The organism is Mycobacterium sp. ABE4_509 (assembly GCF_056160785.1).
The window spans coordinates 1-45,630 of record NZ_JBSWXU010000030.1 but is presented as its reverse complement, the minus strand read 5'-3'; the positions used below and the strand labels follow the sequence as shown (position 1 = coordinate 45,630).

Below are 45,630 nucleotides of genomic sequence, written 5' to 3'. Positions count from 1 at the left end.
CGCCCGGCCCATGTCGGCACGCGGCTGGGCCAGCCGGCGCTGGCCGCCACGATCCGCACTCTGGCCGGCGATCCGGGCGGTTTCTACACCGGCGAGTTCGCCGAGCGGGCCGTGGCCGCACTACAGGGCGGGGGAGCGCCGTTCAGCGGTGCCGAATGGGCCGCTGCGGCCCAGCTGACCCCGCAGCCCGCGGTGTCCGGTCGCTACGCCGGGGCGGTGCTGCACCAGACTCCGCTGCCGACCCCGGGCTGGATGGTGGTGCAGCAGGCCGCATTGTGCGACGGCGTCGTCGGCATGCACGGATGGCTGTCCGCCGAAGCGATCGATCGGATGGCGCGATCGGCCCGGTTGGCGTTCGCCGATCGACTGGCACTGTGCGGCAGCGACAATGGCGGCGCGCGCTACGTGCTGGCGCCCGAACGCCTCGATGTTCAGCGCCGGGACCTCGACAATCGTTGTGAGCAAATCGATCCCATCGCGGTCGGGTCCGGCGACACCACCTCGACGGTGGCCGTCGACGCGCAGGGTAGGGCGGTCAGCTTCATCCACTCGCTGGCCTTCACCTTCGGCGCCAAGTTCACCGTGCCGGGCACCGGGGTGGTGCTCAACAACCGGTTGGGCCGCGGTGCCTATCTGATCGCCGGTCACCCGAACGAGATTGCGCCCCGGCGCAAGCCGCTGCACACCCTGAACGCCTGGATCGTCACCGACGACGCCGGTGACCTGCTGCACGTCGGCAACACCCCGGGAGGCGACGGGCAGGTGCAGTGGAACATGCAGCTGCTTTCGCACCTGCTCGACCACGGCCTGGATCCGGTCGGAGCGGTCGCCGCGCCGCGCTTCACCGTGTTCCCCGGATCGGACGCCGACGTCCTCGGCTCGGGTACCGAACTGCGGATCGAGCAGAGCCTGCCGGCCGGCACCCGGACCCGGCTGGGGGCGCTCGGGCACCGTGTCGTCGAGCAGCCGGTGCTGGGTGCGGGCGGCAGCGCGCAGGTCATCTCGCTCGACGAACGCGGCGTACTGTCCGGAGCCGCCGACCCGCGTCAGGAGGGGGTGGCCCTCGGTGTCGACTGACTCACCCGTCCCGCAGGGCGACTACCTGCCAGCAGTGCTGGACGACGGCGTGGTGTACACCGCGGGAATGACGCCGCGCCGCGATGGTCTGCTGACCGTCACCGGGGTGGTCGGGGCCACCGTCGCGCTCGACCGCGCCGTCGAAGCGGCGGGCCTGGCTGCCGAGAACGCCCTGGCGGCGCTGCTGTCCATGGCGCCCGCGCGCACGGTGCGCTGCCTGCGGATGACCGTCTACGTCGCCTGCGCACCCGGCTTCACCGCCCTGAGCGCCGTCGCCGACGGCGCATCGGCGATGATCACCCGACGGCTCGGCGCAGACGCCCTACCTGCACGATCGGCGATCGGGGTGCTCGCGCTGCCGGCCGGGGCGCCCGTCGAGGTGGAGTTGACCGCCGTCGTGCGATGAGCGCAGGTCAGCGCGATTTGGAGCATTCTCCGAGCTCACCTACTATGTAAGGGATGCCCCGGGCAGACCTCGGTTCTCTCTGCGTTTTCGACGGAGAAAACCCTGCGTGCCTGTTGGGGTGGCACGAAATTAGTGACAAGACCGCGCACGTCAGGGTCGGTAATCCTGCGTGCACACAGTAACCAGGTCGAGGAGATCTAGTGATTCAGCAGGAATCGCGGCTCAAGGTCGCCGACAACACGGGCGCCAAGGAGATCTTGTGCATCCGCGTGCTCGGTGGCTCGTCGCGGCGCTACGCGGGCATCGGTGATGTCATCGTGGCGACGGTCAAGGACGCCATCCCCGGCGGCAACGTCAAGCGCGGCGACGTCGTCAAGGCGGTCGTGGTGCGCACCGTCAAGGAGCGCCGCCGCGCCGACGGCAGCTACATCAAGTTCGACGAGAACGCCGCTGTCATCATCAAGCCCGACAACGACCCGCGTGGCACCCGCATCTTCGGGCCGGTGGGTCGCGAACTGCGCGAGAAGCGCTTCATGAAGATCGTTTCGCTCGCCCCGGAGGTGTTGTAGATGAAGGTCCGCAAGGGCGACACGGTGCTCGTCATCTCCGGTAAGGACAAGGGCGCCAAGGGCAAGGTCCTGGTGGCCTACCCCGAGCGCGCCAAGGTTCTGGTCGAGGGCGTCAACCGGATCAAGAAGCACACCCCCGAGTCGCGCACCGAGCGTGGCGCGTCCTCCGGCGGCATCGTGACCCAGGAGGCGCCGATCGCGGTGTCCAACGTGATGCTGCTCGATTCCGACGGCAAGCCGACGCGCGTCGGTTACCGCACCGACGACGAGACCGGCAAGAAGGTCCGGATCGCCAAGACCAACGGCAAGGACATCTAGAGATGACTACTGAAACGCATCCCGGCGCTTCGCTTGCCCAGGAAGAGAAGACTCTCCCGCGCCTCAAGCAGCGCTACCGCGAAGAGATCCGCGACTCCCTGCAGAAGGAGTTCGGCTACGCCAACGTGATGCAGATTCCAGGCGTCACCAAGGTCGTCGTGAACATGGGTGTCGGCGACGCCGCCCGCGACGCGAAGCTGATCAACGGCGCGGTCAACGATCTCGCGCTGATCACCGGCCAGAAGCCCGAGATCCGTCGCGCCCGTAAGTCGATCGCGCAGTTCAAGCTGCGCGAGGGCATGCCGATCGGCGCCCGGGTGACGCTGCGCGGCGACCGGATGTGGGAGTTCCTGGACCGGCTGATCTCGATCTCGCTGCCGCGTATCCGCGACTTCCGCGGCCTGAGCGCCAAGCAGTTCGACGGAACCGGCAACTACACCTTCGGGCTGACCGAGCAGTCGGTGTTCCACGAGATCGACGTGGACTCCATCGACCGCCCCCGCGGCATGGACATCACCGTCGTCACCTCGGCGACGAACGACGACGAGGGCCGTGCGCTGCTGCGGGCGCTGGGCTTCCCGTTCAAGGAGAACTGAGCAGATGGCAAAGAAGGCTCTGGTCAACAAGGCCAACAAGAAGCCCAAGTTCAAGGTGCGCGCCTACACGCGCTGCAACAAGTGCGGCCGTCCGCACGCCGTGTACCGCAAGTTCGGCCTGTGCCGGATCTGCCTGCGCGACATGGCACACGCGGGTGAGCTGCCCGGCGTGGCGAAGTCCAGCTGGTAACGACAGCCGGCACGAAGAAAAGACCATTTACCGACAAACAGGTTGCGGTAGGCCTCCGGAGCAGTGAGCACGGAGGAACCACCGCGAGAAAGGTGAACCGGCTGTCATGACCATGACGGATCCGATCGCAGACTTCTTGACGCGTCTGCGCAACGCCAACTCGGCGTACCACGACGAGGTGACCTTGCCGCACAGCAAGCTCAAGGCCAACATCGCCGAAATCCTCAAGACCGAGGGCTACATCAGCGACTACCACACCGAGGATGCCCGGGTGGGCAAGTCGCTGGTGGTGCAGCTCAAGTACGGACCCAGCCGGGAACGCAGCATCGCGGGCCTGCGCCGGGTCAGCAAGCCCGGTCTGCGGGTGTACGCCAAGTCCACCAACCTGCCGCGGGTGCTCGGCGGGCTCGGTGTGGCCATCATTTCCACCTCGTCGGGCCTGAGGACCGACCGTCAGGCGACCCGTGAGGGCGTCGGCGGCGAGGTCCTCGCGTACGTGTGGTGAGGGAGGGCTAGAAACATGTCTCGCATTGGAAAGAATCCGGTCCCGGTTCCGGCCGGGGTCGATGTGACGATCGACGGCCAGAACGTTGCGGTCAAGGGCCCCAAGGGCACGCTGTCGCTGGATGTCGCCGATCCGATCGTGGTGTCGCGCGACGAGGACGGCGCCATCGTGGTGGCCCGCCCCAACGACGAGCGCCGCAACCGCTCGCTGCACGGGCTGTCCCGCACGCTGATCTCCAACCTGGTGACCGGCGTGACGCAGGGGTACACCACCAAGATGGAGATCTTCGGCGTCGGCTACCGCGTCGTGGCCAAGGGCAGCGACCTGGAGTTCGCGCTGGGGTACAGCCATCCGGTGCTGATCACCGCGCCGGACGGGGTCACCTTCGCCGTGGAGAGCCCGACGAAGTTCTCGATCTCCGGAATCGACAAGCAGAAGGTCGGCCAGATCGCGGCCAACATCCGCCGCCTGCGGAAGAACGACCCCTACAAGGGCAAGGGAATCCGTTACGAGGGCGAGCAGATCCGTCGCAAGGTCGGAAAGACGGGTAAGTAAGCAGATGGCTACCAAGATGGTTTCCAAGACCAAAGACACTGCCGCCGGCCACCAGCCGGTGGGCAAGAACATCTCCGAGACCCGCCGCGTCTCGCGGTTGCGCCGGCACGCCCGGCTGCGCAAGAAGGTCTCCGGCACCGCCGAGCGGCCGCGCCTGGTGGTCAACCGGTCGTCGCGGCACATCCACGTCCAGCTCGTCGACGACCTGGCCGGGGCAACCGTCGCGGCGGCGTCGTCGATCGAGGCCGACGTGCGTGCGGTCGACGGCGACAAGAAAGCCCACAGCACCCGGGTGGGCCAGCTGATCGCCGAGCGTGCCAAGGCCGCCGGCATCGACGAGGTCGTCTTCGACCGGGGTGGCTACACCTACGGCGGACGGATCGCGGCCCTGGCCGACGCCGCACGCGAAGGCGGGCTGAAGTTCTGATGGACAACACTGACCTGACAAAGACCGGAAGGAATGCATGATGGCCGAGCAGGCTGCAGGAGCCGGCGGGCCCTCGAGCGACAACCGCGACAGCAGGGGTGGCCGGGACGACCGCGGAGGGCGGGGCCGCCGCGACGACCGTGGCGGCCGTGGTGGCCGCGATGACCGCGGCGACAAGAGCAACTACCTCGAGCGCGTGGTCACGATCAACCGCGTGTCCAAGGTCGTCAAGGGCGGTCGGCGGTTCAGCTTCACCGCCCTGGTGATCGTCGGTGACGGCAAGGGCATGGTCGGTGTCGGTTACGGCAAGGCCAAAGAGGTTCCGGCCGCGATCGCCAAGGGCGTCGAGGAGGCTCGCAAGAATTTCTTCCGCGTGCCGCTGATCGGTGGCACCGTGACCCACCCGGTCCAGGGTGAGGCGGCCGCCGGCGTGGTCATGCTGCGTCCGGCCAGCCCCGGTACCGGTGTCATCGCCGGTGGCGCGTGCCGTGCGGTGCTGGAATGCGCCGGCGTGCACGACGTGCTGGCCAAGTCGCTGGGCAGCGACAACGCGATCAACGTGGTGCACGCGACCGTCGCCGCGCTGAAGCTGTTGCAGCGCCCCGAAGAGGTCGCGGCGCGCCGCGGCCTGCCCATCGAGGATGTGGCGCCCGCAGGCATGCTCAAGGCCCGGCGTGAGGCCGAGGCCGTGGCTGCCAGCGCCGCGCGTGAGGGAACGGCGTAAACAACCATGGCAGAGTTGAAGATCACCCAGGTGCGCAGCACCATCGGTGCTCGCTGGAAGCAGCGGGAGACGTTGCGGACGCTCGGACTGCGCAAGATTCGCCAGTCGGTGGTTCGCGAGGACAGCCCGCAGACACGTGGACTGATCAAGACGGTCCACCATCTCGTAACAGTTGAGGAGGTCGCGAAGTAATGAGCGAGGACTCTCCAGTCATCAAGCTGCACGACCTTCGGCCCGCTCCGGGCGAGAAGAAGGCCAAGACCCGCGTGGGTCGCGGCGAGGGCTCCAAGGGCAAGACCGCCGGCCGCGGCACCAAGGGCACCAAGGCCCGCAAGAACGTCCCGGTGATGTTCGAGGGTGGCCAGATGCCGATCCACATGCGGCTGCCCAAGCTCAAGGGGTTCAAGAACCGGTTCCGTACCGAGTACGAGGTCGTCAACGTCGGCGACCTGAACCGGCTGTTCCCCAAGGGCGGTGACATCGGTGTCGACGAGCTCGTCGGTGCCGGCGCGGTTCGCAAGAACTCGCTGGTCAAGGTGCTCGGCGACGGCAAGCTGAGCGTCAAGGTCAACGTCACCGCGCACAAGTTCAGCGGCAGCGCCCGCGAGGCGATCACCGCCGCCGGCGGCACCGCCACCGAACTGTAGATCGGCTCGTTCCACCAAGTACCCCCGCTCCGGCGGGGGTTCTTGCGTTGACGGGACCGTTACGCGGTCCGTAACGACACGGAAAGGTTTTGCGATCTAAACTTCGCATGCCGATACCTGAGGAGTACGCCATGATTCGCCACCGTCGAACCGTCGCCGCCGCGATGGTCGCCGCCGGCCTCGCCTTGTTCTCCGGTGGTGCCACCGCGCACGCCGACACCGCCGACGAGCGGTTCGAGGACGCGGTCACCGCCATGGGCATCCCCCTGGGCCCGGACGAGGACCTGCCGCTGGTCGGCAAGCACGTGTGCGACATGCTCACCCAGGGGTTCGCGGCCAACGCGGCCAACCCTGTTCCGGTGGTGCGGGGGGTGGTCAACACCCTGGCCAACACCGTGACCAAGGAACAGGCCGTCGGTCTGATGCGGGCCTCGGTGGTGGTCTACTGCCCGCAGTACGGCCGCTTCATGGGCCGCTAGCCAGGGCCGAACCGTCGGGACCGAATCGTCGGGCGGGTCGCCGGCCGGGCCGTCGGTAGGCTCGATGTCATGTTTTCACTTCTGTCCGGCGTGCCCGGGGTAGACGAGGTTCGTGCGCTGGTCCGTCGGGTCGACACCGCCCGCCACCAGGGCGTGCCCAGCGGGTGCATCCTGGAACTGGACCTGACGAGCGCACCACCAGAGAGTGGCGGATTCGACCCGGTGGCGATGCTCTCCGGCCTGGTCGGCCAGAGCCGTCCGATGCTGCTGCGCGACGTCGTCGCCGCCCTGCACCGCGCCGCCGAGGACACCCGGGTGGCCGGGTTGATCGCACGCGTGCAACTGGACGCCGCCCCACCCGGGCCGATCCAGGAGCTGCGCGAGGCCATCGCGGCGTTCAGTGCCGCCAAGCCGTCGCTGGCCTGGGCGGAGACCTACCCGGGCACCCTGTCGTACTACCTGGCTTCTGCCTTCCGGGAGGTCTGGATGCAGCCCTCGGGCACGGTCGGGCTGATCGGGTTCGCCACCAACGCGATGTTCCTGCGTGACGCGCTGGACAAGGCCGGTGTGGAGGCCCAGTTCATCGCCCGCGGTGAATACAAGTCCGCGGCCAACCTCTTCACCGAGGACGGCTACACCGACGCCCACCGCGAGGCCGACACCGCGCTGGTCGACGGTCTGCGCGCCCAGGTGTGGGACGCGGTGTCGGCCGCGCGCAAGATCGAGCTGTCCGACCTGGACGCGCTGGCCGACCGGGCTCCGCTGCTGCGCGACGACGCGGTGTCCGCCGGGCTCGTCGACCGGATCGGGTTCCGCGACGAAGCCTATGCGCGGATCGCCGAGATGACCGGCTCCGAAAAGGTCTCGCCGGAGACCGGCGATGCCGACGGCGAGGACGCGCCGCCGCGGCTCTACCTGGCCCGCTACGCCCGCACCGACCGGCCCGGTATGCCGACTCCCGCGCTTCCGGGCCGCAAGGGGCCCCGCACGATCGCCGTGGTCAACCTCGCCGGCCCCATCGTCAGCGGACGAGGCGGGCGCCAGCTCTCGCCGATGGGCAGTTCGTCGGCCGGCGCCGACACCATCGCCGCGGCGCTGCGGGAGGCGGCCGCCGACTCCGACGTCGCCGCCATCGTGCTGCGCGTGGACAGTCCCGGCGGCTCGGTCACCGGTTCGGAGACCATCTGGCGTGAGGTGGTCCGGGCGAGGGAGGCCGGCAAGCCGGTGGTCGCCTCGATGGGTGCGGTCGCGGCTTCCGGGGGCTACTACGTGTCGATGGCCGCCGACGCGATCGTCGCCAACCCCGGCACCATCACCGGTTCGATCGGGGTGATGACCGGAAAGCTGGTGGCCCGCGATCTGAAGGAAAAGCTCGGGGTGGCCTCAGACAGTGTGCGCACCAACGCCAATGCCGACGCCTGGTCCATCGATGCGCCCTTCACCGAGGAACAGCGGGTGCAGGTCGAGGCCGAAGCGGACCTGTGCTACGACGATTTCGTGCGGCGGGTGGCCGAGGGCCGCAACCTGACCGTCGAGGACGTCGAGCAGGTGGCCCGCGGCCGGGTGTGGACCGGCGCCGACGCATTCACGAGGGGGCTCGTCGACGAACTCGGCGGGTTGCGTACCGCGATCCGTCGGGCCAAGGTGGTGGCCGGCATCGACGAGGACGACAAGGTGCACATCGAGAACCTGCCCGGGACCTCGCTGCGGGACATGTTGCGGCCCAAGCCGTCCTCGCAGCCCGCGGCGGCATCGGTGTCTTCGGCGGTGAGCTCGCTGGTGGTCCGTTCGGTGGGTGAGGCGCTGGACCAGACCCAGCGTTCGCTGACCGGCGTCAACGTGCTGTGGCTGGGCGACTACCGCTTCTGACGCGCCGAATTCGGTTCGAGGGACCCGAGCAGGTCCGCTTTGGTGTGGTCGCTGTGGCGCGCCAGACGCTCGCGGGCCCGGCGCTGGTTGCCGTCCCTGGCCGCCTGGACGATCTCGGCGTGCTCGCGCACCGAGGTGACGTACTTCGCGGGGGTCATCGAGTGCCTGCCGATGCGGCGGAAGTGCGTGGCGATCCGGTCGATGACCTCCCGCAGGACGTCGTTGTCGATCGCGCTGAAGATGATCTCGTCGAATCGGTCGATCTCGTCGGAGAGTTCCTCGTATTCCTCGGCGGCGAGCAATTCCTCGGAGCGCCGCACATTGCCGAGCAACTGTTCGGCGATCGTCGAGCGCGGATCCTCGGTGATGCGCTGCAGGCACTCGGCCTGGATGACGAAGCGGGCTTCGTAGAGCTGCTCGAAATCCTTGGCGCTGTACCACTTGGCGCGGGCCCCGCGGTACGGGATGATCTCGACAAGGCCGTCGCTTTCCAGCCGCGCCAGTGCTTCCCGGATGGGGGTCTTGCTGACCCCGAATCGCTCGGAGAGCGGTATCTCCTTGAGGGCTTCGCCCGGCGGGATCTCCTGCGAGATCAGGTCTTCGCGCAGACGGAAGTACACGCGGTCCTTGACCTGCTGTAGATCCATGGAAAACCCCGTGTTCGATCCGCCGATACCGGCAGAGGCCGCAGACTCGCCCATGTTAGACGATTGCCCGGGCGGGGCCGTCATGACTGGTCCCGCCAGTACACGAGTTTCTTGTCGATCAGTTCCACCAGGCCGTAGAGCGCCAGCCCGAAGAACATCAAGGCGATGATGACGGCGAACGACGAGGCCACATCCAGCTGAAAACTGAATGTCTTGGACAGCACGCCCATTCCCACCGAGGCGCCGACGAACTCGGCGACGATCGCCCCGATCAGCGCCAGTGTCACGGCGTTCTTGACCCCGGCGAGAATCAGCGGCAGCGACGAGGGCAGCGTGAGCTCGCGGTATTCCTGCCAGCGGCTGGCGCCGAAGGAACGCATCAGCGTGCGGGCATCCTTGTCCACGGTCTCCATGCCGACCAGGACATTGAGCAGAAGCGGAAAGAAGCAGATCGTCGCGGCCATCACGATCTTGGACTCGAGGCCGAAACCGAACCAGGTCAAGAAGATCGGCGCGAAGGCGATCCGCGGGGTGATCTGGAACGCCACGACGATCGGGTAGAGGCCGCGCCGGGCCAGATCGGACATCCCCAGCAGGGTTCCCAGCACCCAGGCAGCCGCGACGCCGATCGCGAAACCGACGAGTGTTTCGGTGATCGTCGCCTGGGCGGCCTCCCAGAAGAACGGTTCGGTGATCATGGCGGCCAGGCTGGTCGCGATCGCCGAGGGCGCGGGCAGGATGATCGGGTTGACCCAGTTGAGGGACACCACGACCTCCCACACCGCGAGGATCGCGAGGATCACCGCGGTCGGTGGCCAGACGGCCCGCCACGCGGTGGGGATCCGGCTTCGCCGCGGTGGCGCCCCGTTGTCTGCCGTCGGGGCGGGCTGGGCAGTCTGTTCCGTGGTGACAGGCGAATTCACGGTCTTTCCTTCACAGATACGCGTTGATCGACTCGCGCACCTTGGCGGCGAGGTCGCCGGCCGCCGGGGAGGACGCCAGCGCGGTGGTACGGGGTCGGGGCAGCTCGATGTCGATGATGTCGACCACGCCGCCGGGCCTGGGCCGCATGGTCACGATCCGGTCGGACAGCAGCACCGCCTCGGCGATGTTGTGGGTGACGAACACGGTGGTGCGGCTGTGCTCGCTGTGCAGCCGCGCGAGCTCGACGTTGAGCCGCTCCCTGGTGAATTCGTCGAGTGCCGAGAACGGCTCGTCCATCAGCAGGACCGGCGGGTCGGTGGCCAGTGCCCGGGCGAGGCTGACGCGCTGCTTCATCCCGCCGGAGAGCTCCCACACCCGTTTGTGCGCGAAGTCGGTGAGCCCGGTGAGTTCGAGGTAGTGCATCGCGGCCTCGGTCGCAGCGGTCTCGTCGTGGCCCTGCAGCCGGGCCGGCAGCATGACGTTGTGCAGCACGTTCTTCCAGGGGAACAGCACCGGTCGTTGCAGCATGATGGCGACATCGGATCGGTCCGCGCGGCTCGGCGTCCCTCCGATCGTCACGGTGCCCGCGGTGGCCTCGGTGAGCCCGGCCATGATGTGCAGCAGCGTGGACTTGCCGCAGCCGCTCGGTCCGAGCAGGGAGACGAACTCTCCGTCGCGGACTTCGATGTCGATCGGGTCGAGGGCGGCGACCGGCCCACTGTCACTGGCGTAGACCTTGGTCACCCCCTCGACCCGGATCGCCGAACCGCTGACGTCAGCGGGTCGGGGCGGGATCCGGGTCGAGGTGGTGTCACGGCGCATACTGCTGAGCATCCTCGTTCACTGCGGGGAGGTCGATTTCGGAGTACTCGGTCTGGACCTCGGTGATGTCGGAACCGGTGGCCACGGTGCCCGGATCGACCGTGCCCTCGATGACACCCGATCCGGTGAGCACGTCGACCGTGGTGTCCCAGCCGTCGGGGCTGACCACGCCGTAGAGCATGTCGGGCTGGTAGCCGCCGGAGTAGCGGACCACCTCGTCGAAGTAGACCTGGGCGTAGTTCATGTCGGTGCATTCCTCGGGCACCGCCGAGCAGACGATGTCCAGCGCTCCCTCCGGGTTGGCCTCGGTGAACGCGGCTCCCATGGTGAACGCGCGGGCGATCCCCACCGCGACCTCGCGCCTGGCGGGATCGTCGAGGACGTCTTTGGTGGTCACCATGCAGTCGCCCGGGATCACGTCCAGCGACTCGGGGGTGATGTCGGTGAAGTTGTTGCCCGCGGCGGTGAACGTCGCAAGGTCGGCGAAACTGGTCGCGTAGGCGTCGACGGTTCCGTCCTGCAGCGCCGTCAACGACTGTGGCCCGGCGCCGCCGATGGGCAGCAGCGTGACATCGGTGTTGGGTTCCAGGCCCGCCTCGGCCAGGGCGGCGTTGACGATCGGTTCTTCGCCACCGCCTGCTTCGGTGATTCCCAGGGTGCGTCCCTGCAGGTCGGCGATCGAGGACACCTCCGACCCCTCCGGGGTGACGATGATGAAGATGTTGCTCGCCGGGTAGCACATCATGATCCGGAGGTTGGGGTCCCGTTCGGCCGCGACCACGGCGCTGGCGGCGCCGGCGAATCCGTAGTCGACTCCGCCGGAGATCAGCTGCTGCGTGACGAATCCCGAGCCGTCGGCTTCTTCGATCGTGAGGTCGAGGCCCTGGTCGGCGAAGTAGCCCTGGTTCTCGGCGACGAGCAGCGGCGTCCAGAAGATCCCGCGCGGAAACGGCAGCATCAGCGTCGCCGCGGTGGTCCCGCCGGACTCGGCGGACTCGGCGGTCGAGCTACTCGAGCCCGAGTCCGACGAGCAGCCGGCGAGTAGGAGCGCACTGGCGGTGGCTGCGACGACCGCAGCCCGGGTGGACTTCATCATGGGTTGGGGGCCTCCAAGGCGAAATGTGCAAGATCAGGAATATGATATTCCAACGTCCAAAGACATCAGGTTTCACGCATGAAAAATCCTCGTTACCTAACCATCGACTGAATGAAAAGCGCTGATGAGACGCATAATTGAGGTCTGGGAAGCAGTTTGACGCCGTGTGCGCCCGCGTCATACATTAACGTTAATCAAGGAGGAGAAGTGTGTGACTGCGGTATCTGAAGGGCAGGCGCTGGCCGCCATCGACGAGAACCTCGACATCGACCGGCTGCTGACCACCGTGCAGGAGATCTGCCGGATCCCCAGCGTGCTGGGCGACGAACGAGGGTTCTCCGAGTACCTGGTGAACATGATGCGCACGTCGGGCTTCGATGGCGCCGAGCTGCAGCCGGCTCTGCCGGACCGGCCGAATGCCACCGGCCACATCGATTTCGGTGACGGCGGCAGGACCGTGGTGCTGACCGGGCACCTCGACACCAAGCCGCCGTCACACGGCTGGACGATCACCGAGCCGTTCTCCGGCGCGATGATCGACGGCGCGATCTACGGCCAGGGGATCATGGACATGAAGGCGGCGCTGGTGTGCCAGGTCGTCGCGATGGAAGCGCTGCGTGCCAGCGGAATCCCGATGAGTGGCCGGCTGGCATTCGCCGGTGTGGTCGACCACATGGGCGACCAGCGTGGCGCCATCGAATACTTCGCCAGCCACGACGCCGACCTCGCCGTGCTCGGCGAGTGCTCGGGCAGCCAGGTCTATCTGGGGCATCGCGGGCGGTACTACTTCGACATCACCGTACGCGGCCTCAGTGCGCACACGTGCCACAAGCCGATGGCGATCAACGCCAACCTCCTTGCCGCTCATGCGATCATCGAGTTGGACGCCTCGAGGCTGCAACCCGAACTCGAGGACTGGGTGCTCGAGCTCTTCGGAGCCGAGACCTTCATGGCCCCGGGCCGGGTCTACGGCGGGCTGCCACCCGGAGGGCCCTCGATGATCCCCGACGAGTGCGTCATCCGGGTCGACTGCAGGCCGCAACCCGGCGTCACCGTCGAACAGGTGCGTGCCGAGATCGACCGCTGCCTGGCCGAGGCGAAGAAGCGTGACTCGCGCTTCCAGGCCGATGTCGTCCTCGCCGACGTCAAGGACGGCTACCTCGTCGGTCGCGACGACGAGGTGACCCAGAACATGATCCGCGCTCTGGCCGCCGTGCGGGGACGGGAGTCGCCGGTGTCGGTGGGTAACTGGCTGGGGGACACATCGAGTGTGGGTCACCGGGTTCCGACGATCATCTTCGGGCCCGGCGCCGAACCGGTGTACGCCGCCAACGAACATCTGACCATCGAGGAGATCGTCGAGGCGGCCCGGGCGTATGCCGTGTTCGCCGCGCTGAGCCTCGCCGCCTCCTGAGATTCGAGAAGGGACCCTCACCATGCGCGTGGGAGCCGCACTGCAACCGGTCTATTCGGCCGCCGAATTCGGCGGCATCGTCAGCGACATCGAGAGCTGGGGCGTCGACGAGCTCTGGCTGACCGACTCCTCCCTGCACGCCAAGTGCTGCTACTCCTTCGCGACGCTGGCGGCGCTGAACTCGACATCGATGTCCATCGGGACCGCCGTGACGAACCCGGTGACCCGCCACCCCGCGATCGGCGCGGTGGCCGCGGCCACCCAGCACGAGATCTCCGGCGGGCGGTTCCGCTACGGGATCGGAGCCGGCGACCGGCCGCTGCTCGCGCTGGGGTACCGCCCGGCGAGACTGGCCCGGCTCGAGGACGCGATCACCGCGACACGGCGGTTGTGGAGCGGCGAGGAAGTGACCTGGCAAGCCAGCGGATTCACGTTGGACCATGGGCACATCCGGCACGGTGCGCCGGTCGAGATGCCGCTCTACGTGTCGGCCAGCGGGCCGAAGACCCTTGAGCTGGCCGGGCGGGTTGCCGACGGTGTCATCCTGCTCGCCGGCCTGCACCCCGAAGGCCTGCAATACGCAATCAGCCACATCGAACGCGGCGCCGAGATCGCCGGCCGGGACCGCCGGCCGGCCATCACGGTGTTCGGATACGGCGCGATACACGACGACGAGGAGTTCGCGCTGGAGGCCGGGCGCAGCATCGCGGCATGGTTCCCGCAGACCGCGCCGGAATACTGCCGGCTGGCCGGACTGCCCGACGAACTCGCCGAGCGGGTCAAGGCGGCCTACGCCGGCGGCGAGTTCCAGGAGGCCAAGTCCGCGGCCAGGATGCTGCCCGACGACTTCGTCCGCCGGATGTCGCTGTGCGGCAACAAAGCCGTCGCGCGCGAGCACCTCAAGACCATGTCTGAACTTGGCATCGAGTGTCTGGCCGCGTTCCCCACCACCGACACCGTGCAATCCCGGATCCAGACCGTCAAATCGCTGGCCGAGGTCGCGGCGGAGTGACCTCGATGGAGGTGCTGCCCGAATCGACGCTGTCGCGGGTGCTCGACACCTGCCTGGGCGTTGATGCCAACGAGACGGTCGCGTTGCTGATCGACGGCGGCAGCGACCCGGCGGTCATCGCAGGGCTGTCCTACGGGTTGGACGCGCGCGGTGCGCGAACACGGGTCGTGATCGTGCCCCGCTACGTCGTTCCCGGCTCGGAGCCGACCCCGCAGGCCGCGGCGGCGCTGCTGGAGGTCGACGCGGCCATCGAGTTGACCTCGGTGTTCATCGGCTCCAGCCGGGCGCGCCGGGCAGCCACCGACGCGGGTACCCGCTACCTGGCCATGCCCGGGGTCACCGTCGACACCTTTCGCAAGGGCGGTCCCTACGACGTCGACTTCGACCAGATCGCCGCCGACGCCCACGCCGTCGCGGCGATGTGGGAGCAGGCCGACACCTACCGGGTCACCACGCCGGCGGGCACCGATCTGTCCGGCTCGATCCGGGGGCGCCGTGGTCGGCCGCTGACCGGCATCGCCCGGGACCGAGGCGCCTACATGGCACCGCCCGACATCGAGGCCGGCACAGCACCGGTGGAGGCTTCGAGCTCGGGAGTGGTCGTCGTCGACGGTGACTACCTGTTCATGGGCCCGGGCCCCAGTGCCGCCGAGTCGGCGCTGCACCTGCGTGACGGTGCTCTGGTCGGCACCGACGGCGACGAGGCGCAGCGGCTGGTCGAGATGATCGATCGCTGCGCCGACCCGCAGATGACCAACCTCGCCGAGGTGGCGATCGGGCTGAACCCCCGCGGCCGGGTGTGCGGTGTGGCCCTGGAAACCGAATCGGTCTTCGGCAGTGCGCACGTCGCGTTCGGGAACTCGATCGCCTATGGCGGTCTCGTCAACGCGGTGGCCCATCTGGACTGTGTGATGCGCGACGCCACTGTGTATTTCGACGGCAGGCCACGCATCGTCGAAGGGATTGTCGTTTGATGACGGAAAAGGACACCATGACCAGCCCCGCGCCGCCGTCGTTCGAGGCGTTGCTCGCGCGCGACGACGTGATCTGGATGGGCCAGAACACCACCCACCTCCCGCCCGCGCCCGAAGTCCTGCAGGCGCTGGCCGACAGCGCGGCCCGCCGCGAGTTCCAGCTGTACGCCCCGCCGGCCGGCTTCGCCGAACTCCGGGAACTGATCGTCGAGGACCTCGCGTTGCCCGGGTTCCGGGCGTGGGTCGTCGACGGTGCGGTGGCCGGACTCCATCACGTGTGTACGACGTTGGCGCCGAGGGTCTCCCGGATGATCACCAGCGATCCCGGCTGGCCGTGGCCGGGTCGGTTCGTGTCGGTCGCCGGCGTGCCCGTGACCAGGCTGGCGGTCTACGACCAGCCCGGTGCCCTGCTCAGTGCCGAACAGATCGCGCGGGTCATCGAACCCAACTCGGTGATCTACCTGATCGACCCGCTCAACCCGCTCGGGGGCTCCTACACCGCAGCCGAACTCGCCGACATCGTGGAGGTGGCCCGCAGCACCGACTCCTACCTGATCCACGACACCACCTACCGGCACTTCGCCGACTCCCACACGTTGGCCGCGCCGATGTACCCGGAGCGGACCTTCACCACCTACAGCTTCTCCAAATGGCTCGGTTTGGCAGGCCTGCGGGTGGGCGCGGTGGTCGCCGCGCCGGATCTGCTCGACGAACTGATGGCCGTACCGCCCAATCCGCTCGGTGCGGGCATCATGGGCCAGCGCGCCGCGATCGCCGGCCTGCGGATCCGGGACCGGTGGCTGGCCCAGTTGCGGGATACCAACCGGCGCAACCTCGATGCGGTGGAACGGACGGTCGCCGAGTCGGGCCGCGGGTCGGTGGTGGTGCCGCGTTCGCAGGGCAACTTCCTGGCCATCGACATCACCGACACGGGCTGGTCCGCCGATGCGCTGTGCGCCGAGATCCTCGACCGGGCTGGGGTCTTCATCCGTCCCGGCACCTATCAGTCACCGATGTTCGGGGAACGCTTCGTCAAGGTGAGCACCTCGGTGCCGGCCGGCTGGGTCGACCGGTTCTGCGCTGCCTGGACTGCGGTGCCGAGCCGATGAGTTACGCCGAGATCAGCGCCGACGACTATCGCCGATCCAGCGCGGTGGCGCTCGGTCGCCGGGTGGCAGCCGGTGAACTCTCCCCGGTGCAGCTCGCCGAGTGCGCGCTCGACATCGCGGCCGCCGCGGAGCCGGGGGTCAACGCCTACGCCGCATTGCTGCCCGAACGAGCCCGCGAGGTCGCCGCGCAACGTGAGGCCGAGGTGCGCAACGGGTTGGTGCGCAGCGTTGTTCACGGCGTTCCGATCGCCGCCAAGGACAACATGTACATCGCCGGTCAACCCTGCTGGAAGGGCTCACTGACCACCTCCGACGCGCCGGCCTGCGAATCGTCGCCGATGATCGCGCGGCTCGAGGATGCGGGTGCGGTGATCATCGGGCGCACCACCACACCCGAGTTCGGCTGGAAGGGGGTCGGGAACTCGCCGCGCACCGGCGTGACCCGCAATCCGTGGGACACCACCCGCAACACCGGCGGGTCGAGCGCCGGATCGGGGGCGACCGTGGCCACCGGCGCGGTGCCGATCGCCACCGGGACCGACGCCGGCGGATCGATCCGGATTCCGGCATCGTTCTGCGGGGCGGTGGGTCTGAAGCCGACGCTGGGGGCCATCCCGGTGTGGCCGGGCACCGTCAACGAGAACCTCTCCCATGCCGGACCGCTGACCAGACACGTCGAGGATGCGGCGGCGGTGCTGGCGATCACCCAGGGGCCCGATGCCCGGGATCCGCAGTCGGCCGGGGCGCACCGCATCCCGGCGCCGTCCGGCGGTGTGCCGCGGGTCGGGGTGGTGCGTGAACCGTTCGGCCAGGCTCCTGACGCCGAGGTCGCCGACGTGTTCGAGGCCGCACTGGTCCTGCTGGACGACGCGGGTGCGGGCGACCGTCGGGAGCTGGTGCTGGACCGCGCCGCCCCGTTGGAGACCTTCGAAGCGCTCTGGGTCACCGGCCGGGGGCTGGGGTTCGCCGAGGTGGTGCGGGAGCACCGCGACCTGATGGATCCGGCGCTGGCCCGGCTCAGCGAGCTCGCCCTGGACTACTCGCTGGCCGACTTCTTCGCCGTCATGCAACAGCGCCGGGTGTTCAACGAATGGGCGTTCGGCCTGTTCGACGAGGTCGACCTGCTGGTGATGCCGACGATGCCGTTGACGGCTTTCGCCGCCGAGGCCGAGGTGCCCGACGGTGGTCAGGCCGACGCGGCGCTGCCGTGGGCGACGTGGACTCCCTACACCTACCCGTTCAACATCTCCGGCCAGCCAGCGATCTCGATCCCGATCGGCTTGTCGGCGCGCGGGCTGCCGGTGGGGCTGCAGATCGTCGGGCCGTGGTCGGCCGACCAGCTGGTGCTGGCCTTCGCCGGTGTGTGTGAGGACGCGCTGGCCGAACTCAACCCGACGCGGGTGGCCTAGCTCGCCAGTTCGGCTCCCACGTAGACGATCTCGCCGAGCGGATCGGTGTCGTCGCGGTCGGCCGGTGGTGTCAGGCCGTACCGCGCGAACAGCTCGTCGCGGGTGACACCGCAGACCTGCCAGCCGGACCCGGCCAGGTACTCCATCACGTGGCTGCGCTCGCCGGCGTAGACCAGCGACGCCATGTCGATGTCAAGCCCGTGTTCGCGCAGCGGCGCCGACATCGCTCGGGCTTTCTCGGCGTCGAAGTCCATGATCCCGGGCGCGTATTCGGTGGAGACCGTGCTTCCCGGCGCGGACAGCGCGGTGATCTGGTCGAACAACCGGTCCTGCGCCTGGGGCGGCAGATAGATCAGCAGTCCTTCGGCGAGCCAGGCGGTGGGGCAGGAGGTGTCGAACCCGGCCGACTGCAGCGCCGCCGGCCAGTCCTCACGCAGATCGACCGCAACGGGGTGGCGGATCGATGTGGGTGCCGCGCCGATGGCGTCCAGGGTCCGGGTCTTGAACGCGATCACCTCGGGCTGGTCGAGCTCATAGACCACGGTGCCGTCCGGCCACGGCAGCCGGTAGGCCCGCGAGTCCAGCCCCGAGGCCAGGATCACCACCTGGCGCACCCCGGCTTCGGTGGAGGCCACGCAGCGGTCGTCGAAGAACTTGGTGCGCGAGGCCATCGCGTCGATCATCGCCCGCAGTCGTTCCGGCGAGGCGTCGGGCAGCTGGGACAGGTCCAGTTCGCCGTCGAGCATCTTGGTGAAGAAGTCCATGCCGACCGCGCGCACCAGCGGGGCGGCGAACGGGTCGTCGATGAGCGGCTCCGGTGCCGCGCTGGCCAGTGCCCGCGCCGCCGCGACCATGGTGGCGGTCGCCCCCACGCTGGAAGCCAGGTCCCACGTGTCGTCGTCGGTGCGTGCCATCAGTGCTCCTGTCCGAGCCGGGCGGTCAACCAGCCGGAGTCTCCGGTCATCGCGAGCAGCTCATCGGCGGGCGGGTCGAACCCGTGGGCGGTGTAGGCAGCCACGTTCGGCTGCACGGTCACCGACCATCCTCGCGCACGCAGATGGTCGGCCGCGGAGTTACGCGCACCGGTGTAGAACAGAGCTTCCAGGTCGATGTCGCTGCCGTGGCGGCGGCCCCGCTCGGTCATGGCCTTGGCCCAGTCGCCGGTCAGCGCCTTGGGATCCATGTGCTCGGTGGCCAGCCGGCTGCCCGGGGCCGACAGTGCGGTGATGCCGTCCAGCAGCCGGTCCTGCGCCTCGGCGGGCAGATAGATGAGCAGGCCCTCGGCGATCCACGCGGTCGGCCGGGCCGGGTCGAAGCCGCCGTCGAGCAGAGCCTGCGCCCAGTCGTCGCGCAGATCGACACCGACGGTCCTGAGCTCGGCGGCCGGCGCCGCGCCGGCCTCGGTGAGGACGCGCGTCTTGAACTCGATGACGTCGGGCTGGTCGATCTCGAACAACACGGTGCCGGCCGGCCAGCTCAGCCGGTGGGCGCGGGTGTCCAGACCGGAGGCCAGGATCACCGCCTGGCGCACCCCGGCGGCGACCGCGCCGGCGAACAGGTCGTCGTAGAACCGGGTCCGCACCGCGACGTGCTCGCACATCTGCCGGGTGGTGAACAGCGGGTCGGCGTCGGTGGCGAGCTGACCGTCGGCCATCCTGACGAAGTGGGGCAGCCCCACCGCCTTGACCAGCGTGGCCGCGTAGGGGTCGTCGATCAAGGGGTCGGGCTGGCGGCTGGCCAGCGCCCGGGACGCGGCCACCGACGTCGCCGTGGCACCCACGCTGGAGGCCAGGTCCCAGCTGTCACCGTCGGTGCGCACCGTCATCTGCTCGCCGAGACATAGCGGACGTCGGCGAATCCCTCGTCGTCGTCCAGCGGGGCCAACCCGTAGCGGCGCAGCAGATCGTTGGTCGGCGTCGCGGCGACGACCCACCCCCGAGCCCTGAGGAAGTCGGGTACGTCGGCGCGCTCACCGAGGAACACCAGTTCGGAGAAATCGAGGTCGAAGCCCTGGCCGCGCCAGCGCTCGGTGGACTCCTTCATCCGCTCGCGCACCTGCTCCTCGTCGACGTCCTGGTTGCCCGGAACGCCTTCGGCGGCCAGCCGGCTGCCGGGGGAGCTGAGCTCGCTGATCTGGTCGAGCAGCCGGTCCTGCCCGTCCGGCGGCAGATAGCCCAGCAGGCCCTCGGCGATCCATGCCGTCGGAGCGGACGCGTCGAAGCCGGCGGCGGCCAGCGCGGCGGGCCAGTCCTGGCGCAGGTCGATGCCGACGGTGCGCAGCGTGGTCGTCGGCTCGGCGCCGAGACCTGCCAGCGTCGTCGCCTTGAACTCGATCACCTCGGGTTGGTCGACCTCGTAGACCACCATGTCCGCCGGCCAGCGCAGCCGGTAGGCGCGGGCGTCGAGACCGGAGGCCAGGATGACGGCCTGCCGGACGCCCGCGGCGATCGCGTCGGCGAAGAAGTCGTCGAAGAACCGGGTGCGCGCGGCCATGCCGTCGGCGAACCGCCTCATGCCCACCGGATTGGCGCCGTCCTCACCGTCCAGTTCGGCCGCGCTCAGCTCGCCGGAGGCCAGCCGGGTGAAGAAATCGTGACCGACCGCGCGCACCAGTGGGGCCGCGAACGGATCGTCGATGACCGGTGTGTCGGCGCGGCTGGCCACCGCCCGTGCGGCGGCGACCATCGTGGCGGTCGCGCCGACGCTGGAGGCGAGGTCCCAGGTGTCGTTCTCGGTTCGTGGCATCTGTGTGTCCTTGTGTTTGCGGTGCGGTCCCGGCCACCTGTTAGTTAGGTGGCTTAATGACCTGCCACAACTGTACCCGTCGAATAGGGATCGGATTCGGGCCAACGGAGATGCAACTGTTAGTCTCGTAGACTGTTTGAACGCGTGACCTGCGCAGGCCATATACCTGCCGGTCCCGTCGCGCACACGACTTAACCACGACGCTGGTCACGCCAGCCACAGAGCACGCCGCGATCGTTACTCGGCCGTGCAGGAGGAAAGAGTGCTCTCGGCTTTCATCTCATCACTGCGAACGGTCGACCTGAGGCGAAAGATCCTGTTCACGCTGGGCATCGTTCTCCTCTATCGGGTCGGCGCCTCGATTCCGTCGCCCGGGGTGAACTACCCCAACGTCCAGCAGTGCATCACCCAGGCCACCGGCGGCGAGTCCGGGCAGATCTATTCGCTGATCAACCTGTTCTCCGGCGGCGCCCTGCTGCAGCTGTCGGTGTTCGCGGTGGGCGTCATGCCCTACATCACCGCGAGCATCATCGTGCAGCTGCTGGGCGTGGTGATCCCGCGCTTCGAGCAGCTGCGCAAAGAGGGTCAGGCGGGACAGGCCAAACTCACCCAGTACACCCGGTACCTGACCATCGCCCTGGCGCTGCTGCAGGCCACCAGCGTCGTCGCGCTGGCGGCCAACGGCGGCCTGCTGCAGGGCTGCTCGCTGGACATCATCCAGGGCCAGAGCCAGGGCCTGAACTTCGTCACCCTGGCCACCATGGTCATCGTGATGACCGCAGGCGCGGCGCTGGTGATGTGGATGGGCGAGCTGGTGACCGAGCGCGGAGTCGGCAACGGCATGTCGCTGATGATCTTCGCCAGCATCGCCGCCGCCATCCCCGGCGAGGGCAAGTCCATCCTGGACAGCCGTGGCGGCATGGTCTTCACCCTGGTGTGCATCGCGACGTTCATCATCATCGTCGGCGTCGTGTTCGTCGAGCAGGGCCAACGCCGCATCCCGGTCCAGTACGCCAAGCGCATGGTCGGCCGGCGCATGTACGGCGGCACCTCGACCTACCTGCCGCTGAAGGTCAACCAGGCCGGCGTCATCCCGGTCATCTTCGCGTCGTCGCTGATCTACATTCCGCACCTGATCACCCAGCTGGTCACCAGCGCCAGCGACAGCCCGAGCACCGGCTGGTGGCAGTCCTTCGTGGCGGACTACCTCACCAACCCCGCCGACCCGGTGTACATCGCCTTCTACTTCGGCCTGATCGTGTTCTTCACCTACTTCTACGTCTCGATCACGTTCAACCCCGACGAGCGTGCCGACGAGATGAAGAAGTACGGCGGATTCATCCCGGGCATCCGGCCTGGCAAACCGACCGCGGACTACCTGCGGTTCGTGCTCTCCAGGATCACCCTGCCGGGGTCGATCTACCTGGGTAGCATCGCGGTCCTACCGAACTTGTTCCTCCAGGTCGGCAACACCGGTTCGGTACAGAACCTGCCGTTCGGCGGCACCGCGGTGCTGATCATGATCGGCGTTGGTCTGGACACGGTGAAGCAAATCGAAAGCCAGCTCATGCAGCGCAACTATGAAGGGTTCCTCAAGTGAGAATCGTGTTGTTGGGACCGCCGGGGGCGGGCAAAGGCACCCAGGCCGAGAAGCTGGCGGACAAGCTCGAGATCCCCCAGATCTCCACCGGTGACCTGTTCCGCTACAACATCAGCAACGGCACCGAGCTGGGCCTGGAGGCCAAGAAGTACCTCGACGCCGGCGACCTGGTGCCCGCGACGCTGACCAATGCGCTGGTCGACGACCGGCTCGACGACGACGACGCGGCCGGCGGGTTCATCCTGGACGGCTTCCCCCGCTCGGTGGAGCAGGCCAAGGCGCTCGACGAGATGCTGAAGAAGCGCAGCCTGTCGCTCGACGCGGTGCTCGAGTTCCGGGTGCCCGAAGAGGAGCTCGTCACCCGACTGAAGGGACGCGGCCGTGCCGACGACACCGAGGACGTCATCCGCAACCGGTTCAAGGTCTACCGGGACGAGACCGCGCCGCTGCTGGACTACTACAGCGACAGCCTGGTGACCGTCGACGCCGTCGGCGAGCTCGACGAGGTGTTCGCCCGGGCGCTCAAGGCGCTCGGCCGCTGACACCAAATGGTCTCTCTGCCCGGCCTGCGTGGCCGTAAGATCGTGCCCCAGCGCAGCGCCGGGGAGCTGGACGCGATGGCCGCCGCCGGAGCGCTCGTCGCGGCGGCGCTCGCCGCGGTGCACCGGGCCGCAGCGCCCGGGGTGTCCACGTTCGAACTCGACCAGGTCGCCGAGTCGGTCATCCGGGACGGCGGCGGGGTGCCCTCGTTCCTCGGCTACCACGGCTTCCCGGCCAGCATCTGTTCCTCGGTGAACGACCGCGTCGTGCACGGCATCCCGTCGGCGACGGAGAAGCTGGCGGCCGGGGACCTGGTGTCCGTCGACTGCGGCGCCATCCTCGACGGCTGGCACGGCGACTCGGCGTTCACCTTCGGCGTCGGTGCGCTCATCGACGTGGACGAGAACCTGTCGCGGGCGACGCGCGAATCCATGGAGGCCGGCATCGCGGCCATGATGCCGGGAAACCGGCTCACCGACGTCTCACACGCCATCGAGCTCGGCACCCGGGACGCCGAGGCGCGCTACGACCGCAGCTTCGGGATCGTCGCCGGCTACGGCGGCCACGGGATCGGGCGTCAGATGCACATGGACCCGTTCCTGCCCAACGAGGGCGCACCCGGACGGGGACCGCACCTGGCTGCGGGCTCGGTGCTGGCCATCGAACCGATGCTCACCCTCGGGACGACCAAGACGGTGGTGCTCGACGACGGCTGGACGGTGGTGACCGCCGACGGGTCACGTGCGGCGCACTGGGAGCACACCGTGGCCGTCACCGACGACGGCCCCCGCATCCTGACGCTCGCCGCCTGATTCGCGTGCCCTCCCAGCCTGCCGCGGACAAGCCCGACAAGCCCGACCCGATCGCGGTCGCACGCACCAACTGGGAACGCAGCGGGTGGGGCGGAGTCGCCGACGGCATGGTGGCCGTCACCTCGGTGATGCGCGCCCACCAGATCCTGCTGGCCCGGGTCGAGACCGCGCTGCGCCCCTACGATCTGAGTTTCTCGCGCTACGAGCTGCTTCGGCTGCTGGCGTTCAGCCGCAGCGGGGCGCTTCCGATCACCAAGGCCTCCGACCGGCTGCAGGTGCACGTCACCAGCGTCACCCACGCGATCCGGCGGCTGGAATCCGACGGCCTGGTCGAGCGGATCCCGCACCCGACCGACGGGCGGACCACGCTGGTCGGGATCACCGACCTGGGCCGGTCGACGGTCGAGGATGCGACCGTGACGCTCAACGACGACGTGTTCGCCGACATCGGGATGTCCGACGACGAGCTGCGCGCGCTGGCGGCGTCGATCCAGACGCTGCGCCACAGCGCCGGCGACTTCTGATTGCTCACTGGGGCGCGGGCACCGGGATCAGCGCGGTGACCGCGGTGCCTGAGCCCGGCCGCGACCGGATGTTGAGCCGGCCGCCGACGATCTCGGCGCGCTCCGCCATCGACAGCAATCCGTATCCACCCATCTCGTCGCCGCCGAGCGGATGCTCCAGGGTGTCGAAACCGACGCCGTCGTCGACGATCTCCAGCCTGGCGACCTCGCCGTGTTCGCCGGACTCCACCGCGAACGTCAGCCGCGCGCCGCTGGCCCGGGCGTGCTTGACGACGTTCTGCAGGCACTCCTGGGCGATGCGGTAGAGCGCCAGCTCGATGTGGTCGGCCAGCCGGATGTCGGCGAGGTCGGTGTCCACCGAAACCTGCGGAATGGAGCGCGCCAGACTGGCCAACCCGCCGGACAGCCCGAGATCGTCGAGCACCGGGGGGCGCAGGCCGCTGATCGCGGCTCTGGCCTCCTGCAGGGTCAGCTCGGCCAGCTCGCGTGCCCGGTCGAGCTGCTCGGTCAGCCCCGAACGGTCGGTCCCGGAATCCTGGGACATCGCAGACTTCGCGGCCTGCGCCGCGGCGTCGAGCCGGTAGGCCAGCGTGACCAGCCGCTGGGAGATGCCGTCGTGGATGTCGCCGGCCAGCCGGCGCCGCTCGAGTTCCTGGGCTTCGATGACCTGTTCCACGAAGTTCTCGTGCGCGCGTTCGCGGGCCACCAGCTGGCGGTGCAGCCGGGCCTGGTGCATCGCGCCGGCGATGAGCCGGCCGATGACCAGCAGCAGCTCGACGTCCCGGTCGCCGAATTCGCGCTGGGCCACGGTGTGCACGTTAAGCACCCCGACCAGTCCGCCGGGATCGGTCTCCATCGGCACCGACACCATCGAGGTGAAGTCGCGGCCGCGCAGGGACTGGAACGGAAGGTAGCGCGGATCGGACTCCTTGTCGTTGCGGATGACCACTGGCTCGCGGTGACTGGCCACCCACCCCGAGATGCCCTGGCCGAGCGGCAACCTGATCTTGCCGACCTCGGCGTCGAACGGGGGCGTCGCGCCGGCCAGCGTCAGCGATCGTTCGGTGTCGTCGAGGACATGCACGAAACACACGTCGCTGTCGGTGGCCGCGGTGATCATCCGGGCGGCCGCCGCGGCCAGCGGCTCCACCCCCGGACCGCTGGAGGCCGCCTGGATCAGCGCCCGCAGCAGGGCCAACTCGCGGTCGGCGGCCAGCAGCGGACGGGGTTTCACTGGTAGATGCCCTCTCGCAGCGCGGTGGCCACGGCGCCGGTGCGGTCGCTGACGCCGAGCTTGCGGTAGATCGAGCTCAGGTGTGTCTTGACGGTCTCGTCACCGATCACCAGCTTGGCGGCGATGGCCCGGTTGGACAGCCCGTTGACCACCAGGGCCAGGATCTCGCTCTCCCGCTGTGTCAGGCCCTGGCGGGCGCCGGGCCAGAACTCGGCGCGCTGGATGCGGGCCGCTGTGTCGACCGCCCGGGCCGCCATCCCCGGGTCGATCGCGGTCTCACCGCTGTGCACGAACTCCAGCTGGCGTACCAGCTCCTCGCTGCTGATGCTCTTGAGCAGATAGCCGGCGGCGCCCACCCGCAGCGCCTGGAACAGGTACTGCTCGTCGTCGTAGACCGACAGCATCACCACCTTGCGCTGCGGATCGCGTTCCCGGAGTTGCTGGCACACGTCCAGGCCGCTGGATCCCTGCATCCGGACGTCGCAGAGCACGATGTCGGGATCGAGGTCGCTGACCACACTGACCACCCGGTCGGCACCGACCGCCTGGCCCACCACCGTCACCCGGCTGTCGAAGGACGCCAGCATCGCCTTGAGCCCCTCGATGACCATTTCATGGTCGTCTACCAGGACGATCCGCACCGGTGGGGCTGAACCCATGACCCCAGCTTATGCGGGGGTATAGCCTATTGGAGGGCAACTTGGCGCGCCGAATCCCCCACATGGGGGAGGTGTCGACGATGTGATCTGCGCCACGATGACATCGTGCAGCCCACACCTCAGAGAGCTTGGCGAGCCGGTCGATTCTGGTGGGATTGGCCCCAGCCCAGCGAAACCAGAGTGCAGCCGTTGCGTGCGCTGATCTTCGACCTCGACGCGCTCGCCGACATCGAGAACGCCGGGCACCGCCCGGCCTTCAACGCCGCCTTCACCGAGCTCAACCTCGGGTTCACCTGGTCGGAGGCGCGGTACCGGCAGCTGATGGCGCTCAGCGACGAACGGCGCCGGGTGGCCGCCGAACTTCGCAAGCGCGGGGTGAGCACCGAGTGTGACGTGCTGGCCGAGCTGCTCGTCGACGAGATCTGCGCGACCAAGGAGATGATCCTGGCCGAGACGATCCTCGACGCCGACATCGCCCCCCGAGCCGGGCTGGTCGAGCTGATCGCCGAGGCGTTCGGCGCGGGCATCGGCATCGGGATCGTCAGCACCGGCAATCACGCCTGGGTCGAGCCGCTGGTGCGCCAGCTCGTCGGTGACGGCGTCGTCGGCGCCATCGTGACCACCGACGACGCACCGGCCGAGGACCTGTACCGCGCGGCGCTCGCCGAACTCGGTGCTTCGGCAGCCGATTCGCTGGCGTTCGCCGGGTCGCCGGCGAATCAGCGCCTCGCCACCGTGGCGGGGATGGCCACCGTGCTGATCGACTCCGACGACACCGTCGGCGCGCCGAAGAGGGTGGCCGACTGCCAGCGCGCGCACGACAGGTGGCAGGATTCGCGCCGCCCGTCGGCCGCCTGATCGGCGCGCCGGGCGCTGCGCCGTCAGCCGCGCAGCGTCTCGATGATCGCGCTGAAGTCCTTGTCGCCGTGCTCCCGGGCGAATTCGGCGTAGATCTCGGCGGCGTGCGTACCGAGTGGCGCCGAGGATCCCGCCGACGCCACCGCGGCCATGGCCAGGCCCAGGTCCTTGTTCATCAGCGCGGTGGCGAACCCGGGTTTGAATTCGTTGTTGGCCGGTGAGGTCGGGACGGGGCCGGGTACCGGACAGTTCGTGTGCACCGCCCAGCAGTTGCCGGTCGCCCCGGTGATGACGTCGAACAGCGACTGCGCAGGCAGGCCGAGCTTGTCGGCCAGTACGAACGCCTCCCCGATGGCGATCTGCTGGACGGCCAGCACCATGTTGTTGCACAGTTTGGCGGCCTGACCCGCACCCGAGGCGCCGCAGTGGATCATCTTGCCCGCCATCGGCTCCAGCACCGGCTTGGCGGCGGCGAACGCGTCGTCGGAACCGCCGACCATGAAGGCCAGCGTGCCCGCGGTGGCGCCCTTGATGCCGCCGGAGACCGGTGCGTCGATCTGGGCCAGCCCGCGCTCGCCGGCCTGGGCGTTGATGGCGCGGGCGTCGTCGACGGAGATCGTCGAGGTGTCGATCAGCAGCGCACCGGGCTTCGCCGCGGGCAGCACCTCGGCGTACACACTCTTGACTATCTCGCCGTTGGGCAGCGAGGTGATCACCACGTCTGCGTCGGCGACCGCGGCCGCGCCGGTGTCGAAGACCGTGGCGCCCTTGCCGGCCGCAGCCTCCCGCAGCGCCTCGACCAGGTCGAACCCGTGCACGGTGTGCCCGGCCGCGACCAGGTTCGCCGCCATCGGGCCGCCCATGTTGCCCAGTCCCAGGAATGCGATCGTCATCTTCTACTTCTCCCGTCGCTTCGCTCGCCCGATTGGCGGACCTTTCTCATGACGCGCGTGCCCGGGCGGCGCCTGCGCGCCCGATGACCACCCGCATGATTTCGTTGGTCCCCTCCAGGATGCGGTGCACCCGCAGATCCCGAACGATCTTCTCCAGCCCGTACTCCCGCAGGTAGCCGTAGCCGCCGTGCAACTGCAGCGCCTGGTCGGCGACCTCGAAGCAGGCGTCGGTGACGTAGAGCTTGGCCATCGCGCACAACTCGACCTTGTCGGGGTGGCCGTCGTCGAGTGCGCGGGCGGCCCGCCACAGCATCATCCGCGAGGTCTCCAGGGCCGTCGCCATGTCGGCCAGCGTGAACCGCACGGTCGGTTCGTCAAGCAACGGGCCGCCGAAGGCGTGGCGGTCGGCCAGGTAGGAGGCGGCCTTCCGATACGCCGCCTGGGCGCCGCCCAGCGAGCAGGCGGCGATGTTGATCCGCCCGCCGTTGAGGCCGTTCATCGCGATGCCGAAGCCGGCGCCCTCCCCGTCGGAGCCGCCCAGCATCGCCTCGGCGGGTACCCGGGCGCCCTCCAGGATCACCTGCTTGGTGGGCTGGGCGTTCCAGCCCATCTTCTGCTCGTCGGTGCCGAAACTGAGCCCCGGAGTTCCCTTCTCGACGAGAAACGCCGAGATGCCGCGTGGCCCTTCACTTCCGGTGCGGGCCATGACGAGGTAGACGTCCGAGGAACCCGCACCGGAGATGAACTGCTTCACGCCGTCGAGGATGTAGTCGTCGCCGGAGCGGACGGCCTTGGTGCGCAACGCTCCGGCGTCCGACCCGGCGCCCGGCTCGGTCAGGCAGTAGCTGGCGATCGCGTCCATCGAGGCCAGCCGGGGCACCCAGCTCTTGCGCTGCTCGGGCGTGCCGAACGAATCGACCATCCAAGCGCACATGTTGTGGATGGACAGGAACGCGGCCACCGTGGGGTCGGCGGTGGCGAGTTTCTCGAAGATCCGCACCGCGTCGATGCGGCGCAGCCCGCTGCCACCGACATCCTCATGGCAGTAGATCGCCGCCATTCCCAGTTCGGCCGCCTCGCGCAGCGCGTCGGTGGGAAAGTGATGCGTCTCATCCCATTCCAGCGCGTGCGGAGCCAACCGCTTGTCGGCGAACGCGGCCGCCGTCTCGGCGATCACGCGTTCGTCGTCATCGAGGCCGTGGTAGTCCATCAGCGTGCGTAGTCCATCAGCTCGAGTAGTCCGTCCGGCCCCTATTTCATGGTGGGGATGACGAACTCGGCCCCGTCCTTGATGCCCGAGGGCCAGCGCGAGGTCACGGTCTTGACCTTGGTGTAGAACTGGATCGACGCGGGGCCGTGCTGGTTGAGGTCGCCGAATCCGGACCGCTTCCAGCCGCCGAAGGTGTGGTAGGCCACCGGCACCGGGATGGGCACGTTGACACCGACCATGCCGACCTGCACGCGCGAGACGAAGTCGCGAGCGGCGTCGCCGTCGCGGGTGAACAGGGCCACCCCGTTGCCGTACTCGTGCTCAGAAGGCAGTGCGAGGGCCTCTTCGTAGGTCTCGGCCCGGACGATGCACAGCACCGGCCCGAAGATCTCGTCGGTGTAGATCGACATGTCGGTGGTGACATTGTCGAACAGGGTCGGTCCGATGAAGTGGCCGCCCGACAGGTCGGCGTCGTCGAACGTCATCTCGTCGGAGGCCCGCTCGCGGCCGTCGACCACCAGGTCCGCGCCGGCATCGACGCCCTGGCCGATGTAGTTGCGCACCCGTTCCAGGGCCGCGCCGGTGACCAGCGGGCCGTAGTCGGCCTTGGGGTCCAGGCTGTGCCCGACCCGCAACTGGTTGATCCGTTCGACCAGCCTGTTGCGCAGCCGGTCCGCAGTTTCCTTGCCCACCGGCACCGCCACGCTGATGGCCATGCAGCGCTCGCCGGCGCTGCCGTAACCGGCGCCGATCAGTGCGTCGACGGCCTGGTCGAGGTCGGCGTCGGGCATGACGATCATGTGGTTCTTGGCGCCGCCGAAGCACTGCGAGCGCTTCCCGTGGGCCGCGGCGGTGGAGTAGATGTACTGCGCGATGTCGGAGCTGCCGACGAAGCCGACGGCCTGGACGTCGGGGTGGGTGAGGATCGCGTCGACGGCTTCCTTGTCGCCCTGCACGACCTGGAACACCCCGGCGGGCAGACCCGCCTCGAGGAACAGTTCGGCCAGCCGGATCGGCACCGACGGGTCGCGCTCGGAGGGCTTGAGGATGAATGCGTTGCCACACGCCAGCGCCGGGCCGGCCTTCCACAGCGGGATCATCGCCGGGAAGTTGAACGGCGTGATGCCGGCGACCACACCGAGGGGCTGGCGCAGCGAGTAGACGTCGATGCCGGTGCCGGCGCCCTCGGTGTACTCACCTTTGAGCAGGTGGGGGATGCCGATGGCGAACTCGATGACCTCGATCCCGCGCTGGATGTCGCCCTTGGAGTCGGGGATCGTCTTGCCGTGCTCGAGACTGAGCAGTTCGGCCAGCTCTTCTACGTTGGCGTTGACGAGTTCGATGAACTTCATCATCACGCGTGCGCGGCGTTGCGGGTTCCAGGCGGCCCATTCCCGCTGCGCCGCAGCGGCCGAGGCCACCGCGGTGTCGACGTCCGCGGCGCTGGCGAGTACGACCTCGGACTGAACCTGTCCGGTGCTGGGGTTCAGCACCTCGGCAGTCCGGGTGGACTGCAGCTCGGTGCGCTTGCCGTCGATGAAGTGGGGGATACGTGTGGTCATGCTCAGCCTTCCGCAGCGTCGATACTTGGATATCCTAGTAATGGCGCATCGGCGATGGCAAGGGGCTCGGTTCGCCACGAGACGCGGCGGTGCTCAGCCGAGACGCATCCGCAGCGCATCGAGCAGCGCCCGGCTGTCGGCCCAGGTCGGCAGCGCACCGCCGGCCTGGATCTCGGCGAGGGTGGGCGCCGCAGCATCCCGGTCGGACAGCGACACGTGATGTTCGATGGGCCACGCGATGCCGATGTCCGGATCGGTGGCCAGGATGGTGTGTTCGGACGCCGGCGCGTAGGGCTGCGAGCACAGGTACATCACCGTCGAGTCCTGCTCCAGCGCCAGGAATCCGTGCGCCAGGCCTTCGGACAGGTAGACCGTGCGACGGCTGCGGTCATCGAGCAGCACCGAATCCCAGCGGCCGAAAGTCGGTGAACCCAAACGGATGTCGACTGCGACGTCGAACACCGCGCCGCGTACGCACGTGACGTACTTGGCTTGGCCGGGCGGCAGCTCGGCGAAGTGCAGCCCACGCAGCACCCCTGGGGCCGACACCGAACAGTTGGCCTGCGCCAGGCTGAACGAGTGACCGGCGAACTCGGTGAACCCCGATTCGGTGAACCACTCGAAGAACACGCCACGCGAATCCGCTTGCAGCCGCGGGCTGATCTCCCACGCGCCGGGAATCGCGAGCTCGCGGGCGATCACTGGCCGCGGTCCCGGTAGGTCGCCTCGACCGCCTCCTTCAACGGCGACCACCACGATTCGTTGGCCTGGTACCAGTCGATGGTGGCGCGCAGACCCTGCTCGAAGTCGGTGTGGTCGGGGCGCCAGCCCAGCTCGTCGTAGAGCGCGGCCGGGTCGATGGCGTAGCGCAGATCGTGGCCCACCCGGTCGCTGACGTAGTCGAAGTCGTCGGGGGAGTGGCCCATCAGGCGCAGGATGGTGCGCATCACCGTCAGGTTGTCGCGCTCACCTTCGGCGCCGATGAGGTAGGTGCGCCCGATCTGGCCGTCGCACAGGATGCGCCATACGGCGCTGTTGTGATCCTCGACGTGGATCCAGTCCCGGACGTTGGCGCCCCGCCCGTACAGCTTGGGGCGCCGCCCGGTCAGGATGTTGGTGATCTGGCGCGGGATGAACTTCTCGACATGCTGGTAGGGGCCGTAGTTGTTCGAGCAGTTCGAGATCGTCGCGCGCACACCGTAGGAGCGCACCCACGCGCGCACCAGCAGGTCGGCGGCCGCCTTGGTCGACGAGTAGGGGCTCGACGGGTTGTACGGGGTCGACTCGGTGAAACGGGCCGGGCCGTCGAGCGGAAGGTCACCGTAGACCTCGTCGGTCGAGACGTGGTGCAGCCGAACCCCGTGATGGCGCACCGCCTCGAGCACGGTGAACGTCCCGATCACGTTGGAGTGCAGGAACGGTTCCGGGTCGGCGAGACCGTTGTCGACGTGGGTCTCGGCGGCGAAATGGGCCACCGCATCGGATTCGGCGACCAGCCTGGTCACCAGCGCGGTGTCGGTGATGTCCCCCTCGACCAGCCGGATGTCGTCCTCGACGGGCCGCAGCGACTCGCGGCTGCCGGCATAGGTCAGTGAATCCAGCACCGTCACCGACGCGCGCGCATCGCCGACCACGGCATGGACGAAGTTCGCGCCGATGAAACCCGCGCCCCCGGTGACGAGCAACCGCATAGCCCGAAAGCGTAATGCGGCCGAGCGTCAGCTCGGCAACCCCAGCGGGCCGGCCAGCTCCTCCAGCGTCGACAGGAACTCGTTGGGCCCGCCCAGCACCTGGATCGCGACGTGGTCGGCACCGGCCGCCAGATGCTCGGTCAGGCGCGCCGCGATGCGATCGGGCGACCCGTAGGCCACCACCGCGTCGATGAACCGGTCGCTGCCCGGATGTTCCAGGTCGTCCTCGGTGAACCCGAGCCGCTTCCAGTTGTTCACGTAGTTGGACAGCCCGAGATAGAAATCGACGGTTTCGCGGCCGATCTCGCGTGCCTTGGCCGGGTCGTCGGTGAGCACCACCTTGTGCTCGGGTGCCAGCAGCACCGTGGGGCCCAGCAGTTCGCGGGACTGGCCGGTGTGCACCGGGGTGGTCAGGTAGGGGTGGGCGCCCGCGCTGCGCTGTGCCGCCAGGTGCAGAACCTTGGGGCCCAGCGCGGCGACCACCCGGCGGCTGGTCGGCACGGTGGCCGCGTCGAGCGCATCGAGATAGCTGACCAGCGCCTCGTAGGGCTTGCGGTACTGCTGGGTGTGCTCGGGGTGCCCTACGCCCACCCCGAGCAGGAACCTGCCCGGGTAGGCGCCTTCGATGCGGTGATAGGACTCGGCCACCTCGCGGGCGTCGGCGGTCCAGATGTTGACGATGCCGGTGGCGACCTGCAGGTTCTCGGTCTTCTCCAGAATCGGCTCGACGAAGGCCAGGTCGGCGGCCGGGGAGGCGCCCACCCACACGGTGCCGTATCCCAGCTTCTCGATGTCCACCGCCTGCTCCGGGGTGACCGGCCCGCCGGTCCACACCCCGAAGCGTCCGAGCGCGGGCTTGAGGGAGACGCTCTCGGGTGTCGTCACTGCGGTTCCTTCCGGTCGGGGGCGGCGTCAGGCAGGGGTGTACCCATGTTGGCGGCGAGGTTATTCGCCGGGGCTCTCGGGGGCGGGGGCCTGCAGGGGCAGGCAGACGATGAACCTGGTGTCGCCGGGTCGTGACTGCACCGACAGGTTGCCGTGGTGCTTCTTGACCACGATCTGCCAGGCCAGGTCCAGTCCCAGGCCGGTGCCCTCGCCGAACGGCTTGGTGGTGAAGAACGGGGTGAAGATGCGCTCGGCGATATCCTCCGGGATGCCCGGCCCGGTGTCGCCGATCTCCACCCGGATCATGTCCTCGTTCTCCCGCATGGTGCGGATGGTCAGCGTGCCGCGGCCCGCCATGGCCTGGATCGCGTTGTCGATGATGTTGGTCCACACCTGGTTGAGATCACCTGGGTAGCACTGCAGTTCGGGCAGGGTCTTGTCCTTCTCCCAGACCAGCTCGACCGGTTTGTCCTTGCCGACCTTGTCGCCGAAGATCGTCTTGACCGTGCTGTAGATCAGTTCGTGGACGTTGGCGCTCTGATACTCGGCCCGGTCCATCTGCGAGTACTGCTTGGCCCCGGCCAGCAGTGCCGAGATCCGCTTGCTCGATTCGGCGATCTGGTTCATCAACAACTCGTTGTCGATGGTGTACTTCAGCCAGCCGATCGCCCCGGGCAGGGTCGCCGAGCAGTCGACGTCGTCGATCGAGGCGGCGACCCGCTCCAGCCAGTCGGTGTCCAGACCGGCTTCGACGAAGGTGGGGGCGTAGTCCCAGGCACTCGCGATGCCGTGGGACTCGAGCCAGTCGCCGATGTGCTCCTCCCGGTCGGAGGTCTCCAACGCCGTCAGTTCCTGGGATTTCGACTTGGCCACCTGTTCGGCGACCTCGTCCTGAATGCTCACCAGTACCTTCAACGCGTCGGTGGTGAACTTGCCGTCGGCGAGCATCGCCAGCTTGTGGCGCATCTTGCCGACCCCCTCGCGCAGGTCGGCCACCGCGCGCGCGGTCGCCCCGGCCGGGTTGTTGAGCTGATGGGTCAGCCCGGCCGACAGCTGGCCGAGCGCCAGCAGCTTCTCGCGTTGCCCGAGGATCTGACGCTGCCGCATGCCGCCGACCATGTGCCCCTCGAGCAGGTGCACCGCCATCGGGAACTCGTCCTGCATGAACCGGCTGAACGCGTCGGCGTCGAGCACGAAGAACCGCGACGGCCGGGTGACCCGCACCGAGGCCTGATAGACGTGCTCCTCGCCGGGGATGTAGGCCGACCACGCCCCGCAGTACACACCGCGCTGGGAGGTCCGGTTGGTCTCGATGTCGACCCCGCCCGAGCGCTTGGACATCACCAGCTCACCGTCGATCAGCACGTAGAAGCAGGTGGCCGGCTCGCCCTCGACGTGAATGGGTCCCGGTTCGAAGGTGGCGATGTGACCGTGCTCGCACAGCGTCTGCAACTGTGCGTCGGTCAGCGCCTCGAACAGAAACAGGGTGCGTAGCTCGTCGGGCAGGCACTTCTCGCCCATGGGAGATCCTTCCAGCCGTCAGCTCGGGGCGTGCAGAGGCAGTAGACAGATGAAACGCGTATCGCCGGGTGTGGATTCCACCCACAGGCTGCCGCCGTGTTTGTCGACGGTGCGGGCGGCGAAATCCAGGCCCAGCCCGGTGCCCTCACCGACCGGCTTGGTGGTGAAGAACGGGTCGAAGACGCGCGCCCTGAGGTCGTCGGGCACCCCGGGGCCGTCATCGCACACCTCGACGCGGGCACATTCGCCCTGCACGCAGACCCGCACGGTGAGGGTGCCGCCGCCGTCTCCGGCCGAGCGCATGGCGGTGACGGCGTTGTCGATCAGGTTGGTCCAGACCTGGTTCAGCTCGGCGGGGTAGCAGGGCAGCGGCGGCACGGATTCGTCGAACGCGGTGACGACGGTGATGTCGGGCCCGATGTTGTGCGACAGCATGGCCAGGGTGTCGGTCAGCAGGCCGCCGGTGTTCGCCATCGCGGCGGCGACCCCGTCGAGCCAGTCGGTGTCCAGCCCCGCCTCGGCGAACACCGGCGCGAGATCCCAGGCGTCACCGACCGCACGGTCGTCGAGCCAGTCGCCGAGGGCCTCCTCCAGGTCGGACTTCTGCATCGGGGTCAGCACCCGCGGCTGCGTCGGCGGCGCGGTGGCCGTGTCGCTGATGTCGACCAGGGCCCGCATCGAGTCCAGGCTCATCGAACCGTCGGCGAGCAGCGCCAGCTTGCGTCGCAGGCCGGCGACACGGGCACGCAGCTCCGAGGTGGCCCGCCGGGCCGCGGCCGCGGGATTGTTCAGCTCGTGGGTCAGGCCCGCCGTCAACTGGGCGAGCTGGCGCAACCGGTCGTGCGGTCCGACGATCCGGTTCTGGTTGAACCGCCCCAGCGTCGCCCCGGTCAGGAAGTGGCAGGCCATCGGGAACTCGGTGCGGAGGAACTCGCCCAGGACCTCGGCTTCGATCGTGAACATCCTGGCCGGCCGGGTGGCGCGGGCCGACGTCTCATAGACCTGCGGTTCGGCCAGGAACGCCGACCACGCTCCGAAGTAGGCGCCTCGCTGGGTGGTGCGGATCGTCTCGATGTCCAACCCGCCGGACCGTTTCGCCAGCGCGATCTCACCGTCGAGCAGCACGTAGAAGCACGTCGCGGGATCACCCTCGGTGAACAGGGCCCCGCTCTCGGCGTGCACCGTCGCGCCGTTGCGGCACAACCGGTCGAGCTGCCCGTCGGTCAGTGACTCGAACAGGAACAGCGAGCGCAGTTCGGCGGTGTCGCACTCACTGTTGAACTCCATGGTCGCCGCCCTACGTCTCGGCCAGGTAGCGGTGCACCAGCATGACGGCCATCGAGCCCTCACCGACTGCGGCGGCCACCCGCTTGCCCGACCCGGCCCTGACGTCCCCGGCGACGAACACCCCGGGCACGCTGGATTCCAGATGGTGGGGCGGGCGCTCCAGCGTCCAGCCGCTGACGTCCCGCAGATCGGGTCCGGCGACGACGAACCCGTGGTCGTCGCGAACCACGACACCGTCGAGCCAGTCGGTGCGGGGTTCGGCGCCGATGAAGATGAACATCTTGCCGCAGTGGAACTCGTCGCGCTCGCCGCTGCGGGTGTTCTCCAGGCAGACCCGCTCGAGGTGGCCGTCCCCCTTGACCGCGTGTACCACGGTGTGCGGCAGCTCCTTGATGTTGTCCTGGGCGCGGATCTGCTGGATGAGGTAGTGCGACATGGAGTCTTCGAGCGTGCGCCGGCTCACGATGGTCACCGACTTCGCGGTGCGGGCCAGGTGCATGGCGGCCTGGCCGGCGGAGTTGGCTCCGCCGATCACGTAGACCTCGTCGTTCTCGCAGTCCGAGGCCACCGACGTGGTCGCGCCGTAGTAGACCCCGGCGCCGGTCAGGTCGGCACAACCCTCGGCGGGCAGCTGGCGGTAGTCCACCCCCATGGCCAGGATGACCGCCCGGGTGGTGATCGACCGGCCGTCGGACAGCTGCACCGTGCGGGCGCTGCCGTCGACGCCGAGGCCGGTGACCTCGGCGGCGATGATGAGCTCGGCGGAGAACTTCTCGGCCTGGCGGCGCGCCCGCTCGGCGAGCTGCGACCCGGACAACCCGTCGGGGAAGCCGAGGTAGTTCTCGATACGTGAGCTCTGGCCGGCCTGACCGCCGGTGGCGGTGCGCTCGATGAGCACCGTCTTGAGGCCCTCCGACGCGCCGTAGACGGCCGCGGCCAGCCCGGCCGGCCCGCCGCCGACGACGACGAGGTCGTAGAAGTCGCCGGCCGGCGTCGTGGTCAGTCCCAGGGTTGCGGCCAGCTCCGCGTCGGTCGGGTCGACCAGCGTCTCGCCTTGTTCGGTGATCACCACCGGCAGGGTCAGACCGTCCAGGCCGGCGGCGTCGAGCAGCTGGGCTCCCTTGTGCTCGTCGGAGCGGAACCACGTGTAGTACAGGCGGTTCCGGGCCAGGAACTCGCGTACCTGTGCTGACCGTGCGTTCCACGGGTGGCCGATGATCTTGGTGTGCGGGATCGCGCGGTCGCCGGCTGCCCGCCACGCGTCGATCAGCGCGTCGATCACCGGATAGAGCTTCTCCTGCGGCGGATCCCAGGGTTTGAGCAGGTAGTGGTCGAGGTCGACGACGTTGATGGCGTCGATCGCGGCATGGGTGTCGGCGTAGGCGGTGAGCAGCACGCGCCGCGCGGCCGGGAAGATGTCCATCGCCGCTTCGAGGAACTCGATGCCGCTCATCTGCGGCATCCGGTAGTCGGCGACGAACACCGCCACCGTCTCGCCGCGCAGCTTCAGCTCGTTGAGGGTCTCCAGCGCATCGGGACCCGACTCGGCGCGCACGATGCGGAAGCTCTCCCCGTAGTGCCGGCGCAGATCGCGGGCTACGGCGCGGGACACCGCGGGATCGTCGTCGACGGTGAGGATCACCGGTTTTCGGGGCTGGTGCTCAGGTCCAGTCATCGCCTCAAGTATGCGCTTCGTGTCCAGCTGAAATTGCTCTCAGGCCGGCCGCGGGCGGCCTACCGTGAACGCCATGCCGACGAACGTGATGGTCGGGTACGACGGCTCGCACTCGGCCGGTGAGGCGATCAGCGCCGGAGCCGCGCTGTTCGACGCCGCCCACGCCTGGGTGGTCTACATCTGGACACCCCCGTTCGGCAGCGCGAGGCTGCGCCGGCGGTTGCGCGCGGCGGCGCGCGGCGTCGACGATCTCGTCGGGTTGATCGAGCGGGAGGGTGAGCGCGAGGCCCAGGCCACCGCGGCTGCCGGCGTCGCGTTGGCCGCCGCGGCCGAATGGGATGCCGAGCCGATGGTGCACCGCACGATGGGGTCGGACGGTCTGCGCCTGGCGCAGCTGGCCGAGACATTGCGCACCGACGTCGTGATCGTGGGCAGTCGGGGTCTCGGCGGCGCTGACGCGGTGCTGGGCAGCGTGTCGGATCTGGTGGTGCACTACGCGACGGTTCCGGTGCTGGTGGTGCCGAACCCGCTGTTGGCCAACGAGTTCGACGCGCTGGCCGGTGGCCCGGTGCTGGTCGGCTATGACGGCACCGACGGTGCCGAGGCGGCGGTGGCCACGGCGCGCCGGCTCTTCGGTGAGCGAGAAGTCCTGCTGGCCGCGGTGCACGACGACGATGACGAGGTGACGACCGGTCCGGCCGCGTCGGGGTCGAAGGTGTTGTCGCGACGGCTGCCGCACGCGCTGGGGTCACCGCCCCGGGTCACCGCCGACATGCTCATCGAGTGTGCCGACGAGCACGACGCGGCGGTGCTGGTGGTCGGGTCGCGGGGGCGTTCGACGATGCGCGAGATCGTGCTCGGAAGTGTCGCCAGGGCGGCGGTGCACCGGTCGCATCGGCCGGTGCTGGTGGTGCACGGCTGATCAGGTCGTGCGCACCACAGCGAGATCGGGGCGTTTCGGCCCGGCGCTGGGGTGCCGGGCGACCGAACCGAGCGAGGCCAGCCTGCGCGACCACTGAGCCCGTCTGGCGATGCCGCGCATCATCTTCTGCTCCATGACGAAGTGCGGGATGTCGAACCAGAAGTGCCCGACAACCCCGCCGCTGCCCCGGGTGATCAGGCGCGTCCGGCCGGCTTCGGCGCGCAGCACGAACGACCAGCTGCCCGAGGCCCGCTGTCGGCGTTCCAGCCGCTGGAAGTCGCCGGGCGGCACGAGCACCAGATGGGACCCGGGTTCGACGGCCGCGACGATCTGGCGGGCCTCGGGTCCGTACCGCCGGGCCAGCCACACCGTGTCGCCGACCTGCAGGTGCTGCCATTCGGGATGGATGGTGGTGGCGTTGTGCACATCGGCGCCCACCGCGCGCTCCAGCAGCGAGTAGCTGTAGAAGCCGCCGCGATCCTCGCCGATCTGGATCAGCCAGCGCCAGACATCGGACACCGCGGCGTCGATCGTCACCGCGCGGGTGGTGCGCGGGGTATGCGCGTCGACCAGGTTGTCGCCGGGCAGCGTTGCGGCCACTTCGTCGTCGGTGGCACCCCAGGCGTACATCCACGGCCGGATCCGGGCCCGGTAGAGCGCCGCGAGGCCGGCCAGGGCCATCGCGTCCGCCAGAACCGGCCGGTACCTTCCCACAATGCGACGCTAGCCCCGGCCGGTCCGCGGTCCCTAGAGTCGAAAGTCATGTGTGCCCCGGCCTGTGTGAGGCGGCACCCTCGGTGTCGGTTCGGGCTAGGGACGGAAGTCCCCGGTTGAGTGGCTGTCGACCCTAGCGCCGCTGGTCGGGCGGGGTGAAGCTCGAATCATGGCGAACACAACCGCGAAGCTTCTGGCAGCCGGTGCGGTGCTGTACGCGGCGCGCCGCTATTTCCGCGACTGGGGCACCACCAAGGCTGAGTCCAGCCGCGAGCTGCCCGGGGACGACCTGATCGCACCTCCCGTGCTGCAGGCGACCGAAGCGGTGTGGATCGACGCCGGGGCCGCGCAGGTCTGGTCGTGGCTGGTCCAGATGGGTCAGGACCGCGGCGGTCTGTACAGCTTCGAGAGGCTGGAGAGTGCGGTCGGGTTGCACTACCGCAACGCCGACCGCATCCATCCGGAATGGCAGCACCTCGCCGTCGGTGACCGGATTCGGTTGGTGCCCAGGGGATGGCTGGGCCTGACCGAGGGTGTCGAGCTCGCCGTCGTCGCACTCGTCGAGGGTGAATCGATCGTGCTGCGCGGACGACGGCCCGCACTGCCGTGGGACCTGGTGTGGTCTTTCCACGTCTTCCCCCACTGGGATGACCGCTGCCGGCTGCTGATCCGTTCCCGCCTGGCCCTCCGCAGTCCGGCCGACGGCATCGCCGCCGAACTCCTCGGCCCCGTCAGGGCATTCGTCACCAGAGGCATCCTGCTCGGGATCAAACGCCGGGCGCAGGCCCGGTCCGAGGCGGAGAAGACCCCGGCGCCCCCGGGGTCCTCCGCGTCGAGCGCGACGGCGGGCGAGACCGGTTTCCACCGCGTGGTCTGAGCTGTGCGAGCCGGGGAAAGAGGGCAGTCATGAAGGCCGAAGTCGGCGACTGGCTGGTGATCAACAGTGCGACGGTGGATCGCCCGGACGAGCGGGGGCTGATCACCGAGGTGCGCTCCCCCGACGGTTCGCCGCCCTACGTCGTGCGCTGGCTGGACACCGGGCACGAGGCGATGGTGTTCCCGGGCCCGGACGCGCTGGTCGTCACCGCGGACGAGCAACGTGCCGCCGACGAACGGGCCCGGCAACGGATCTCGATGCTGCAGGACAGCATCCGCAAGCGTTGACGTGGCCGTCGCGGATCGGCCGGACCAAGGGGGGCTCGACATGTCCGAACACAACACCGCCGCCGGGGTGGTGGTCGGGACCGACGGATCGGCGGCGGCGCTGCAGGCGGTCCGGTGGGCGGCCGATGAGGCCGCGTTCCGAAGCGCCGCGCTGACCGTCGCCCACATCGTCGCCGACCCCGCATCCACACCGGACGGGCAGCACGACACCGCCAACATACTGAGTCGCGCTGTGGCAGCGGCCGAGGACGGCGCCGGTGGGGTCAGTGGCGGCGTGCGCACTGTGCAACCGCGCGGACGGCCGGCGGCCGCGCTGGCGGACCTGTCGAAGACCGCGCAGCTGATCGTGGTCGGCGGCCACGGCCTCAGCGGCCGGCACCGCCGGGAGCTGGGACCGGTCAGCCACGGGCTGATCGCGCACGCGCACTGCCCGGTGGGCGTCGTCCGCGACGACGCCGCCCCGTCCTGGCGAACGCATCGACCCGTGCTCGTGGGCATCGACGGGTCCCGTGCGTCCAAGCTGGCGGCCGCCATCGCCTTCGACGAAGCCTGCTGGCGAGGCGTCGAACTGCTGGCGCTGCACGCGTGCCACGACACCGAGGCCCCGCCCGCGTCGGGCCGGCGGGACTCGGTGCTGATCGACGCTGCCGAGGCCATCCTGACGCGCAACCTGGCCGAACTGCGCGAGCGATACCCGTCGGTCACCGTCCACCACCTGATCCGGTTCTCGAATCCGACCCGCCAACTGCTCGTCCAGGGAGAGCGCGCGCAGCTGGTCGTGGTGGGCAGCCACGGCCGGGGCGAGATCACCGGCAAACTGCTGGGCTCGGTCGGAGCGGCGGTGGCCCAGGGTGCCCGGGCCTCGGTGATCGTCGCGCGCCGGCGGTGAGCCCTCGGCCCCCCGGTATGGCCCGGATACCCACCGCGCCCTGTTTGTGACTTTCGTCTCTATTTCGTGGCGGTCGCGTCGGTGACGCTGGAACCCGCAGCGTGCACGGAGGGGAGAGATCGTGGCACCTACCAACAGCATCGACGTGTCCCGCAGTCGATTCGACGATGTGGCCTGGCAGTTCCTGGCCTCGGAGTTCGCCGGGGACAGCTACCTGGACTGGCCCATCGACCGCAGGCTCGACGCGTTTCTGAGCCGCCGCGGTTACCGCGGGCTCCGTGACGACGGATCGGCCTACGAAGCCCTGCTCGACAGGGTGATGGCCAACATCGGTGCCGCGGCGCGGGCCGGTGTGCGACCCAACAAGGCGCCGGTGAGCTCGTCATGACGGTCATCCACAAGTCGGCCGCCGACTGGCGGGTGCCCCCGAACTTCACCGAGTACGACACCACCCGGGCGGGCTTCGCGTGGGAGGACGCCCCGCAGCTCTGCGCGGGAATGCACGGCGGATGCAACATCGGCTTCGCTGCCGCCGACCGGCACGCCGAGGGCCCAGTGTCCTCCCGCACGGCGCTTCGCTTCATCTCCGCGTCGGGCTCCCCGGCCGGGCCCGGCGCCCACGACCTCAGCTATGCCGAGCTGGCGCGGTCGGCCCGGCGGTTCACCACTGTGCTGCGCACGCTGGGGGTCGGCAAGGGCGACCGGGTGTTCACCCTCACCAGCCGGTGTCAGGAGCTCTATTTCGCCATCCTCGGGTCGCTGCGCAACGGCAGCGTCGTGTCGCCGCTGTTCGCGGCGTTCGGACCGGAGCCCATCGCCACCCGGCTCGCGCTGGGCGAGGCCGACGTGCTGGTCACCACGAGGGCGCTCTACACCAGGAAGGTCGCCGCGATCCGGGACCGGGTGCCGACCCTGCGGCATGTGCTGATCATCGACGACGAGGCCGACGACCCGGCGGCGGGCACGCTGGGTTTCTGGCCCCGCATGGATGAGGCCGGCGAGGACGCGCCGATCGAGCCCACCACAGCCGACGACCCGGCCCTGCTGCACTTCACCAGCGGCACCACGGGCACCCCGAAAGGCGCGCTGCACGTGCACGGTGCGGTCACGATGCACTACGTCACCGGCCGCTACGCGCTGGACCTGCACTCCGACGACATCTATTGGTGCACCGCCGATCCCGGCTGGGTGACCGGGATGTCCTACGGTGTCATCGCGCCCCTGCTGCACGGGGTGACGTCGATCGTCGACGAAGCGGAGTTCGACGCCGAACGCTGGTACGAGATCCTGCAGGACCAGGGCGTCACCGTCTGGTACACGGCGCCGACCGCCATTCGGATGCTGATCAAGGCCGGGCCCGAACTCGCCGCGCGGTTCCATTTCCCGAGGCTGCGCTTCATCGCCAGCGTCGGCGAACCGCTCAATGCCGAGGCGGTCTGGTGGGGTCAGCGGGTGCTGGGCCTGCCGATCCACGACAACTGGTGGCAAACCGAGACCGGCGGCATCATGATCGCCAACACCCCGGCGTTCGACATCAAGCCGGGCTCGATGGGGCGGCCGCTGCCCGGCGTCGACGCATACGTGGTGCACCGTCGCGACGACGGCACCGTGGAGGTGATCACCGAGCCCGACGTGGACGGCGAGCTGGCGCTCAAACCCGGCTGGCCGTCGATGTTCCGGGGGTATCTCAACCAGCAGGAGCGATACCGCAACAGTTTCGCCGACGGGCTCTACCTGTCCGGGGACCTGGTCAAACGCGACGCCGACGGCTACTTCTGGTTCGTGGGCCGGGCCGACGACGTCATCAAATCGGCCGGCCACCTGATCGGTCCGTTCGAGGTGGAGAACGCGCTCACCGACCACCCCGCGGTGGCCGAGGCCGCGGTCATCGGAATACCGGATCCGACGGTGGGCGAGGTGGTCAAGGCGTTCGTGACGCTGAAGAACGATTATGTGCCGGACGAGGAACTGCGGCGTGCGCTGACGGCACACGCCCGCAAGCGGTTGGGGGCGGCCGTCGCGCCCAAACAAATCGAGTTCGCCGACTCGCTGCCGCACACCCGCAGCGGAAAGATCATGCGGCGGTTGCTCAAGGCCCGCGAACTCGGCCTGCCCGAGGGGGACACCTCCACCATCGAGACCTCCGAGCACGCCACGTCCGGGGCGGTGCGCCGATGAGCGCCCGCGACCTGCTCACCGACATGGTCCGGGTGCGTCGCATGGAGGAGAAGTGCGCCGAACTCTACGGCGAGACGAAGATCCGCGGCTTCCTGCACCTCTATGTGGGGGAGGAGGCGGTGGCCGCGGGATCGCTGCGCGCCCTCGGCGCCGACGACGCGGTGGTGGCGACCTACCGCGAACACGCTCACGCGCTGCTGCGGGGCGTTCCGATGGCGTCGATCATGGCCGAGATGTTCGGGAAGCAACAGGGCTGCTCGCGGGGCCGCGGCGGCTCGATGCACCTGTTCGACGCCGAGCGAAGGTTCTACGGCGGCAACGCCATCGTCGGCGGCGGGCTGCCGCTGGCGGTGGGTCTCGGGCTCGCCGACGCGGTGGCCCGTCGAGACCGGGTCACCGCGTGCTACTTCGGTGACGGCGCCGTCGCCGAAGGCGCCTTCCACGAGTCGCTGAACATGGCGGCGCTGTGGCGGCTGCCGGTGTTGTTCTGCTGCGAGAACAACCTTTACGCGATGGGCACGGCGATCGAGCGCGCACAATCGCAGACCGACCTGACCGCCAAGGCCGCGTCGTACAACGTGCCAGCCCTGCCCGTCGACGGAATGGACGTCAGGGCATGCCACGACGCGGCGGCCGAGGCCGTCGACCACATCCGATGCGCGGGCGGTCCGTTCTTCCTCGAGTTCCGCACCTATCGGTTCCGGGCGCATTCGATGTTCGACCCCGAGCTGTATCGCGACAAAGCCGAGGTCGACCAGTGGCGCACCCGCGACCCGATCCGGCTCTTCACCGAGCGTTGCCTGTCCGAAGGGGTGCTGAGCCCGCCCGACATCGCCGAGATCGAGAAAGCGGCCGATGCCGAAGTCGATGCCGCCGTGGAGTTCGCCGAGGCCGGAACATGGGAGAGCATCGACGGTCTCGAGCGTGACGTGCTCACGCCGGTCTCGGAGGGGGTCCGATGAAGACGACCTACCGCACCGCTGTCCACGACGCGATCCGCGACGCGCTGCGCGCAGACCCGCGGGTGGTGCTGATGGGCGAGGACGTCGGGCGCTACGGCGGCACCTACGCCGCGTCCAAAGGGCTGCTGGAGGAGTTCGGGCCCGAGCGGGTGCGCGACACGCCGCTGTCCGAACTGGGTTTCGTCGGCGTCGGGATCGGTGCCGCGCTGGGAGGCCTGCGCCCGATCGTCGAGGTCATGACCGTCAACTTCAGCCTGCTGGCGCTCGACCAGGTGGTCAACACCGCAGCCACCCTGCGGCACATGTCCGGAGGCCAGTTCTCGGTGCCTCTGGTGGTGCGGATGGCGACCGGCGCGGGGCGGCAGCTGGGCGCCCAGCATTCGCACAGCCTGGAGAACTGGTACGCCCACATCCCCGGTATCAAGGTCGTCGCTCCGGCGACGGTCCAGGACGCCTACGGGATGCTGAGCGCCGCACTGGCCGACCCGGATCCGGTGGTGGTCTTCGAACACGTCACGCTGTACAACACCGCCACCGACGTCGACCAGTTGCGCCCGCGGGACATCTGCTCGGCCGAGGTGCGCCGCAGCGGATCCGACGCCACCGTGATCGCCTACGGTGGCTGCCTGCCGAAGGCGCTGGACGCGGCCGACGAGCTCTCCGTCGCCGGTATCAGCTGCGAGGTCGTCGATCTGCGGGTGCTGCGCCCGCTGGACACCGAGACGATTCTGGAGTCGGTGCGCAAGACCCACCGGGCGGTCGTCGTCGACGAGGCCTGGCGGACGGGGAGTCTCGCCGGCGAGATCAGCGCCCAGATCGCCGAGAACGTCTTCTTCGAGCTCGACGCTCCGGTCGCCAGGGTGTGCAGTGCCGAGGTGCCGATGCCCTACGCCAAGCACCTCGAGCAGGCGGCGTTGCCGCAACGCGAGGACATCGTGGCGGCGGTCAAGGGTCTGCTCGGGGCGCAGCCGTGATCGAGTTCGCCATGCCGGCACTGGGTTCGGACATGGACGAGGGGACTCTCGACGAGTGGCTCGTCAAGCCCGGCGACACCGTCACCCGCGGTCAGGTCGTGGCCGTGGTCGAAACCACGAAGGCGGCCGTCGAGGTCGAGTGCTGGCACGACGGGACCGTCGCCGAACTGCTCGTGCCCGTCGGGCAGACCGTCGAGGTGGGGACTCCGTTGGCGACCTTGCTGGAACCGGGCGAGCGATCGCAGGACGCGCCGAGGGCCCGGCCGGTGACCATCACCGAGGCGCCCGCGGTCGTCGAGCCGGCACATGGGGAGGTCATGCCGGCTCCGACCGCGGGCCCGCCCGGCGCCGGCGCCCCGCAC

General features: G+C 69.1%; 52 protein-coding genes. 33 read left to right on the top strand and 19 right to left on the bottom strand.

Features of this window, described 5'->3' with window-relative positions:
* From ACXAID_RS09465 to sppA, 14 genes are all read left to right on the top strand, one after another.
* A partial coding sequence (locus ACXAID_RS09465) for a gamma-glutamyltransferase (RefSeq protein ID WP_475021941.1) occupies window positions 1-1,077 on the top strand: 1,077 nt, incomplete at its 5' end.
* Entirely contained in the window at window positions 1,067-1,483 is a 417-nt protein-coding gene (locus tag ACXAID_RS09460; RefSeq protein ID WP_475021940.1) for a RidA family protein, read from the top strand. The genes ACXAID_RS09465 and ACXAID_RS09460, both read left to right, overlap by 11 nt.
* Window positions 1,484-1,683: 200 nt before the next feature.
* Complete coding sequence (rplN, locus tag ACXAID_RS09455; protein WP_067091049.1) at window positions 1,684-2,052, top strand: 50S ribosomal protein L14; 369 nt, start codon at window positions 1,684-1,686, stop codon at window positions 2,050-2,052.
* Window positions 2,053-2,370, top strand: coding sequence for a 50S ribosomal protein L24 (gene rplX / locus ACXAID_RS09450; protein WP_475021939.1), 318 nt, complete (start codon window positions 2,053-2,055; stop codon window positions 2,368-2,370).
* 2 nt (window positions 2,371-2,372) lie between these two features.
* A complete protein-coding gene (gene rplE, locus ACXAID_RS09445; RefSeq protein WP_475021938.1) occupies window positions 2,373-2,966 on the top strand; it encodes a 50S ribosomal protein L5 in 594 nt (197 codons plus the stop codon).
* 4 nt (window positions 2,967-2,970) lie between these two features.
* On the top strand, window positions 2,971-3,156 hold the full coding sequence (locus ACXAID_RS09440; RefSeq protein WP_152515724.1) for a type Z 30S ribosomal protein S14: 186 nt from the start codon (window positions 2,971-2,973) through the stop codon (window positions 3,154-3,156).
* Window positions 3,157-3,262: 106 nt separating this feature from the next.
* Entirely contained in the window at window positions 3,263-3,661 is a 399-nt protein-coding gene (gene rpsH / locus ACXAID_RS09435; protein ID WP_475021937.1) for a 30S ribosomal protein S8, read from the top strand.
* Window positions 3,662-3,676: 15 nt separating this feature from the next.
* Window positions 3,677-4,216, top strand: coding sequence for a 50S ribosomal protein L6 (gene rplF, locus ACXAID_RS09430; protein ID WP_475021936.1), 540 nt, complete (start codon window positions 3,677-3,679; stop codon window positions 4,214-4,216).
* A 16-nt stretch (window positions 4,217-4,232) separates the two neighbouring features.
* Window positions 4,233-4,643, top strand: a complete 411-nt coding sequence (gene rplR / locus ACXAID_RS09425; RefSeq protein WP_475021944.1) for a 50S ribosomal protein L18 — start codon at window positions 4,233-4,235, stop codon at window positions 4,641-4,643.
* A 40-nt stretch (window positions 4,644-4,683) separates the two neighbouring features.
* Entirely contained in the window at window positions 4,684-5,367 is a 684-nt protein-coding gene (rpsE, locus tag ACXAID_RS09420) for a 30S ribosomal protein S5 (protein WP_173011966.1), read from the top strand.
* A 6-nt stretch (window positions 5,368-5,373) separates the two neighbouring features.
* Entirely contained in the window at window positions 5,374-5,559 is a 186-nt protein-coding gene (gene rpmD, locus ACXAID_RS09415; RefSeq protein ID WP_475021935.1) for a 50S ribosomal protein L30, read from the top strand.
* Window positions 5,559-6,014, top strand: coding sequence for a 50S ribosomal protein L15 (gene rplO, locus ACXAID_RS09410; protein WP_475021934.1), 456 nt, complete (start codon window positions 5,559-5,561; stop codon window positions 6,012-6,014). The genes rpmD and rplO overlap by 1 nt, the downstream gene beginning before the upstream one ends.
* 131 nt (window positions 6,015-6,145) lie before the next feature.
* Window positions 6,146-6,493 carry a DUF732 domain-containing protein gene (locus tag ACXAID_RS09405; RefSeq protein ID WP_475021943.1) on the top strand — a complete coding sequence of 116 codons (348 nt, stop codon included), beginning with the start codon at window positions 6,146-6,148 and terminating at the stop codon, window positions 6,491-6,493.
* Window positions 6,494-6,562: 69 nt separating this feature from the next.
* The gene (gene sppA, locus ACXAID_RS09400; protein ID WP_475021933.1) at window positions 6,563-8,362 is read left to right on the top strand and encodes a signal peptide peptidase SppA; all 1,800 of its coding nucleotides are present in this window, start codon (window positions 6,563-6,565) and stop codon (window positions 8,360-8,362) included.
* Here sppA and ACXAID_RS09395 read toward each other — a convergent pair.
* The 4 genes from ACXAID_RS09395 to ACXAID_RS09380 form a co-directional block, all read right to left on the bottom strand.
* On the bottom strand, window positions 8,350-9,009 hold the full coding sequence (locus ACXAID_RS09395) for a GntR family transcriptional regulator (RefSeq protein ID WP_475021932.1): 660 nt from the start codon (window positions 9,007-9,009) through the stop codon (window positions 8,350-8,352). The two genes, sppA and ACXAID_RS09395, sit on opposite strands and share 13 nt — an antisense overlap.
* 80 nt (window positions 9,010-9,089) lie before the next feature.
* Window positions 9,090-9,932, bottom strand: a complete 843-nt coding sequence (locus tag ACXAID_RS09390) for an ABC transporter permease (RefSeq protein ID WP_475021931.1) — start codon at window positions 9,930-9,932, stop codon at window positions 9,090-9,092.
* Window positions 9,933-9,942: 10 nt separating this feature from the next.
* On the bottom strand, window positions 9,943-10,755 hold the full coding sequence (locus ACXAID_RS09385) for an ABC transporter ATP-binding protein (protein ID WP_475021930.1): 813 nt from the start codon (window positions 10,753-10,755) through the stop codon (window positions 9,943-9,945).
* Window positions 10,745-11,851, bottom strand: a complete 1,107-nt coding sequence (locus ACXAID_RS09380; RefSeq protein ID WP_475021929.1) for an ABC transporter substrate-binding protein — start codon at window positions 11,849-11,851, stop codon at window positions 10,745-10,747. The genes ACXAID_RS09385 and ACXAID_RS09380 overlap by 11 nt, the downstream gene beginning before the upstream one ends.
* Before the next feature lie 211 nt (window positions 11,852-12,062).
* On the opposite strand from ACXAID_RS09380, the gene ACXAID_RS09375 reads away from it, so the two are divergent.
* Genes ACXAID_RS09375 through ACXAID_RS09355 form a run of 5 tightly spaced genes read left to right on the top strand, consistent with a single transcriptional unit; the run spans window position 12,063 to window position 17,769 of the window.
* Window positions 12,063-13,265: a M20 family metallopeptidase gene (locus ACXAID_RS09375; RefSeq protein WP_475021928.1), complete on the top strand. Its 1,203-nt coding sequence runs from the start codon at window positions 12,063-12,065 to the stop codon at window positions 13,263-13,265.
* Window positions 13,266-13,287: 22 nt separating this feature from the next.
* Window positions 13,288-14,277 (top strand): LLM class flavin-dependent oxidoreductase, encoded by a 990-nt coding sequence (locus tag ACXAID_RS09370; RefSeq protein WP_475021927.1) that lies wholly within the window; start codon window positions 13,288-13,290, stop codon window positions 14,275-14,277.
* Between the two features lie 5 nt (window positions 14,278-14,282).
* Window positions 14,283-15,251, top strand: a complete 969-nt coding sequence (locus ACXAID_RS09365; RefSeq protein ID WP_475021942.1) for a 2,5-dihydroxypyridine 5,6-dioxygenase NicX family protein — start codon at window positions 14,283-14,285, stop codon at window positions 15,249-15,251.
* On the top strand, window positions 15,251-16,360 hold the full coding sequence (locus ACXAID_RS09360; protein WP_475021926.1) for a pyridoxal phosphate-dependent aminotransferase: 1,110 nt from the start codon (window positions 15,251-15,253) through the stop codon (window positions 16,358-16,360). Before ACXAID_RS09365 ends, ACXAID_RS09360 begins: the two co-directional genes overlap by 1 nt.
* Window positions 16,357-17,769 (top strand): amidase, encoded by a 1,413-nt coding sequence (locus tag ACXAID_RS09355; RefSeq protein WP_475021925.1) that lies wholly within the window; start codon window positions 16,357-16,359, stop codon window positions 17,767-17,769. Before ACXAID_RS09360 ends, ACXAID_RS09355 begins: the two co-directional genes overlap by 4 nt.
* Here the strand turns inward: ACXAID_RS09355 and ACXAID_RS09350 are convergent.
* The 3 genes from ACXAID_RS09350 to ACXAID_RS09340 are packed head-to-tail and all read right to left on the bottom strand — an operon-like array spanning window position 17,766 to window position 20,514.
* The gene (locus ACXAID_RS09350; RefSeq protein WP_475021924.1) at window positions 17,766-18,683 is read right to left on the bottom strand and encodes a class I SAM-dependent methyltransferase; all 918 of its coding nucleotides are present in this window, start codon (window positions 18,681-18,683) and stop codon (window positions 17,766-17,768) included. The two genes, ACXAID_RS09355 and ACXAID_RS09350, sit on opposite strands and share 4 nt — an antisense overlap.
* Window positions 18,683-19,594 carry a class I SAM-dependent methyltransferase gene (locus ACXAID_RS09345; RefSeq protein WP_421459139.1) on the bottom strand — a complete coding sequence of 304 codons (912 nt, stop codon included), beginning with the start codon at window positions 19,592-19,594 and terminating at the stop codon, window positions 18,683-18,685. The genes ACXAID_RS09350 and ACXAID_RS09345 overlap by 1 nt, the downstream gene beginning before the upstream one ends.
* Complete coding sequence (locus ACXAID_RS09340; RefSeq protein ID WP_475021923.1) at window positions 19,591-20,514, bottom strand: SAM-dependent methyltransferase; 924 nt, start codon at window positions 20,512-20,514, stop codon at window positions 19,591-19,593. Before ACXAID_RS09340 ends, ACXAID_RS09345 begins: the two co-directional genes overlap by 4 nt.
* Before the next feature lie 262 nt (window positions 20,515-20,776).
* Here ACXAID_RS09340 and secY point away from each other — a divergent pair, with 262 nt between their 5' ends.
* The 4 genes from secY to ACXAID_RS09320 are packed head-to-tail and all read left to right on the top strand — an operon-like array spanning window position 20,777 to window position 23,990.
* On the top strand, window positions 20,777-22,114 hold the full coding sequence (gene secY, locus ACXAID_RS09335; RefSeq protein WP_475021922.1) for a preprotein translocase subunit SecY: 1,338 nt from the start codon (window positions 20,777-20,779) through the stop codon (window positions 22,112-22,114).
* Window positions 22,111-22,656 (top strand): adenylate kinase, encoded by a 546-nt coding sequence (locus tag ACXAID_RS09330; protein ID WP_475021921.1) that lies wholly within the window; start codon window positions 22,111-22,113, stop codon window positions 22,654-22,656. The genes secY and ACXAID_RS09330 overlap by 4 nt, the downstream gene beginning before the upstream one ends.
* A gap of 6 nt (window positions 22,657-22,662) precedes the next feature.
* Complete coding sequence (gene map, locus ACXAID_RS09325; protein ID WP_475021920.1) at window positions 22,663-23,466, top strand: type I methionyl aminopeptidase; 804 nt, start codon at window positions 22,663-22,665, stop codon at window positions 23,464-23,466.
* A 5-nt stretch (window positions 23,467-23,471) separates the two neighbouring features.
* On the top strand, window positions 23,472-23,990 hold the full coding sequence (locus ACXAID_RS09320; RefSeq protein WP_475021919.1) for a MarR family winged helix-turn-helix transcriptional regulator: 519 nt from the start codon (window positions 23,472-23,474) through the stop codon (window positions 23,988-23,990).
* A 4-nt stretch (window positions 23,991-23,994) separates the two neighbouring features.
* Here ACXAID_RS09320 and ACXAID_RS09315 read toward each other — a convergent pair whose 3' ends face one another.
* Together ACXAID_RS09315 and ACXAID_RS09310 are read right to left on the bottom strand one after the other, a co-directional pair.
* Window positions 23,995-25,224 carry a GAF domain-containing sensor histidine kinase gene (locus ACXAID_RS09315; protein WP_475021918.1) on the bottom strand — a complete coding sequence of 410 codons (1,230 nt, stop codon included), beginning with the start codon at window positions 25,222-25,224 and terminating at the stop codon, window positions 23,995-23,997.
* Window positions 25,221-25,883, bottom strand: a complete 663-nt coding sequence (locus ACXAID_RS09310; protein ID WP_475021917.1) for a response regulator — start codon at window positions 25,881-25,883, stop codon at window positions 25,221-25,223. Before ACXAID_RS09310 ends, ACXAID_RS09315 begins: the two co-directional genes overlap by 4 nt.
* Window positions 25,884-25,988: 105 nt before the next feature.
* Here ACXAID_RS09310 and ACXAID_RS09305 point away from each other — a divergent pair, with 105 nt between their 5' ends.
* On the top strand, window positions 25,989-26,741 hold the full coding sequence (locus ACXAID_RS09305) for an HAD family hydrolase (RefSeq protein ID WP_475021916.1): 753 nt from the start codon (window positions 25,989-25,991) through the stop codon (window positions 26,739-26,741).
* A gap of 23 nt (window positions 26,742-26,764) precedes the next feature.
* Here the strand turns inward: ACXAID_RS09305 and mmsB are convergent, their stop codons facing one another.
* The 9 genes from mmsB to ACXAID_RS09260 form a co-directional block, all read right to left on the bottom strand.
* Window positions 26,765-27,634 carry a 3-hydroxyisobutyrate dehydrogenase gene (mmsB, locus tag ACXAID_RS09300; protein ID WP_475021915.1) on the bottom strand — a complete coding sequence of 290 codons (870 nt, stop codon included), beginning with the start codon at window positions 27,632-27,634 and terminating at the stop codon, window positions 26,765-26,767.
* A 46-nt stretch (window positions 27,635-27,680) separates the two neighbouring features.
* A complete protein-coding gene (locus ACXAID_RS09295; RefSeq protein WP_475021914.1) occupies window positions 27,681-28,844 on the bottom strand; it encodes an acyl-CoA dehydrogenase family protein in 1,164 nt (387 codons plus the stop codon).
* Window positions 28,845-28,885: 41 nt separating this feature from the next.
* Window positions 28,886-30,406 (bottom strand): CoA-acylating methylmalonate-semialdehyde dehydrogenase, encoded by a 1,521-nt coding sequence (locus ACXAID_RS09290; RefSeq protein ID WP_475021913.1) that lies wholly within the window; start codon window positions 30,404-30,406, stop codon window positions 28,886-28,888.
* A 93-nt stretch (window positions 30,407-30,499) separates the two neighbouring features.
* Window positions 30,500-31,108, bottom strand: a complete 609-nt coding sequence (gene rfbC, locus ACXAID_RS09285; protein ID WP_475021912.1) for a dTDP-4-dehydrorhamnose 3,5-epimerase — start codon at window positions 31,106-31,108, stop codon at window positions 30,500-30,502.
* Entirely contained in the window at window positions 31,105-32,097 is a 993-nt protein-coding gene (gene rfbB / locus ACXAID_RS09280; protein ID WP_475021911.1) for a dTDP-glucose 4,6-dehydratase, read from the bottom strand. The genes rfbC and rfbB overlap by 4 nt, the downstream gene beginning before the upstream one ends.
* Window positions 32,098-32,124: 27 nt before the next feature.
* Complete coding sequence (locus ACXAID_RS09275) at window positions 32,125-32,982, bottom strand: LLM class F420-dependent oxidoreductase (protein WP_475021910.1); 858 nt, start codon at window positions 32,980-32,982, stop codon at window positions 32,125-32,127.
* Window positions 32,983-33,042: 60 nt separating this feature from the next.
* Window positions 33,043-34,503 (bottom strand): ATP-binding protein, encoded by a 1,461-nt coding sequence (locus ACXAID_RS09270; protein ID WP_475021909.1) that lies wholly within the window; start codon window positions 34,501-34,503, stop codon window positions 33,043-33,045.
* An 18-nt stretch (window positions 34,504-34,521) separates the two neighbouring features.
* Window positions 34,522-35,790 carry an ATP-binding protein gene (locus tag ACXAID_RS09265; protein ID WP_475021908.1) on the bottom strand — a complete coding sequence of 423 codons (1,269 nt, stop codon included), beginning with the start codon at window positions 35,788-35,790 and terminating at the stop codon, window positions 34,522-34,524.
* A gap of 10 nt (window positions 35,791-35,800) precedes the next feature.
* Entirely contained in the window at window positions 35,801-37,465 is a 1,665-nt protein-coding gene (locus ACXAID_RS09260) for an NAD(P)/FAD-dependent oxidoreductase (RefSeq protein WP_475021907.1), read from the bottom strand.
* A gap of 73 nt (window positions 37,466-37,538) precedes the next feature.
* Here ACXAID_RS09260 and ACXAID_RS09255 point away from each other — a divergent pair, with 73 nt between their 5' ends.
* Window positions 37,539-38,387, top strand: a complete 849-nt coding sequence (locus tag ACXAID_RS09255) for a universal stress protein (protein ID WP_475021906.1) — start codon at window positions 37,539-37,541, stop codon at window positions 38,385-38,387.
* Here the strand turns inward: ACXAID_RS09255 and ACXAID_RS09250 are convergent, their stop codons facing one another.
* A complete protein-coding gene (locus ACXAID_RS09250; protein ID WP_475021905.1) occupies window positions 38,388-39,101 on the bottom strand; it encodes a hypothetical protein in 714 nt (237 codons plus the stop codon).
* 169 nt (window positions 39,102-39,270) lie between these two features.
* On the opposite strand from ACXAID_RS09250, the gene ACXAID_RS09245 reads away from it, so the two are divergent.
* The 8 genes from ACXAID_RS09245 to ACXAID_RS09210 form a co-directional block, all read left to right on the top strand.
* Window positions 39,271-39,978, top strand: a complete 708-nt coding sequence (locus ACXAID_RS09245; RefSeq protein WP_475021904.1) for an SRPBCC family protein — start codon at window positions 39,271-39,273, stop codon at window positions 39,976-39,978.
* 29 nt (window positions 39,979-40,007) lie between these two features.
* A complete protein-coding gene (locus ACXAID_RS09240; RefSeq protein WP_475021903.1) occupies window positions 40,008-40,265 on the top strand; it encodes a DUF1918 domain-containing protein in 258 nt (85 codons plus the stop codon).
* Window positions 40,266-40,305: 40 nt separating this feature from the next.
* Complete coding sequence (locus tag ACXAID_RS09235) at window positions 40,306-41,154, top strand: universal stress protein (protein WP_475021902.1); 849 nt, start codon at window positions 40,306-40,308, stop codon at window positions 41,152-41,154.
* Window positions 41,155-41,275: 121 nt separating this feature from the next.
* Complete coding sequence (locus tag ACXAID_RS09230; protein ID WP_475021901.1) at window positions 41,276-41,542, top strand: hypothetical protein; 267 nt, start codon at window positions 41,276-41,278, stop codon at window positions 41,540-41,542.
* A complete protein-coding gene (gene acsA / locus ACXAID_RS09225; RefSeq protein ID WP_475021900.1) occupies window positions 41,539-43,332 on the top strand; it encodes an acetate--CoA ligase in 1,794 nt (597 codons plus the stop codon). Before ACXAID_RS09230 ends, acsA begins: the two co-directional genes overlap by 4 nt.
* Window positions 43,329-44,294: a pyruvate dehydrogenase (acetyl-transferring) E1 component subunit alpha gene (gene pdhA / locus ACXAID_RS09220; RefSeq protein ID WP_475021899.1), complete on the top strand. Its 966-nt coding sequence runs from the start codon at window positions 43,329-43,331 to the stop codon at window positions 44,292-44,294. Before acsA ends, pdhA begins: the two co-directional genes overlap by 4 nt.
* A complete protein-coding gene (locus tag ACXAID_RS09215; RefSeq protein ID WP_475021898.1) occupies window positions 44,291-45,268 on the top strand; it encodes an alpha-ketoacid dehydrogenase subunit beta in 978 nt (325 codons plus the stop codon). Before pdhA ends, ACXAID_RS09215 begins: the two co-directional genes overlap by 4 nt.
* Window positions 45,265-45,630 (top strand): biotin/lipoyl-containing protein (locus ACXAID_RS09210; RefSeq protein ID WP_475021897.1); only part of this gene is annotated, 366 nt, incomplete at its 3' end. The genes ACXAID_RS09215 and ACXAID_RS09210, both read left to right, overlap by 4 nt.

Coding starts and splice junctions, on each gene's coding strand:
- ACXAID_RS09350 (WP_475021924.1), bottom strand. CDS start 18,683: ATGGCACGCACCGACGACGACACGTGGGACCTGGCTTCCAGCGTGGGG.
- ACXAID_RS09270 (WP_475021909.1), bottom strand. CDS start 34,503: ATGGGCGAGAAGTGCCTGCCCGACGAGCTACGCACCCTGTTTCTGTTC.
- rpmD (WP_475021935.1), top strand. CDS start 5,374: ATGGCAGAGTTGAAGATCACCCAGGTGCGCAGCACCATCGGTGCTCGC.
- map (WP_475021920.1), top strand. CDS start 22,663: ATGGTCTCTCTGCCCGGCCTGCGTGGCCGTAAGATCGTGCCCCAGCGC.
- ACXAID_RS09240 (WP_475021903.1), top strand. CDS start 40,008: ATGAAGGCCGAAGTCGGCGACTGGCTGGTGATCAACAGTGCGACGGTG.
- pdhA (WP_475021899.1), top strand. CDS start 43,329: ATGAGCGCCCGCGACCTGCTCACCGACATGGTCCGGGTGCGTCGCATG.
- ACXAID_RS09340 (WP_475021923.1), bottom strand. CDS start 20,514: ATGCCACGAACCGAGAACGACACCTGGGACCTCGCCTCCAGCGTCGGC.
- ACXAID_RS09235 (WP_475021902.1), top strand. CDS start 40,306: ATGTCCGAACACAACACCGCCGCCGGGGTGGTGGTCGGGACCGACGGA.
- ACXAID_RS09355 (WP_475021925.1), top strand. CDS start 16,357: ATGAGTTACGCCGAGATCAGCGCCGACGACTATCGCCGATCCAGCGCG.
- ACXAID_RS09290 (WP_475021913.1), bottom strand. CDS start 30,406: ATGACCACACGTATCCCCCACTTCATCGACGGCAAGCGCACCGAGCTG.
- ACXAID_RS09345 (WP_421459139.1), bottom strand. CDS start 19,594: ATGACGGTGCGCACCGACGGTGACAGCTGGGACCTGGCCTCCAGCGTG.
- mmsB (WP_475021915.1), bottom strand. CDS start 27,634: ATGACGATCGCATTCCTGGGACTGGGCAACATGGGCGGCCCGATGGCG.
- ACXAID_RS09365 (WP_475021942.1), top strand. CDS start 14,283: ATGGAGGTGCTGCCCGAATCGACGCTGTCGCGGGTGCTCGACACCTGC.
- rplF (WP_475021936.1), top strand. CDS start 3,677: ATGTCTCGCATTGGAAAGAATCCGGTCCCGGTTCCGGCCGGGGTCGAT.
- ACXAID_RS09265 (WP_475021908.1), bottom strand. CDS start 35,790: ATGGAGTTCAACAGTGAGTGCGACACCGCCGAACTGCGCTCGCTGTTC.
- ACXAID_RS09310 (WP_475021917.1), bottom strand. CDS start 25,883: ATGGGTTCAGCCCCACCGGTGCGGATCGTCCTGGTAGACGACCATGAA.
- ACXAID_RS09405 (WP_475021943.1), top strand. CDS start 6,146: ATGATTCGCCACCGTCGAACCGTCGCCGCCGCGATGGTCGCCGCCGGC.
- ACXAID_RS09370 (WP_475021927.1), top strand. CDS start 13,288: ATGCGCGTGGGAGCCGCACTGCAACCGGTCTATTCGGCCGCCGAATTC.
- rfbB (WP_475021911.1), bottom strand. CDS start 32,097: ATGCGGTTGCTCGTCACCGGGGGCGCGGGTTTCATCGGCGCGAACTTC.
- ACXAID_RS09215 (WP_475021898.1), top strand. CDS start 44,291: ATGAAGACGACCTACCGCACCGCTGTCCACGACGCGATCCGCGACGCG.
- rplX (WP_475021939.1), top strand. CDS start 2,053: ATGAAGGTCCGCAAGGGCGACACGGTGCTCGTCATCTCCGGTAAGGAC.
- ACXAID_RS09395 (WP_475021932.1), bottom strand. CDS start 9,009: ATGGATCTACAGCAGGTCAAGGACCGCGTGTACTTCCGTCTGCGCGAA.
- rplO (WP_475021934.1), top strand. CDS start 5,559: ATGAGCGAGGACTCTCCAGTCATCAAGCTGCACGACCTTCGGCCCGCT.
- ACXAID_RS09295 (WP_475021914.1), bottom strand. CDS start 28,844: ATGGACTACCACGGCCTCGATGACGACGAACGCGTGATCGCCGAGACG.
- ACXAID_RS09245 (WP_475021904.1), top strand. CDS start 39,271: ATGGCGAACACAACCGCGAAGCTTCTGGCAGCCGGTGCGGTGCTGTAC.
- rplE (WP_475021938.1), top strand. CDS start 2,373: ATGACTACTGAAACGCATCCCGGCGCTTCGCTTGCCCAGGAAGAGAAG.
- ACXAID_RS09260 (WP_475021907.1), bottom strand. CDS start 37,465: ATGACTGGACCTGAGCACCAGCCCCGAAAACCGGTGATCCTCACCGTC.
- ACXAID_RS09380 (WP_475021929.1), bottom strand. CDS start 11,851: ATGATGAAGTCCACCCGGGCTGCGGTCGTCGCAGCCACCGCCAGTGCG.
- rpsE (WP_173011966.1), top strand. CDS start 4,684: ATGGCCGAGCAGGCTGCAGGAGCCGGCGGGCCCTCGAGCGACAACCGC.
- ACXAID_RS09255 (WP_475021906.1), top strand. CDS start 37,539: ATGCCGACGAACGTGATGGTCGGGTACGACGGCTCGCACTCGGCCGGT.
- sppA (WP_475021933.1), top strand. CDS start 6,563: ATGTTTTCACTTCTGTCCGGCGTGCCCGGGGTAGACGAGGTTCGTGCG.
- rplR (WP_475021944.1), top strand. CDS start 4,233: ATGGTTTCCAAGACCAAAGACACTGCCGCCGGCCACCAGCCGGTGGGC.
- ACXAID_RS09440 (WP_152515724.1), top strand. CDS start 2,971: ATGGCAAAGAAGGCTCTGGTCAACAAGGCCAACAAGAAGCCCAAGTTC.
- rpsH (WP_475021937.1), top strand. CDS start 3,263: ATGACCATGACGGATCCGATCGCAGACTTCTTGACGCGTCTGCGCAAC.
- acsA (WP_475021900.1), top strand. CDS start 41,539: ATGACGGTCATCCACAAGTCGGCCGCCGACTGGCGGGTGCCCCCGAAC.
- ACXAID_RS09385 (WP_475021930.1), bottom strand. CDS start 10,755: ATGCGCCGTGACACCACCTCGACCCGGATCCCGCCCCGACCCGCTGAC.
- ACXAID_RS09360 (WP_475021926.1), top strand. CDS start 15,251: ATGACGGAAAAGGACACCATGACCAGCCCCGCGCCGCCGTCGTTCGAG.